Source organism: Streptomyces sp. NPDC001851 (assembly GCF_040297165.1).
Lineage (GTDB): Bacteria > Actinomycetota > Actinomycetes > Streptomycetales > Streptomycetaceae > Streptomyces.
The window spans coordinates 1-55265 of the sequence record NZ_JBEOYR010000042.1; the positions used below are offsets into that span (position 1 = coordinate 1).

General features: G+C 68.6%; 55 protein-coding genes and 15 pseudogenes (1 of these 70 running past the window's edge). 36 read left to right on the forward strand and 34 right to left on the reverse strand.

The annotated features are described in order from the left end of the window. Positions 1-312: transposase (locus ABT171_RS38630; RefSeq protein WP_351251195.1), on the reverse strand; the 312-nt coding region annotated here is incomplete at its 3' end. Continuing rightward, positions 297-725, reverse strand: coding sequence for a cytochrome P450 family protein (locus tag ABT171_RS38635; protein WP_351251197.1), 429 nt, complete (start codon positions 723-725; stop codon positions 297-299). The genes ABT171_RS38635 and ABT171_RS38630, both read right to left, overlap by 16 nt. A gap of 149 nt (positions 726-874) precedes the next feature. Between ABT171_RS38635 and ABT171_RS38640 the strand changes: the two genes are divergently transcribed. The 4 genes from ABT171_RS38640 (at position 875) to ABT171_RS38655 (ending at position 4404) form a co-directional block, all read left to right on the forward strand. Next, positions 875-1435, forward strand: a complete 561-nt coding sequence (locus tag ABT171_RS38640; RefSeq protein WP_351251199.1) for a TetR/AcrR family transcriptional regulator — start codon at positions 875-877, stop codon at positions 1433-1435. A 195-nt stretch (positions 1436-1630) separates the two neighbouring features. Beyond that, entirely contained in the window at positions 1631-2854 is a 1224-nt protein-coding gene (locus ABT171_RS38645; protein WP_351251201.1) for an MFS transporter, read from the forward strand. 84 nt (positions 2855-2938) lie between these two features. Next, on the forward strand, positions 2939-3865 hold the full coding sequence (locus ABT171_RS38650) for an MBL fold metallo-hydrolase (protein WP_351251203.1): 927 nt from the start codon (positions 2939-2941) through the stop codon (positions 3863-3865). 155 nt (positions 3866-4020) lie between these two features. After that, on the forward strand, positions 4021-4404 hold the full coding sequence (locus tag ABT171_RS38655; protein WP_351251205.1) for a hypothetical protein: 384 nt from the start codon (positions 4021-4023) through the stop codon (positions 4402-4404). Between the two features lie 163 nt (positions 4405-4567). On the opposite strand, the gene ABT171_RS38660 is transcribed toward ABT171_RS38655, so the two are convergent. Beyond that, the gene (locus ABT171_RS38660; RefSeq protein WP_351251207.1) at positions 4568-5227 is read right to left on the reverse strand and encodes a response regulator transcription factor; all 660 of its coding nucleotides are present in this window, start codon (positions 5225-5227) and stop codon (positions 4568-4570) included. Between the two features lie 17 nt (positions 5228-5244). Beyond that, positions 5245-6411, reverse strand: coding sequence for a sensor histidine kinase (locus ABT171_RS38665; protein ID WP_351251209.1), 1167 nt, complete (start codon positions 6409-6411; stop codon positions 5245-5247). 173 nt (positions 6412-6584) lie between these two features. On the opposite strand from ABT171_RS38665, the gene ABT171_RS38670 reads away from it, so the two are divergent. The 8 genes and pseudogenes from ABT171_RS38670 to ABT171_RS38705 all read left to right on the forward strand — a co-directional run bounded on the left by ABT171_RS38670 (position 6585) and on the right by ABT171_RS38705 (position 12930). Then, the gene (locus tag ABT171_RS38670; RefSeq protein ID WP_351251211.1) at positions 6585-6956 is read left to right on the forward strand and encodes an MmpS family transport accessory protein; all 372 of its coding nucleotides are present in this window, start codon (positions 6585-6587) and stop codon (positions 6954-6956) included. 4 nt (positions 6957-6960) lie between these two features. Further along, positions 6961-7728 (forward strand): ABC transporter ATP-binding protein, encoded by a 768-nt coding sequence (locus tag ABT171_RS38675; protein ID WP_351251213.1) that lies wholly within the window; start codon positions 6961-6963, stop codon positions 7726-7728. Between the two features lie 8 nt (positions 7729-7736). Continuing rightward, a complete protein-coding gene (locus ABT171_RS38680; RefSeq protein WP_351251215.1) occupies positions 7737-10256 on the forward strand; it encodes an FtsX-like permease family protein in 2520 nt (839 codons plus the stop codon). A 234-nt stretch (positions 10257-10490) separates the two neighbouring features. Continuing rightward, a pseudogene (locus ABT171_RS38685) lies at positions 10491-11343 on the forward strand (IS5 family transposase). Then, entirely contained in the window at positions 11340-11477 is a 138-nt protein-coding gene (locus ABT171_RS38690; protein ID WP_351251217.1) for a hypothetical protein, read from the forward strand. The pseudogene ABT171_RS38685 and the gene ABT171_RS38690 overlap by 4 nt, the downstream one beginning before the upstream one ends. Positions 11478-11821: 344 nt before the next feature. Further along, a complete protein-coding gene (locus tag ABT171_RS38695) occupies positions 11822-12238 on the forward strand; it encodes an Hsp20/alpha crystallin family protein (RefSeq protein WP_351251219.1) in 417 nt (138 codons plus the stop codon). Between the two features lie 158 nt (positions 12239-12396). Continuing rightward, positions 12397-12594, forward strand: a complete 198-nt coding sequence (locus ABT171_RS38700) for a hypothetical protein (protein WP_351251221.1) — start codon at positions 12397-12399, stop codon at positions 12592-12594. Positions 12595-12651: 57 nt separating this feature from the next. Next, a complete protein-coding gene (locus ABT171_RS38705) occupies positions 12652-12930 on the forward strand; it encodes a hypothetical protein (protein ID WP_351251223.1) in 279 nt (92 codons plus the stop codon). 153 nt (positions 12931-13083) lie between these two features. Here the strand turns inward: ABT171_RS38705 and ABT171_RS38710 are convergent, their stop codons facing one another. Next, the gene (locus tag ABT171_RS38710) at positions 13084-14019 is read right to left on the reverse strand and encodes an NADP-dependent oxidoreductase (protein WP_351251225.1); all 936 of its coding nucleotides are present in this window, start codon (positions 14017-14019) and stop codon (positions 13084-13086) included. 87 nt (positions 14020-14106) lie between these two features. On the opposite strand from ABT171_RS38710, the gene ABT171_RS38715 reads away from it, so the two are divergent. Beyond that, entirely contained in the window at positions 14107-15111 is a 1005-nt protein-coding gene (locus ABT171_RS38715) for a GlxA family transcriptional regulator (RefSeq protein WP_351251227.1), read from the forward strand. Between the two features lie 347 nt (positions 15112-15458). On the opposite strand, the gene ABT171_RS38720 is transcribed toward ABT171_RS38715, so the two are convergent. Continuing rightward, the gene (locus ABT171_RS38720) at positions 15459-15635 is read right to left on the reverse strand and encodes a hypothetical protein (RefSeq protein ID WP_351251229.1); all 177 of its coding nucleotides are present in this window, start codon (positions 15633-15635) and stop codon (positions 15459-15461) included. Between the two features lie 295 nt (positions 15636-15930). Here ABT171_RS38720 and ABT171_RS38725 point away from each other — a divergent pair. Beyond that, positions 15931-16283, forward strand: a pseudogene (locus ABT171_RS38725) (NF041680 family putative transposase); the annotation flags it as partial. A gap of 274 nt (positions 16284-16557) precedes the next feature. On the opposite strand, the gene ABT171_RS38730 reads toward ABT171_RS38725, so the two are convergent. From ABT171_RS38730 to ABT171_RS38750, 5 genes and pseudogenes are all read right to left on the reverse strand, one after another. Next, the gene (locus ABT171_RS38730) at positions 16558-17682 is read right to left on the reverse strand and encodes a type III polyketide synthase (RefSeq protein WP_503078599.1); all 1125 of its coding nucleotides are present in this window, start codon (positions 17680-17682) and stop codon (positions 16558-16560) included. A 362-nt stretch (positions 17683-18044) separates the two neighbouring features. Continuing rightward, entirely contained in the window at positions 18045-19268 is a 1224-nt protein-coding gene (locus ABT171_RS38735; protein ID WP_351251233.1) for a beta-ketoacyl-[acyl-carrier-protein] synthase family protein, read from the reverse strand. Beyond that, positions 19255-19539, reverse strand: a complete 285-nt coding sequence (locus ABT171_RS38740) for an acyl carrier protein (RefSeq protein WP_351251235.1) — start codon at positions 19537-19539, stop codon at positions 19255-19257. The genes ABT171_RS38735 and ABT171_RS38740 overlap by 14 nt, the downstream gene beginning before the upstream one ends. A gap of 48 nt (positions 19540-19587) precedes the next feature. Continuing rightward, positions 19588-19860, reverse strand: coding sequence for a ferritin family protein (locus ABT171_RS38745; RefSeq protein WP_351251237.1), 273 nt, complete (start codon positions 19858-19860; stop codon positions 19588-19590). 384 nt (positions 19861-20244) lie between these two features. Next, positions 20245-20601 (reverse strand): annotated as a pseudogene (locus tag ABT171_RS38750) (DDE-type integrase/transposase/recombinase); the annotation flags it as partial. On the opposite strand from ABT171_RS38750, the pseudogene ABT171_RS38755 reads away from it, so the two are divergent. Next, positions 20547-21368 (forward strand): annotated as a pseudogene (locus ABT171_RS38755) (IS6 family transposase). The pseudogenes ABT171_RS38750 and ABT171_RS38755 sit on opposite strands and share 55 nt — an antisense overlap. Here the strand turns inward: ABT171_RS38755 and ABT171_RS42055 are convergent. Both ABT171_RS42055 and ABT171_RS38765 read right to left on the reverse strand, forming a co-directional pair. After that, positions 21357-21539, reverse strand: a complete 183-nt coding sequence (locus ABT171_RS42055) for an acyl-ACP desaturase (protein ID WP_503078601.1) — start codon at positions 21537-21539, stop codon at positions 21357-21359. The pseudogene ABT171_RS38755 and the gene ABT171_RS42055 sit on opposite strands and share 12 nt — an antisense overlap. A gap of 274 nt (positions 21540-21813) precedes the next feature. Continuing rightward, entirely contained in the window at positions 21814-22122 is a 309-nt protein-coding gene (locus ABT171_RS38765) for a hypothetical protein (protein ID WP_351251241.1), read from the reverse strand. An 813-nt stretch (positions 22123-22935) separates the two neighbouring features. Between ABT171_RS38765 and ABT171_RS38770 the strand changes: the two genes are divergently transcribed. Then, positions 22936-23190 (forward strand): hypothetical protein, encoded by a 255-nt coding sequence (locus ABT171_RS38770; RefSeq protein WP_351251243.1) that lies wholly within the window; start codon positions 22936-22938, stop codon positions 23188-23190. A gap of 195 nt (positions 23191-23385) precedes the next feature. Here ABT171_RS38770 and ABT171_RS38775 read toward each other — a convergent pair. Next, positions 23386-23691 (reverse strand): annotated as a pseudogene (locus ABT171_RS38775) (transposase); the annotation flags it as partial. 352 nt (positions 23692-24043) lie between these two features. On the opposite strand from ABT171_RS38775, the gene ABT171_RS38780 reads away from it, so the two are divergent. Continuing rightward, on the forward strand, positions 24044-24784 hold the full coding sequence (locus tag ABT171_RS38780) for a class I SAM-dependent methyltransferase (protein WP_351251244.1): 741 nt from the start codon (positions 24044-24046) through the stop codon (positions 24782-24784). 64 nt (positions 24785-24848) lie between these two features. Here the strand turns inward: ABT171_RS38780 and ABT171_RS38785 are convergent. Further along, a pseudogene (locus ABT171_RS38785) lies at positions 24849-25481 on the reverse strand (IS5 family transposase); the annotation flags it as partial. A 15-nt stretch (positions 25482-25496) separates the two neighbouring features. Between ABT171_RS38785 and ABT171_RS38790 the strand changes: the two are divergent. Beyond that, positions 25497-26165, forward strand: a complete 669-nt coding sequence (locus tag ABT171_RS38790) for a cysteine hydrolase family protein (protein ID WP_351251246.1) — start codon at positions 25497-25499, stop codon at positions 26163-26165. Between the two features lie 204 nt (positions 26166-26369). Here the strand turns inward: ABT171_RS38790 and ABT171_RS38795 are convergent. Further along, positions 26370-26780: pseudogene (locus ABT171_RS38795) on the reverse strand (IS701 family transposase); the annotation flags it as partial. Positions 26781-27185: 405 nt separating this feature from the next. Between ABT171_RS38795 and ABT171_RS38800 the strand changes: the two are divergent. Continuing rightward, positions 27186-28037: a methyltransferase domain-containing protein gene (locus ABT171_RS38800; protein ID WP_351251248.1), complete on the forward strand. Its 852-nt coding sequence runs from the start codon at positions 27186-27188 to the stop codon at positions 28035-28037. A gap of 14 nt (positions 28038-28051) precedes the next feature. Beyond that, positions 28052-28969 (forward strand): IS5 family transposase, encoded by a 918-nt coding sequence (locus ABT171_RS38805; RefSeq protein WP_503078600.1) that lies wholly within the window; start codon positions 28052-28054, stop codon positions 28967-28969. Positions 28970-29070: 101 nt separating this feature from the next. Here the strand turns inward: ABT171_RS38805 and ABT171_RS38810 are convergent, their stop codons facing one another. After that, complete coding sequence (locus ABT171_RS38810) at positions 29071-29658, reverse strand: TetR/AcrR family transcriptional regulator (protein WP_351251252.1); 588 nt, start codon at positions 29656-29658, stop codon at positions 29071-29073. 73 nt (positions 29659-29731) lie between these two features. On the opposite strand from ABT171_RS38810, the gene ABT171_RS38815 reads away from it, so the two are divergent. Continuing rightward, positions 29732-30562 carry a class I SAM-dependent methyltransferase gene (locus ABT171_RS38815; RefSeq protein ID WP_351251254.1) on the forward strand — a complete coding sequence of 277 codons (831 nt, stop codon included), beginning with the start codon at positions 29732-29734 and terminating at the stop codon, positions 30560-30562. 204 nt (positions 30563-30766) lie between these two features. Here ABT171_RS38815 and ABT171_RS38820 read toward each other — a convergent pair. The 4 genes and pseudogenes from ABT171_RS38820 to ABT171_RS38835 form a co-directional block, all read right to left on the reverse strand. Further along, positions 30767-31754: pseudogene (locus ABT171_RS38820) on the reverse strand (IS481 family transposase). 9 nt (positions 31755-31763) lie between these two features. After that, a complete protein-coding gene (locus tag ABT171_RS38825) occupies positions 31764-32780 on the reverse strand; it encodes an NADPH:quinone oxidoreductase family protein (RefSeq protein ID WP_351251256.1) in 1017 nt (338 codons plus the stop codon). 46 nt (positions 32781-32826) lie between these two features. Further along, complete coding sequence (locus ABT171_RS38830; protein ID WP_351251258.1) at positions 32827-33192, reverse strand: MerR family transcriptional regulator; 366 nt, start codon at positions 33190-33192, stop codon at positions 32827-32829. A gap of 674 nt (positions 33193-33866) precedes the next feature. After that, positions 33867-34016, reverse strand: a complete 150-nt coding sequence (locus ABT171_RS38835) for a hypothetical protein (RefSeq protein WP_351251260.1) — start codon at positions 34014-34016, stop codon at positions 33867-33869. 229 nt (positions 34017-34245) lie between these two features. Here ABT171_RS38835 and ABT171_RS38840 point away from each other — a divergent pair, with 229 nt between their 5' ends. The 3 genes from ABT171_RS38840 (at position 34246) to ABT171_RS38850 (ending at position 36089) form a co-directional block, all read left to right on the forward strand. Then, positions 34246-34524: a DUF6233 domain-containing protein gene (locus tag ABT171_RS38840; RefSeq protein WP_351251262.1), complete on the forward strand. Its 279-nt coding sequence runs from the start codon at positions 34246-34248 to the stop codon at positions 34522-34524. 211 nt (positions 34525-34735) lie between these two features. Further along, positions 34736-35599: an LLM class flavin-dependent oxidoreductase gene (locus ABT171_RS38845; protein WP_351251263.1), complete on the forward strand. Its 864-nt coding sequence runs from the start codon at positions 34736-34738 to the stop codon at positions 35597-35599. A 334-nt stretch (positions 35600-35933) separates the two neighbouring features. Then, entirely contained in the window at positions 35934-36089 is a 156-nt protein-coding gene (locus ABT171_RS38850) for a hypothetical protein (protein WP_351251265.1), read from the forward strand. A 366-nt stretch (positions 36090-36455) separates the two neighbouring features. On the opposite strand, the gene ABT171_RS38855 is transcribed toward ABT171_RS38850, so the two are convergent. Beyond that, positions 36456-36899 carry a Ku protein gene (locus tag ABT171_RS38855; RefSeq protein ID WP_351251267.1) on the reverse strand — a complete coding sequence of 148 codons (444 nt, stop codon included), beginning with the start codon at positions 36897-36899 and terminating at the stop codon, positions 36456-36458. A gap of 561 nt (positions 36900-37460) precedes the next feature. Beyond that, positions 37461-38030: a GNAT family N-acetyltransferase gene (locus ABT171_RS38860; protein ID WP_351251269.1), complete on the reverse strand. Its 570-nt coding sequence runs from the start codon at positions 38028-38030 to the stop codon at positions 37461-37463. 346 nt (positions 38031-38376) lie between these two features. On the opposite strand from ABT171_RS38860, the gene ABT171_RS38865 reads away from it, so the two are divergent. The 3 genes from ABT171_RS38865 to ABT171_RS38875 are packed head-to-tail and all read left to right on the forward strand — an operon-like array spanning position 38377 to position 39855. Continuing rightward, entirely contained in the window at positions 38377-38694 is a 318-nt protein-coding gene (locus ABT171_RS38865; protein ID WP_351251271.1) for a hypothetical protein, read from the forward strand. 47 nt (positions 38695-38741) lie between these two features. Further along, complete coding sequence (locus ABT171_RS38870; protein WP_351251306.1) at positions 38742-39539, forward strand: hypothetical protein; 798 nt, start codon at positions 38742-38744, stop codon at positions 39537-39539. A gap of 46 nt (positions 39540-39585) precedes the next feature. Continuing rightward, complete coding sequence (locus ABT171_RS38875; RefSeq protein ID WP_351251272.1) at positions 39586-39855, forward strand: SpoIIE family protein phosphatase; 270 nt, start codon at positions 39586-39588, stop codon at positions 39853-39855. A gap of 257 nt (positions 39856-40112) precedes the next feature. Here the strand turns inward: ABT171_RS38875 and ABT171_RS38880 are convergent, their stop codons facing one another. Together ABT171_RS38880 and istA are read right to left on the reverse strand one after the other, a co-directional pair. Then, positions 40113-40646, reverse strand: a complete 534-nt coding sequence (locus ABT171_RS38880) for a hypothetical protein (protein WP_351251308.1) — start codon at positions 40644-40646, stop codon at positions 40113-40115. A 429-nt stretch (positions 40647-41075) separates the two neighbouring features. Next, positions 41076-42556 (reverse strand): annotated as a pseudogene (gene istA, locus ABT171_RS38885) (IS21 family transposase); the annotation flags it as partial. Positions 42557-42889: 333 nt separating this feature from the next. Here istA and ABT171_RS38890 point away from each other — a divergent pair. Further along, positions 42890-43048 carry a hypothetical protein gene (locus tag ABT171_RS38890; RefSeq protein ID WP_351251274.1) on the forward strand — a complete coding sequence of 53 codons (159 nt, stop codon included), beginning with the start codon at positions 42890-42892 and terminating at the stop codon, positions 43046-43048. A gap of 281 nt (positions 43049-43329) precedes the next feature. Here ABT171_RS38890 and ABT171_RS38895 read toward each other — a convergent pair whose 3' ends face one another. Next, positions 43330-43743 carry a hypothetical protein gene (locus ABT171_RS38895; RefSeq protein ID WP_351251276.1) on the reverse strand — a complete coding sequence of 138 codons (414 nt, stop codon included), beginning with the start codon at positions 43741-43743 and terminating at the stop codon, positions 43330-43332. Between the two features lie 317 nt (positions 43744-44060). Between ABT171_RS38895 and ABT171_RS38900 the strand changes: the two genes are divergently transcribed. Then, positions 44061-44273 carry a hypothetical protein gene (locus tag ABT171_RS38900; protein WP_351251278.1) on the forward strand — a complete coding sequence of 71 codons (213 nt, stop codon included), beginning with the start codon at positions 44061-44063 and terminating at the stop codon, positions 44271-44273. 125 nt (positions 44274-44398) lie between these two features. After that, a pseudogene (locus tag ABT171_RS38905) lies at positions 44399-44653 on the forward strand (MFS transporter); the annotation flags it as partial. A gap of 150 nt (positions 44654-44803) precedes the next feature. On the opposite strand, the pseudogene ABT171_RS38910 reads toward ABT171_RS38905, so the two are convergent. From ABT171_RS38910 to ABT171_RS38925, 4 genes and pseudogenes are all read right to left on the reverse strand, one after another. Continuing rightward, positions 44804-45539, reverse strand: a pseudogene (locus ABT171_RS38910) (transposase). Between the two features lie 223 nt (positions 45540-45762). Further along, complete coding sequence (locus tag ABT171_RS38915) at positions 45763-45951, reverse strand: hypothetical protein (protein WP_351251280.1); 189 nt, start codon at positions 45949-45951, stop codon at positions 45763-45765. Between the two features lie 229 nt (positions 45952-46180). Continuing rightward, a complete protein-coding gene (locus tag ABT171_RS38920) occupies positions 46181-47437 on the reverse strand; it encodes a pyroglutamyl-peptidase I (protein WP_351251281.1) in 1257 nt (418 codons plus the stop codon). Between the two features lie 599 nt (positions 47438-48036). Continuing rightward, on the reverse strand, positions 48037-48270 hold the full coding sequence (locus tag ABT171_RS38925) for a hypothetical protein (RefSeq protein ID WP_351251283.1): 234 nt from the start codon (positions 48268-48270) through the stop codon (positions 48037-48039). Between ABT171_RS38925 and ABT171_RS38930 the strand changes: the two genes are divergently transcribed. Continuing rightward, positions 48252-48905, forward strand: coding sequence for a hypothetical protein (locus tag ABT171_RS38930; protein WP_351251284.1), 654 nt, complete (start codon positions 48252-48254; stop codon positions 48903-48905). The genes ABT171_RS38925 and ABT171_RS38930 overlap by 19 nt on opposite strands. A gap of 33 nt (positions 48906-48938) precedes the next feature. Here ABT171_RS38930 and ABT171_RS38935 read toward each other — a convergent pair whose 3' ends face one another. Both ABT171_RS38935 and ABT171_RS38940 read right to left on the reverse strand, forming a co-directional pair. Beyond that, a complete protein-coding gene (locus ABT171_RS38935) occupies positions 48939-49133 on the reverse strand; it encodes a DUF5131 family protein (protein WP_351251286.1) in 195 nt (64 codons plus the stop codon). 504 nt (positions 49134-49637) lie between these two features. Continuing rightward, positions 49638-49828 (reverse strand): annotated as a pseudogene (locus ABT171_RS38940) (IS256 family transposase); the annotation flags it as partial. Positions 49829-49984: 156 nt separating this feature from the next. On the opposite strand from ABT171_RS38940, the gene ABT171_RS38945 reads away from it, so the two are divergent. The 3 genes and pseudogenes from ABT171_RS38945 to ABT171_RS38955 form a co-directional block, all read left to right on the forward strand. Continuing rightward, the gene (locus ABT171_RS38945) at positions 49985-50467 is read left to right on the forward strand and encodes a DUF3592 domain-containing protein (RefSeq protein ID WP_351251288.1); all 483 of its coding nucleotides are present in this window, start codon (positions 49985-49987) and stop codon (positions 50465-50467) included. A gap of 52 nt (positions 50468-50519) precedes the next feature. Continuing rightward, positions 50520-50794 (forward strand): annotated as a pseudogene (locus tag ABT171_RS38950) (transposase); the annotation flags it as partial. Then, positions 50791-52320 (forward strand): annotated as a pseudogene (locus tag ABT171_RS38955) (DUF4158 domain-containing protein); the annotation flags it as partial. The pseudogenes ABT171_RS38950 and ABT171_RS38955, both read left to right, overlap by 4 nt. A 663-nt stretch (positions 52321-52983) precedes the next feature. On the opposite strand, the gene ABT171_RS38960 reads toward ABT171_RS38955, so the two are convergent. Further along, positions 52984-53604 carry a LuxR C-terminal-related transcriptional regulator gene (locus ABT171_RS38960; RefSeq protein ID WP_351251290.1) on the reverse strand — a complete coding sequence of 207 codons (621 nt, stop codon included), beginning with the start codon at positions 53602-53604 and terminating at the stop codon, positions 52984-52986. A 166-nt stretch (positions 53605-53770) separates the two neighbouring features. On the opposite strand from ABT171_RS38960, the pseudogene ABT171_RS42060 reads away from it, so the two are divergent. After that, positions 53771-53902: pseudogene (locus tag ABT171_RS42060) on the forward strand (IS630 family transposase); the annotation flags it as partial. Between the two features lie 715 nt (positions 53903-54617). Next, complete coding sequence (locus ABT171_RS38970) at positions 54618-55085, forward strand: AbfB domain-containing protein (protein ID WP_351251294.1); 468 nt, start codon at positions 54618-54620, stop codon at positions 55083-55085. 115 nt (positions 55086-55200) lie between these two features. On the opposite strand, the gene ABT171_RS38975 is transcribed toward ABT171_RS38970, so the two are convergent. After that, a protein-coding gene (locus ABT171_RS38975; protein WP_351251296.1) for a hypothetical protein crosses the window boundary here: on the reverse strand, positions 55201-55265 show its end. The gene runs 775 nt beyond the window's last position; only the last 65 of its 840 coding nucleotides appear in the window; the start codon falls outside the window, past its right edge; the stop codon is at positions 55201-55203.

Consider the following 55265-nt stretch of genomic DNA (forward strand, 5'->3'; position numbering starts at 1 on the left):
CCGGACGACGGTGGAGTCCACCGACACCGTCCAGTCGATGTCGTCGTCGGCGTCCGCCGCTGACAGAACGGCGGCAAGGATCGTCTCCCAGGTACCGTCGACAGCCCACCTGATCAGCCGTTTGTGGGCGGTCTGGAACGGGCCGAGCTCGTCGGGCAGGTCCCGCCAGGGCGAGTTGGTGCGGTACTTCCACGCGATGGCCTCAAGGGTGCGGCGATGGTCAGCCCACCGCCGTCCGCGGACCGGATCGGTCGGCATCAGCGGCTCGATCCGGTCCCACATCGCATCGGTGATCACTAATCGGACGGACACATCCGATCAACTGACGAACCCATCAAAGAGACACGCTCTAGCCGTCCCCTGGGAAGAAAGGGTGCGATGAGCTCGGCGGCGTTGGCGTGGATGGCGCGTATCTGGTCTTGCAGGGCCCGTCCGGTGAACGCGCGCACCACGATCTTCCGCTTGGCGGTGTGCTCGGCGCCGGCCATCTGGGCGAGGACCCGACCACGCATCACTGGCTCGGCACGTACCTGAAGCGTTTGGGTGGTGAACTTCTGATCATTGGTCAGCACCCGCTTCACGTCCTGGTAGCGGGAGAGGAAGTAACTGTCGATCGCCGGCTCGTAGTGCACCGGTGCCTGGTCCCTCAGCCACGCGAAGTGGGGGTAGGGGTCGGCGGCGAAGTCCTCGGACAGGATGCTGAAGCCGGAGTTGACCATGGGCATGGTTGAGGATCTCCCGAAGGGGGCGGTAGCGGCAACAGACAGGGGCGGACCGCCCAGCAGGGCCACGCGGCGCGCCCTCGGTCCAGGCGCCCATGAAGAGTAGGACTCGGCCATGCTTGACGCAAACCATTCGCGTTAGAGTGGGTGTCATGGCTATCCGAAACGCAGTACGCCCCGGCGGCCGCAGCGCGCGCGTCCAGCAGTCTGTGCACCAGGCCGTGCGGGAACTGGAGGCCGAGGTCGGGCGGGCCGGGCTGACCGTGCCCCTGATCGCCGCTCGCGCGGGAGTCACTCCCTCGACGGTCTACCGGCGCTGGGGCGATCTGCAGACGCTGCTGTCCGATGTGGCGGTGCAGCGGCTGCGCCCGGAGGCGCCCCCGGCCGACCACGGCAGTCTCCGGGCGGATCTTCTGGCATGGGCGGAGCAGTTCCTGGAGGAGATGTCCTCGCCGGTGGGTGTGCTTTACATCCACGACGCGCTGGCCGGCGACCCGGCGGGCGGCGGTGCAGTCCGCTGCTCCGACTACGCGGTCGAGCAGTTGAAGGCGATCGGGGTGCGCGCGGCCGGGCGCGGCGAGGCGGTGCCGGACGTGGAGGGACTGCTGGACCGCGTGGTGGCGCCGGTGATGTATCGCATCCTCTTCCGCCCCGACGGCCTGTCGGTGGAGTACGTCCACCGCCTGGTCGCGGCGGCGCTCGGACCGTCCTGAGCGTCCGGACGCGCGGCCGTCCGTCCTGCGGGCGCGGCGTCGGCCGCGATGCGTCGGCGAGATGTACCGGCGGCTGCCCGGCGGCGCCCGCCGCCGGTGTTCACTCATAAAAGCGAATCCGTTGCGTTAGTGGCTGTGTGGCGGCTAGGCTTCTTATCGCTAAGACGTTGCTTTAAGCTCGTTCGGAGATGTTCCGTGCCCGTCCTCACAGCCACCCAGTCCTGCCCCCTCACACTGCGGCGCCGCCGGGGGTCCTTCACCCTCCAAGCCTCCATCCTGGTCGGCCTGCTGGCCGCCTCCAGCGCGCCGACGCCGCTCTACGCCCTCTACCAGGCCGAGTGGCACTTCTCGGCCCTCACGGTCACGGTCGTGTTCAGCGCCTACGCGCTCGCCCTGCTCGTGGCACTGCTCGCCGTCGGCACCCTCTCCGACTACCTGGGCCGCCGCCCGGTGCTCGCCGGGGCGCTGCTCGCCGAGGCCGCCGCCATGGCGGTCTTCGCCACCGCGCACGGAGTGGCCGAGCTCATCGCCGCCCGGATCGTCCAGGGCCTGGCCACCGGCGCGGCGTCCGGAGCAGCCGGGGCCGCGCTGCTCGACTTCGAGTACCCCGGCCGCCCGGGCCGGGCCGCGCTGGCCAACAGCGTCACCCCGGTGAGCGGCATGGCGGCCGGCGTGCTGGCCTCCACCGCTCTCGTCCAGTACGCCCCCGCACCGACGCACACCGTCTACCTCGTGCTGCTCGCACTGTTCACCGCCCAGGCCGCCGCCCTCGCCCTCACCCCGGAGACGGCGCACCCGCACCCGGGGGCGTGGCGCTCCCTGCGCCCCCGCATCGCCATCGCCCCCTCCGCCCGCCGGACGATGCTGCTCAGCGCCCCCGGTGTGATCGCCGCCTGGGCCCTCGGCGGCTTCTACTCCTCACTCGGCCCCGGCCTGGCCCGCACGATCGATCCCCTCGCGCCCCGGGCCGTCGGCGGCCTGGTCTTCTTCGCCCTGAGCTCCGCCGCTGCCCTGGCGGTGGTCGCCGCCAGGACGCTGCCCGCGAGCACGGCGAGCACCGGCGGTGCGGCGATGCTCATCCCCGGCGCCCTGCTGACCCTCAGCAGCCCCTACCAGCACAGCCTGGTCGCGCTGTTCGCCGGCACGGTGCTCTCCGGGGTGGGCTTCGGGGCGGTGACCCAGGGCACGCTGCGCCAGCTGCTGTCCAGGGCGGCAGCCGACGAGAGCGCCGGGACGCTCGCCGCCTACTACGTGCTGAGCTACCTCGCCATGAGCATCCCGGCGATCCTCGCCGGAATCCTGACGAACCGGTACGGCCTCACCACCGCCGTGTCCCTCTACGGCGCCACCGTCGTCCTCCTGGCCCTGACCGCCCTCGCCGTACCACCCCTGACCCGGCGCCGGCCCGCCACCGACTGACCCCTCGCACAGACCTCGCCGACCGACCCCTCGCGCAGACCCCGTACGCCGCACCGGCCGGACAGCTCACCGAAAGGCAGACCGATGACCCACAACCAGCCCAGCCCCGCCGACATCCACGTCTCCTGGGACCTGGGCGAGATCACCGTCCACCGGATCGACGAGATCGCGCTGCCCCGGCAGACCGGCCCCTGGCTCCTCCCCGAGGCCACCAAGGACGTCATCGACGAAGCGCCGTGGCTGCGCCCCGACTTCGCCGACGCCGAGGTGCCCTACCTCGCCAGCCACACCTTCGCCGTCGAGGCCGGGGGCCTGCGTATCCTCGTGGACACCGGCATCGGCAACGGCAAGGAGCGTGCCACCCCCGCCTGGAACGGCCTCGACACCGACTACCTGCGGCGCCTCACGGCTGCGGGATTCGCGCCCGAATCGGTGGACCTGGTGATCATCACGCATCTGCACACCGATCACGTCGGCTGGAACACCCGCCTGGACGGCGACCGTTGGGTACCGAGCTTCCCCAACGCCCGCTACCTGACCAGCCGTACGGAGTGGGACTACTGGGCAGCCGCCGACCTGGACGCCAACCGCCGGCAGATGTTCCGCGATTCGGTCCTGCCCGTCCACGACAACGGGCAGTTCGGCCTCGCCGACGTTCCCGCCGAGGGACACCAGGTGGCGGCAGGCATCCGCCTGGTCCCCGCCGCCGGGCACACCCCGGGCCAGATCGCCGTGGAACTGCACGGCGCCGACCGCTCGGCCCTGATCACAGGCGACAGCATCCACCACCCCGTGCAGCTGTCCCATCCCCACCTGACCAGCTGCGTCGACATCGACCCCGAGCAGGCCGTGAACAGTCGCCGCCGTCTCCTCGACAACCTGGCCGACACCGACGACCTGCTTCTCGGCACCCACTTCCCCCACCCGACCGCCGGCCTGGTGCGCCGCGACGAGGGCCGCTACCGCCTGCTGCCCGAACCCGGCACCCCGGCCCCAGCCGCCGCGGGGTGACCGGACGGGGCGGTCACCGGCCCAGTGCCTCCTGGCATATGGGCAGGGCTTGAGCGGCTCGGGAACGCGGGCATGGTTTCACCAGGACCGAATCCACAGCTCAGGACACTCCGGCGCAGGCACCCGCCATGGTGGCAGCGGGTACGCCGGTGACGGTGGCATCCGCGGTCACCAGCACAGGCGTCACGATCAGCCAGCACGTCGCCGGTGCAACGAAGTCGGCCGGAGGGGGCAGCCTGTCGCCTGCGCTGATCGCCAGCACTACGTCAGGCTCGGCCACCGGCAAGCACACGCAGCTGACGCGGACCGCGGGCGCCGCCGTGCCGCACGACCCCACCGACCCCGGCGGCTGGTGCTCCGTCTCCCGCGACGACGGCAAGGCGCAGGCGTTGCGGCCCACTCCCCACCGGGCCGAGTGGGCCGTCGACATGGCCGTGCGCGGAAATCTGCCTGCCGGCTCCATCCGGCAGGGCGGCTACCGCCACCAGACCGATTTGAGCGGCATCGACCCGCAGGCCTGTTCCCTGCGCCCATCCTGAACGCCCGAAGGGCACGCGTACTCCCGCCAACGTGATGCTCGGCATCCTGCCCTGGTACTGCCACCGCACTCCGGCCCTGCCCCGCTGCCTCCCACCGGCATGCCTGCCTGACCGGCACGGATGCACTCTCCGACCACGACAACGGCTCAGGGCCGCGGCGGCTTCAGCCGACGACGCCGTGTTCCCAGGCCCAGGCTGCGATCTCCACACGGTTGCGGGCCGGTAGTTTGTCCTGGACCCGGCTGAGGTGACTCTTGATGGTGCTGAGCGAGAGAGTCAGCCGTTCGGCGATCTCGCTGTTCGTGTGTCCGCGGGCGACCAGGCTCACGACCTTGAGTTCCTGGGGGGAGAGCCGTCGTGCGGCGGCGGCTCCGGTCTCGGCGCGCGACGGTCTGCTCAGGTGTTCCAGGAGCCGGACGGTGACGGACGGCGAGATGAGAGCGTCACCGCTGACCGCGGCGTGCACCGCTTCGATCAGCAGTCGGGGGCCGGAGTTCTTGACCACGAAGCCGCTGGCGCCGGCGCGGATCGCTCCGTAGACGTACTCGTCCATGTCGAACGTCGTCAGGATGACGATCTTGGTGCCGTCCGTCGCAGCTCTCTCTGCCTGGCGCAGTCGCCTGGTCGCCTCCAGACCGTCCAGCCTCGGCATGCGGATGTCCATCAGGCAGACGTCCGGCCGCAGTCGGTGAACTGCCTCGACCGCCTCGACACCGTCGGATGCCTCCCCGACCACGGAGATGTCCTCCTGCCCCTCCAGGATGAGGCGGAAGCCCATCCGCACCATCTCCTGATCGTCGGCGATCACCACAGAGACACTCACTACGGCTTCCCACTCCCTCACTTCACAGGCACAGACGCAGCCAGCTCCCAGCCGCCCTCGGGCATGCGGCCGCTGCTGAGCTCACCACCCAGTTCGGCCACCCGCTCCGACAGGCCGACCATGCCGAAGCCGCTGGGGCGGAACCACACCCGCCCGCGTTGCTGACCGACCGCGTTGTCACGCACGCGGACGACGAGTCGGTCTCCGTCGGTCTCCAGCCTGACATGCACGGTGGTCGCCGTACGGGCGTGCTTGCGGATGTTGGTCAGGCCCTCCTGGACCAGTCGTTCCACCGTCTTGGCGAGTTGCGTCGACCAGACGGCACCGTCCACGTCGTCGGCCACGTCCAGCCAGGCGTGTTGTCCGGTGCCGCTGAACTGGCGGACGAGCGCCTCGATCCTCGTCATCACGGGGGTGACGGGTGCCTCCGCCATGGCTCCGTCCGCTTCACGCAGAAGCCGGACCATGCGGCTCATCGCCACCAGTCCTTCCTGGCCGGTCTGCTCGATGTTGGCGAACAGCTTGCGTGCCGTGGCCGGGTCACGTTCCGCGATGTGTTCACCGGCCTGAGCCTGGACGACGACCGCTGTGACGTAGTGGGCCACGTGATCGTGCAAGTCGCGGGCGAGGTCGAGGCGTTCCGCCTGGCGTACGTTCTGCGCCGCGGTCCGGCGTCGGCCGTCCTCGGTTCGCAGGTAGCCGCCCAGCAGTGCGAAAGCCACCGGAAGCAGGGTGAACAGGCCGTCGATGTCCTTGAGCAGCGGTAGATCCGACAGCGCTGGGGCGCGGCCCTCGATCCGTACCACCGCCACGAAGAGCGGGACCGCCGACAACACGAGCGGCACAGGACGCCCGTACCGGCAGGAAAGACACAGCAGCACCAGCAGGCCGACGAGTTCCGCCCACCCGGGGGTGCGCTGCAGCACGGTGCCCTCCACCAGGGACGTGGTCAGCAGCGAGAGGGTCGCCACGACGACGGACAGCGTGCAGGCCGTCCATTGCCGGCCGAACCGGTACAGCCGCACCTGCGCAGCGGCGGCGGCCAGGGCCGTGACCCCGCTCGCGACGACCGCCAGGCCGATGTAGCTGACGCTCACCACAGCCGTGTCGAGCAGCACGAGCAGCGCGCACAGACCCAGCGCGGCTACCGTCGCAGGGCGGGTCAGCCGGAGAGAGCGGGGCACGGCGAGAAGTCTAGACGGCCGCTGGCCGACCCCTGGAGGGGGAGGGCCGGTACGTACTTTCGGCTGATGCCGCTGGAGCGAATACGGTCTTTCGGCGGCATCGCGACCCGTCGGCCGCTCCGCAGAATGATGCCTGTGCAAGGCGCACTTCCCTCCCCTCACCAGGAGCTTCCGTGACGTTCCCCGCGTTCCGTACTCATGTCACATCCCTGCTGACGGCCGTTTCCCTGGCTGCGGCAGCCGTGTCACTCACCGGCTGCGGCGCGCTGGGCCCCAGCTATGACGTGAAGATGGAGGTGGCAGGCCCCGGCAGTGCCAACGTCGTCTACAGCTTCTCCGGCGACAACAACGGGAAGACCACTTTCGTTCAGAAACTGCCCTGGACCAAGGCCCAGAACGTCGGGTTCGGCTTCAACCAGGTGAGCGTCAAAGACCCCGAACCTGGCACCTCCTGCCGCATCTACGTCGACGACAAGCTCAAGGACGAGGAGAAGAAGCCCGACGCCAAGGGATACCTGTCGTGCTCCGTCTCCCTGAAGGGCTGATCCGATGACCTTGACGAGCGTGTCCGCCCGTACGGCGGTCCGCGCGAGGGCCGTCACCAAGGTGTACGGCGCGGACAACCCCGGCACCACGGCGGAGGTAGGCGTCCAGGCGCTGCGCGGAGTCGACCTGGAGATCGACAAGGGAAGCTTCCTGGCTGTCATGGGACCTTCCGGATCCGGGAAGTCCACCCTGATGCACTGCCTCGCCGGCCTGGACCGTCCGTCCTCCGGCACGATCACCCTGGAAGACACCGAGATCACTGCGCTGTCCGAGCGGCAGCGCACGGACCTGCGTCGCGATCGCATCGGATTCGTCTTCCAGCAGTACCACCTGCTACCGGAGTTGAACGGCTCCGAGAACATCCTGCTGCCGCTGGAGATAGCAGGCCGCCGCCCCGACCAGGGCTGGCTGGACACGCTCGTGAGCGCCCTGCAGATTGGTGACCAACTCTCCCGTCGCCCTTCGCAGTTGTCCGGTGGGCAACAGCAGCGCATCGGCATCGCTCGCGCGCTGGCGGCCCGTCCCGCAGTCGTCTTCGCGGACGAGCCCACCGGGAACCTGGACGCCAGGTCCGGCCGAGATGTACTGGAGTTCCTGCGGTACTCCACCCGCGAGTTCGGTCAGACGGTGGTGATGGTCACGCACGACCCGGTGGCGGCCTCGTACTGCGACCGCGCCGTGCTGCTGCTGGACGGCCGCGTCAGCGGCAGGGTCGACGGACCCACTCCCGAGTCCGTGCTCGACGCACTCCAGAAACCGGTCAAGCGGTGAGGGCGTTGATGGCATCGGGGCTGACCAAGGCGGCTGTACGGCAGATCGCGGCGAGGCCCTCACGGCTGCTGCTCACCGGCTGCACACTGATGGTCACCGCGTTCTTCCTGGCCGGTTCGATCATCTTGACCGACACCATGAAGCGGCAGTTGGCCGATGACCTCTCGACGGTCGCCGCGGGGACGGCCGTGGTGGTCGGCGCGGACGGCGACCGGCCGCTCGACGACAAGCAGGTCGAGGAACTCGGGAAGGCACCGGGGGTAGCCGGGGTCCAACCCGTGGCCACGGGCAGCGTGCTTGTGCAGGGCGCGGGCCGTGACCCCTACCCGTTGGTCGGCACGGCACTCACAGGACCGCAGTCCGCCGTCCGCCCGTTGCGGGGCACCCTCCCCGACGGGCCGGGCGAAGTCGTGCTCACCCGGGCGCTGGCCGGCCTCCCGGGGATGGGAGTCGGCAGCCGGATCACACTCGTCGCCCGGGCCGGGGACGGCCCGGCTACCTCCCGGAGCGCTCCGGCCCGCACGGTGACCGTGACGGTCTCGGGTGTCGTCCAGGCTCCTTCGGCCACGGGAGCCGCCGTGCTGACCACGCCTGCCAACGCCCGTTCATGGCTGGGCACCGACGGCTGGCAACAGGCGCTGCTCCGCGTCGCGGACCGCCCCGCCGCCGAGGTGGCGGCTGCGGTACAAGGCGAGCTGGGCACGCACTTCTCCGTACGTACCGCCTCGGAACTGCGGGCGGAGGGGAGCGGATCCAAGCGTGTCGCCACCGTGTCCACCCTGCTCACGATCTTCGTCTTGGTGGCCCTGCTCGCCGGAACCTTCATCGTCTCCACGACGTACCGGGTGCTGCTCGTCCGGGACCAGACCCGGCTGGCCCTGCTGCGCTGCGTGGGCGCCAGGCCAGGGCAGGTGGCGCGGTCCATGCTGCTGCAGGCCGCGGGTTCCGGCCTGGTCGCCGGTGCGGTCGGGACGGCCACGGCGATCGGCTGCTCCTTCGCGGTCACCGGAATCGGAGGCCTGCCCGGCCCCGAGATCTCACCGCCGGCCCTGTCCGGATGTGTGCTCGTCTCCGTACTCGCCGCCCTCGCCGCGGCCATGCCGGCAGCGAGAGCCGCGGCGCGCGTCGCACCGGTCGCCGCCCTGTCCGTGGCGAGCACCCGCCACGTAGCGGACCGTACCGGCCGGACGCGCGCGCTCATCGGAGCGCTCTGCCTGGGCTTGGCGCTCCTCCTCGTCGGCCTCGCCGGTCTCGGTGGCCCGGACGGTGCCGCGGCGGCGCTCGGCTCACTCGCCTCCGCGATCGCTCTGTTCGGCTGTCTCCTCGCGCTCGGCCCTGCACTGCTGCGCCGCGCGACGCGCGCCCTCCACCGGCCCGTGCGGGCGGCGGCGGGGCTGGACGGTGTTCTGGCGTTGCGCAACCTGGGTGGTGCCGCGCGCCGGACCGCGGCCTGCGCGACGGTCCTCACCCTGGGCATCACCATGGTCGCCGCAGTGCTTGTGGCACTGGCTTCGGTGGAGAAGGGAACGGACCAGCGGCTGCGGGAGCGCGACCCGCTCGACGTCGTGCTCGACGCGTCGCCCACCGGCTCGTCGGCCCTGACCCCGGCTGTGGTGGACGCCGTGGCGGCACTGCCCGAGACCCGCGCGGCAGTGCCCGTCACCCGAGCGGACGGCGTTGCCCTCGGCGGCAACGGCCGCCACCAGGACATCGATGTCCGTGGCCTCGACCCTGGCGCGATCCCGGCCCTGCTCGCCGACAGCCGACCGGACCCCCACGGCCGAGGCCTACGGCACGGCCAAGCAGCCGTCTCCACGTCCCTGGCGGAGGCGCTCGGGGTCCGCCCCGGCGACCGGATCTCGCTGCAGGTGTCCGGCGACCGGAAGTCCAGCGCCGAAGTGGGCCTGATCCACCCGGACGACACCTCCCCCCTGCTGGGCGATGTCGCCGTCCTGCCAGGGGACTTCGCCGAACTGGCGCCTCACACCCCGGTACGGTCCTTGTACATCACCGCCGTCCACCCGGACAACCCGTCGTCCCTGCGCGCCCCGCTGGACAAGGCGCTGCCGCTGAACGCGTCCCTCCACATCACCTACCAGGGCGAAGACAGGGCCGCCCTGCGACAGACCATCGACCAGCTACGGATCATGGCACTGGGGCTGGTCGGCATCACCATGCTGGTGTCGCTCGTAGGTGTCGCGATCACCCTGACCCTGTCCTCGACAGAACGCGAGAGAGAGAACGGTGTCCTGCGAGGGGTGGGCATGCGCGACTCACGTCTACGCTCCGTGCTGGCCTGGGAAGGCGGACTGCTCGGCCTGTACGCAGCCGTCCCCGGCGTCACGCTGGGCTCGCTCTACGGCGCGATGATGCTCGGCGCACTGCCCGGTCTCAGCAGCCTCACGATCCCGTACGGCCAGTTGGCCCTGACGCTGGTGGGCGCCCTGGCCCTCGTGCTGGGTGCCTCAGTGATCCCGGTCCTGCGTTCGGCAGCGGTCTCACCCATGACGGCCCTGCGGGCGCCATGACCACGCCCCCGCAGGTCAGACAGAGTGCGACGAGCGTCAACCGCCGACGGGCTGTCAGCGGCTGACGCCCATCGCAGCGCTCGTCGCCCCGATGCAACCGTACCCATAGGCTCCCCCTGACGCCGTACACCTGCGGCAGGACCGGGTGGACGGGTGTGGACAGCACTGGACAAGTCCCTGCCTGTCCCGAAACTGGGAAGTGGACACCGTCTGTTGTTGGGCAGGGTCTGCTCTGTGTCTGCAGACCTTGTTCCGGATGTACTTTGGCAGGGCGTAGCTCCGTTGCTGCCACCGCCACCTGTTCGCAGGCCCCGCCACCCTGGTCGGCTTCGGACACCCGATCGGGTTGCCTTGGGCGGCATCGTCTACGTCCTGCGGACGGGGGTTGCTTGGCGAGACGTCCCTGCCCAGCTGGTGGGCTGTTCTGGAGTAACAAGCTGGCGCCGATCGCGAGATTGGACCGAAGCCGGGGTATGGCCCCGCTTGCATCAGAACCTGCTCGCAGACCTGCGCAGAGTCGGCCTGCTGGAGAGGGACGACTGCGCGATTGACGGCTCCCACGTTCGCGCACTCAAAGGGGGGATCACGCCGGCCCCTCTCCCGTCGACCGCGGCCGTCCTGGATCCAAGCACCACGTGATCGTGGACCGGCACGACACCCCGCTGGCCGCCTCTGTGACCGGCGCGCACCGTCATGATGTCACCCAGCTCATTCCCCTGCTGGACGCGATACCCGGCATACGAGGACTGCGAGGACGTCCGCGTCACAAGCCCAAGCGCCTGTTCGCCGACCGCGGCTACGACTTCGGCTTCGACAAGTACCGACGGCTTCTGCGGGACCGCGGCGTCAAGCCTCACATCGCCAGACGCGGCACCGCTCACGGCTCCGGCCTGGGACGTACGAGGTGGGTCGTCGAGCGAACCTTTGCTTGGCTCCACCAGTTCAAACGCCTGCGGATCCGCCACGAACACCACGCTGATCTGCACCAGGGGCTTGTGCACTCGCGAGCTGCATCATCATCTGCCTGCGCCGCCTGTCCAAAGGACACCACAGCACCTCGCCCACCGAAGGAGATACCCCTCAGTGACCTCTGCCGAGCCGTTCACCCGTATCAAGATTCGCGTCGCCGCAGCCCTGTTCAACGGGGAAGAGATCGCGCTGGCACGACGACACCGCTGGCGCCGGCCACCTCACCTGGAGCCACTACAAGGACACGGCTGACAAGGCACTGTTCCCCCCAGTTCCGCTCGCCGAGCTGGCTACTCCCACCGCACCTCTTGACGCCGCCCTGGCCCTCCTGCCGACCCTCGACGACACCAACTACCGCTGGATCTGACCCCCCATGGACCACGACGAGTCCGTCCCGACGATGACTTTGTGAAACCACCAGTTAGCCCAGGTCGGCTACTTCTCTTTCGGCCCCTGGGCGGATCCGGACAGGACCAAGGCGCTGGGGATGGGACTTCCGGAACGCAAGCAAGCCGTGGCGTGTCACCAGCCTGGAGCCTTTCGGAAGGAGATGATCGGATATGGCGCTTCCCGTATGACGTGAGCAGAACCGTCCCGTGTGGGACCCGTTCAGGGAGTTCCAGGACCTGTACGAGCGGATGGGGCAGCTGTGGCAGTCCTCCGTTCCCGGAGGCGGCGGCCTGCTCGGGGAATCGTGGGCACCGCTGGCCGACCTGGAGGAGACCGACGACGTCTACCTCGTCGAGGTCGACTTGCCCGGGGTGAAGAAGGACGACGTCACCATCGAGCTGAACGCCGGCGAGCTGGCCGTGCACGGCGAGATCAAGGAGAAGGAACGGACCGGCGTGCTGCGCAGCCGTACCCGGCGCACCGGCCACTTCGACTACCGGGTGACCCTGCCGCAGGATACCGACGAAGAGCACGTCAGCGCTGAACTCGCCGACGGCGTCCTCACCGTCAAGGTCCCCAAGACCGAGAAGGCCAAGCCCCAGCGCATCGAGATCAGCAGCTGACCCAGTGATCCCACCGAGCGGATGTTCGCCCGGCCCCGCGATGCGCGTTCACTGCCGGGGGCGACCTTCTGGCGAAGGGCTGACCCGGCCCGGCAAGCCCCTTCACCGCGCAGTCGACGGCACCGACATTTCTGTTGAACACATTTGAGGAGAGGTTGATGACGACCACGCCGTCACCCGGCGACGTACACCGCCTGCAGGAGAAGCGGCGGCAGGAGGCCGCGGCGAAGAAGGCGCTCAAGGCTCAGCGGCGGGAGGAGAACGAGCGCAACCGGGCGGCCAAGCTGGCGCGCAAGGCCCTGCTCGCGCTGCCGTCGGAGGAGCGGCTGGCGGCGCGGGCCGCGCAGATCGACTGATCATTGCGGACGCCGATCTGAGCACAGCCGTCTTGTCACGGATGATCGACCGGCCCGATGGCCTCCAGGCCGACGGGCCCGCGCATCAACGAGTCGGCATGCGCGACGTACGCGCGATCCGGGATGCCGCCTCTATGTTTCATGCGGCTCGACTTCAAGTACGGCGGAGGCCACAGCCACCAGGCATTACGCCACTACTTCCGTCACGAGGTCCTTCCCCTGCTGAACGCGAGCTACAGCGAGAAGGTGGGCACAGCGCTCAACGGGGCCGCCGCCGAGGTCTCCCAGTTGCTCGAGTGGACCGCGTACGACGTGGGTAGTTCTGTACTTGCCTGAACGGTATCCAAGGGGTGTTGGGCACGTTGGCTACGTGTGCTGTCCCCTGGCGTCGGCTGGTCAGCACCTGGCTTGTCCAACCATGCGGGCAATACCGTCAAACGCCCGGGCACCCTCTACGAACGAGACTTGGCCAGACCTTAAGGATCAAGCTCACTCGGCGACGGTGAGCACCATCTTGCCCGTCGTGCGCCGGGTCTCGCCCCGACGATGAGCCTCGGCGGCCTGCGCCAGCGGCAGGACGCTGGCGATCTCGGCGCGCAGCCGTCCCTGTTCGATCAGCGCGGCGACGGCCCGCAGGCCGGTCCGGTCGGCTTCGACGGTCAGCTCGGCGACGCGGACGCCCCGTTGCTTCGCCACCGGTTCGAAGTCCTGGTCCCGCGGGAACACGATGGCGACGAGCGTGCCGCCGCGGCGCATGGTGCGCAGGGAGCGGACGCAGTAGTCGCCGCCGACGCCATCCAGGACGAAGTCGATGTCGCTCACGGCCTCGGCGAAGTCCACTGTGTGGTAGTCGATCACCTCGTCGGCGCCGAGACCGCGCACGAAGCCGTGCTTGGCCGCGCTGGCCGTGCCGATGACGTACGCGCCGAGGGCCTTCGCGACCTGGACCGCGACGTGGCCGGTGCCGCCGGCGGCGGCGTGGATCAGCACCCGCTGACCGGGCTGGACGTCGGCGGTGTCGACCAGGGCCTGCCACGCGGTGAGGCCGGCCACCGGCAGCGCTGCGGCGTGCACGTGGTCGATCGTCGTCGGCTTCCGGACGAAGTTCCGGGCCGGCGCCACGGCGTATTCGGCGTAGCCGCCGGCGCCGCGGGGGTAGTCGAGCATGCCGAAGACCTCGTCCGCGGGCTGGTGCAGCGTGACGCCGCGGCCGACGGCCTCGACCACGCCGGACACGTCCCAGCCGACGACGAACGGCGGAGCGCCGAGGTAGAGGCCGGTCCTGCGGTGCCGCCAGTCGGTGTCATTGACGCCGGCGGCGTGGACCCGGACGAGGACCTCGTTGGGGCCCGGAACCGGGCGGTCGAGCTCGACGGGCGTCAGGACGTCGGGCTCCCCGAGGGTGTGCTGGCTCATGGCGCGCATCAGTGTGCTCCTTCATGCTGGCTGGTGCCCGGGCGGGCGGGACGTGACCAAGCCTGCTGCCTGCGCCGGCGCCGCAACATTGGCTAGATGGCCAACGTGTGCAAGGATCTGGCCATGGCCGTGCACCGCGTCGTCGTCCTGGCGCTCCCCCGCGTCTATCCCTTCGAGCTCGGCATTCCCGCTCGGGTCTTCCGCGCGGCGCGCGGCTCGGACGGCGAGCGCCTCTACGAAGTGGCCACCTGCTCGCTGGACGGCGGACCGGTCAGCACCGCCGAGGACTTCGACCTCGTGGTCGCCCACGGCGCCGAGGCGCTGGCCGCCGCGGACACCGTGGTGGTCGCGCCGTTCCAGTGGGATCCCGAGGACGCCGCGGCCGACTCCGTGCTCGAACCGCTGGCCGCGGCGCTGCGGACGCTGCGGCCGAGCACGCGGGTCGTGTCGCTCTGCACGGCCGCGGTCCCGCTGGCCGCGGCCGGATTCCTCGACGGCCGTCCGGCGACGACGCACTGGCAGGAGGCTCAGCGCTGCCAGGAGCTGTTCCCGGCGGTGAAGTGGGACGCGGACGTGCTGTTCGTGGACGACGGTGACGTGCTGACCTCCGCGGGGGTCGCGGCGGGTGTCGACCTGTGCCTGCACATCGTCCGGCAGGACCACGGGAGCGCGGTCGCCAACGGTGCCGCGCGCTACTGCGTGGTGCCGCCCTGGCGCGAGGGCGGGCAGGCGCAGTTCATCGAGCGGGCGGTGCCGGCCGACCCCTCGGCCGCGACCGCGGCCACCCGGGCCTGGGCCATGGCGCGGCTCGACCAGCCGATCGCGTTGGCGGAACTGGCCGGCCACGCCCGGATGAGCGTGCGGACCTTCAGCCGCAGGTTCCGCCAGGAAGTCGGGATGACGCCGGTCGACTGGCTGATCCGGCAGCGCGTGGACCTGGCCCGGCACCTGCTGGAGGCCACTGACCTGCCGATCGACCACATCGCCGAACGCGCCGGGTTCGGCACGGCCGCCTCACTGCGCCAGCACGTGCGCGCCGCGATCGGCGTCTCGCCGAACGCCTACCGCCGGACGTTCCGGGCTTCCAAGACGACGGCGTGACGCGGCCTGATGTCGGCGCGGGTGCGGGTCGATGAGCTACGCATGGAGGCGGACCGGGTTCTGGGCGAACTGGCGGAAGCAGAGGGGGTATTGGAGCGGCGGGCCATTGCCCGTGCGGAGTCGGCCGAGGCCCTGGCTGCGCCGGAGCCGGATGCCGCGGAACGGCCGTGTCCCGTGCCGGTTCCGGCGGTGGTGAGGGTCCCGGTCGCGGCGGTGTGTGTCTTCGGTTGGCCGGTGCCCTTGCCACCCGCTTCGGCGGATTGGGCGCCGGCCGCCTTCTTTGACCGCGGCTGGCCGCCTGCCCCTGCAGCGTAGGTGCCCCGCCGACGGGGGACAGCGGGGCAGGATCAAGTCTCGCAGCCCGAGCCCCGCCCCGGACGGGATTCGCCGCACTGGTTCTTCCCGATGACCGAGTCCATGCGCTCCTTCAGCCGTTCTCCTGCTGGCCGAGGATGCTGGCGAGCCGGGCGCACCTCTTCCTCGGCGAGGACATCCCGGTCGATGTAGCCGTCGACAGCCTCCATCACCAGACGCTTGAGTTCGGCCGGATGGGCAGGTCCGGCTATTGGAACTTGCGGAGTAGAAACCGCGCCATGGTGATCGGTGACGCCTCAGTGCCGGGCTCCCGCCTAGAGGATCAGCGTGTCTGGCGGGTAGGCCCAGGATTCGCACCATGGCGATCATGGCCTCGGCGTGGTCGAACGGTCCGGTATGGCCGACCTCCTGGTAACCCCACGATTCGTACAGTGCCTGCACTTTCGGGTGAGCGCGGTCGACCAGGAGGCTGGCGCGTTGCTCCACCCTGCCCGCGAGCAGTACACCCTCGGCTGGACCGCACCCCGCTTTCGCGACCCCGCCTCGGCCGACCTGTGGACCTGGCTGATCATCGCTGTCCCCACCCAGCTCCGCCTGGCCCGCCCGCTCGCCGAACCTGCGCCGCCCCTGGGAACGCCCCGCCAGGCCCGAACACATGTCCCCAGCCCGCGTCCGGCGGGGGCTTCGCAACATCCACCGGAAGGCGGGCCGTCCCGCAGCCGCACCGAAACCGAGCAGGCCCGGCCCCGGACGCCCATCCGGCAGCCGCAACAAGCACCGCGCATCCGTCCAACACGTCGGCAAGACCGTCAAACGAGCACGAGACGATCAAGGAACACGAGCAGCAGCCTGGTTAAACGTCAAGCTAAGAATGTGAGGTGGTCCGGGAGGACCGGGTGTGGCTGATCGTGTGTTGCCGTTGATGGCTCGGAAGGAATGGCCGCCCGGTTCTCCGGGACGCTCCGGCCGCTGATTGAGAACTGCGGTCATCGCTGGTTAGGGACCTGTCGGCGGGGTGTTCTTCGGGCCATGGAAGTGCTGGTCACGGTGGAACGGAGCGGTGGGGTTGAGCACGCGGCAGGCGCGGATATGGGTCGGCCTCGTTGTCCTTCCGTGACGTGGAGGAGCGGCCTACCAGTGAAGCAGGACCTGCTCGATGGCGAAGCCCGGGCCCATAGCGATGACGAGGCCGGGGGTTCCTGGGGGTGGGGGCGTCTTGAACGCTGTGTGCAGGACGTCCAGGACAGAGACAGATGAGAGGTTGCCCCGAGCCGCAAGGGACTGGCGGGTGAGTGTCAGCGCTTCTGGGGGCAGGCCAAGGGCTCGTTCGACCGCGGTGAGGACCTTGGGCCCGCCACCGTGCACGATCCAGCTGCTGATCTGGCTGGGGATCAGGGAGTGGCGGCCGAGGAAGTCGTGGACGGCCTTGGGAATGTATTCCTCGGTGAGTACCGGTACTTCGGGGGCGAGGAGGATCTTGAAGCCGAAGGAACCGATCTCCCAGCCGAGGGTGTCTTCGGTGTCCGGGACTAGCCAGCTGTGGGTGTCCGTCAGCTCGGGGCCAGCCAGTGTGCCGGGCCGGTGCGGGCCGACCGCCACGACTGCGGCTGCGCCGTCCCCGAAGAGACCGCCGGCGACGACGTTGGCCATTGAGGTGTCCTTTTGCCGATATACCAGCGAACATAGCTCGACCGCCAGCAGGACGGCCACGTGGCCGGGATGGGCGCGCAGGTAGTCGTGGAGGCGGGCAAGTCCCGCGGCTCCTCCGGCGCATCCGCTGCCGAACAGCGGGATGCGTTTGATGTCCTGCCGCAGTCCCATGCGATGGGCCAGCCGGGCTTCCAGTGACGGTACGGCGAGACCCGTGACGGTGGTGCTGAACAGGGCGTCGACCTCTTGCGGATCCATGCCTGCCGTGTGCAGGGCTTCGGTCAATGCCTGCTGGCCCAGTTCGAGGGCGGTGTCGAGCCACACGCGGTTGGTTTCGGTGAAGTCGTTGCGCCCGGTGAGTTCGAGGAGCTCGTCCAGGGGCAAGGAGAAGTGACGGGCGGTTACTCCGGCGTTGGACTGGACCTTCTGGGCCAGGTAAGTCCGTGCTGCGGATTTCGTCGGCATTCGGGCTGTCAGTGCGGCGGTGAGCTGTGACTGGGGATAGCGGTGGGGAGGGAAGACGATGTGGAGCGCGGCCACCCGGGGTCCGCGCGTGCCTTGGTTCCGGGTACGTGTTGGTGTCGTCTGCGTCATGCGCTCAACCATTGTCTTTCTCCGCGGACGCGGTCATCGGTAGTGAGGTTCGGGCATTAACGGGCATCCACCAGTTGGCGGGTCCCAGGGCCGCCAACACGGCGGGTATCAGTACGCCGCACCAGCACGGCGTCCACGAGGGCGCCGAGGGCGACCAAGTCGGGCGACGGCACGGCACCCCCTTGCCGCTGCGCCCGTTCGGCCTCGGCACCTCGGGCGACCGCGTCTCCTGGGCTCAGCCGTGCCAATGCCCCGGCCGCCAACACCCCGGCGGAACCATCGCCAGCGCCGCGCACGCCACGACCAGCCAGGCCCGCCGACGCGCGTCCGCTCGTGCCAACCCCCTAATGTCGTGCCGGGTCGGCCGTCTTGCACTACGCAGCCTCAAACAGCAGAACGGCGTTTTGCCCGCCGAAGCCGAACGAGCAGCTGATTCCCGTGCCCGCGGTCAGGGGACGTGGGCTACCGGCCACGATGTCCAGCTTGGGATCGCCGTTCTGGGCCCCGAAGTTCGCCACCGGAGGAACGCTGGCGTGACGCAGGGCGAGAACGGTGTATGCCGCCTCGATCGCACCGGCTGCCCCGAGGGAGTGACCGATCACGCCCTTGGGAGCGGTGACCGGTGGCGACTGATCGCCGAAGACCCGGGCGAGGGCGGCCGCCTCCAGCGCGTCGTTGGTGGGGGTGGAGGTTCCATGGGCATTGATGTGCCCGATGTCCCCTGGCCGGCACCCCGCATCCTCCAGCGCCGTGGTCATGGCCTGGACGGCACCCCTTCCTTCTGGGTGCGGAGCGATGGGATGGTGGGCGTCGGCGCTGGCTCCGTAACCGCGCAGCAGGGCCTGGACGGGCGCACCACGGGAACGGGCAACGGCCAGGGGCTCGAGGACAAGTACGGCGGCCCCTTCTCCGAGGACGAATCCGTCGCGTGCGGTGTCGAACGGCCGACTGGCGAGGCCAGGCTGGTCTCGACGCCTGGACAGGGCCCTCATCCGTGCGAAACAGGCGGCGGTCATCCGGGAACGGGCGGACTCGGTGCCGCCCGCCAGCACGATGTCGCACGTTCCCGACCGCAGAAGATCCCGTGCAACACCGATCGCGGTCGCGCCCGATGCGCAGGCAGTGGAGACGGTGAAGTTCGGCCCGCGTGCCCCCAGATCGATCGCGACCTCACCGGCCGCCATGTTGGGGTTGCTGCGCGGCACGGTGAGCGGGGAGACCCGGCTAGGATGGCCCGTTGCGAGGTGCTGGAAGGCGCTCTCGTAGCTTTTCAGGCTGGTTCCCCCGATGCCCAGGACGACTCCGACCCGCTCAGCCCGCCAACCGTGCGTGTCGAGAGCCGCATCGCAGACCGCGCGCCGGGCGGCCGCCAGGGCGAATTGGATGAAATCGTCCAAACGCCGGGTGAGCCGGCCAAGTTCTGCTTCGGCGTCGAAGCTGGTGACCTGGCAGGAGAAGTCGACAGGCAGTCCTTCCAGGACAGGATCGGCGGCTGCCGTCGAGCGGCCCGCGCAGAGGGCGGCCCAGTTGGCCTCCGGAGTAAGTCCCGCAGGGGTAACAAGGCCGAGCCCGGTGACCGCGATCTCAGTTCCCAGCATGGAAACCCCGCGCCGCTTGGCCGAGCGTCGCGGACGGGGAGAGATCCAGGGTCTCCTCGGAAAGAATGATCCCGAACTCCTCCTCCGCTGCGGCGACGAGTTCCATCAAAGACAGGGAGTCCATCCCGAGGTCATCGAATGTCGTGGTGGCGCTGAGCTCGTCCGGACAGACGGGCACCTTCAGGTGCTTGGTCAGCAGGGTGACAAGGGGTTCGGGCAGCGCGTGCTGCTCCGGCGACAGCTCCACCGGCGGTTCGATTGGATGCGTCATGCAGTGCCTCCTGTTCTGTTCTCGCGGCAGGCGGACAGCCTGTTCACGTCATCGATGCATCGCGCTGGCGCTCATACGGGCGTAGACATCGCGCGCGCGGGCCGCCTGCGTCCGCAGTTGCTCCGCATACAGGCCGATCCGCTCTTGTGCCTGCTGCCCGGCCGGGCCGAGTCCGGCCATCGCCAGCACGTCGAGCGCCCGTAGCAGCGGCATGACTACGTGCTCGTAATGGATGCCCAGATTGAAGATGCCCGCCGCTGCGACGCGCGCGGCCCGCGCCCGGAAGCCGGCGATGCCCGTGCCGGGCAGCGGCCATCCCACCCACCAACGGGACCAATACACCAGCCAGCACCGCGATACGCGAACACGTACCAGAGCTTCTCTTCATCCCGCTCCTCCCACGTCTTTGGGCCGGGCGCCACCGGACAGCGATGAATCAGCCGGAACACGCCCACCCAGGCTGAGGACATAGTGGGGGAGCTCTGGCTAGCCGGAAAGGGAGTGAGGCGGTGTGTAAGAGGGGCGCGTTGCGCACGGCAGGCTTGCTGTGGCACCGCGGGCGGGGGTTGTCAAGTTGCTTATGCAGTCAGCGAGTTGTGGCATGCCGGTAGTGCTGGCGGTGCCTGTTCAGGCGGTCGTGGCCATGAGTGTGGTGCCGGTGATCTGGTGCCGGATGGTGAAGCGGTTGGTCATCTCGGTGCGTTAGTCAGGGGCGGTCATCAGGTGGCGACGGTAACGGAAGTGCGGTGAGATCCGGGACAAGGAGGCGAGGAATCTCTGGGCGGTGCCGACACGGCGGAAGCCCTTCATTCCGCGCTCGAGCTCTCGCGTGGGGATATGAGAGTTTTCCGCCCGGTTGTTCAGATACTTCGAGCTGCGGTGCTCGACCGACGGCATCGCCTCCCGGTGGGCGGCACCGTATGAACGGAGCTTGTCCGTCACGATCACCCGGGGCACGGTCTCGGTGTCCTTGAGGGGTGCTGTTACGTTGGCGGTGTTGCCATGAGATGATCTTCGGGTTGTCCGTTCCGGGAGGGCCCGTTCATGGACGCGATGCTGCACCGTCGTACAGGGGTCACCGGTTCCCGGTGGAGGTCATCTCCCACTGCGTGTAGCTGTACTTCCGCTTCCCGCTGTCCTGCCGCGAGGTCGGGGAGCTGATGCTCGTCGAGCGCGGTGTCGAGGTCTCGTACGAGACCGTCCGCCGGTGGTGCGCCAAGTTCGGGCAGGAGTACGCGAACCGGCTGCGCCGGCGCCGCCCGCGGCCGGGCGACAAATGGCACATGGACGAGGTCTTCATCAAGATCAACGGGAAGCTCCACTACCTGTGGCGCGCCGTGGACCAGGACGGGAACATCCTCGGCATCCTCGTGACCGCCAAGCGGGACGCCAGGGCCGCGAAGAAGTTCTTCCGCCGCCTGCTGAAGGATCTGGAGTATGTGCCGCGGGTGATCGTGACGGACAGGCTCCGCTCCTACGGTGCCGCCCACCGTGAGGTCATGCGCTCGGTGGAGCACCGTAGTTCAAAATACTTGAACAATCGTGCGGAGATCAGTCATCAGCCCACGAGGCAACGGGAACGGGCTATGCGGCGTTTCCGGTCCGTCAGCGGTGCGCAGAGATTCCTGTCCGCCTTCTCCGGCATCTCACCCCACTTCCGGCCACGCCGTCACCAGCTCACCGCCCGCACCTGCCGAGCCGAGATGACCGAACGCTTCACCGTCTGGACCCAGGTCACCGGACGCCCCTCGACCGCCCGACAGCGGCTACCCGGCAGGACACACGACGCCCTGACATACTGTCAGGCCACTCCGAGCTCAACAACGTGACAGCACCCGCATGAGACATGCGTGGCGATCCCCCTCCGCCGTCCACCGGTGCACCCAAGCGCCCCAGGCCTCGTCCCTGCCGAAGCGGGCCGCGATCTCGAAGTGATAACTGGGCAGATAGTCCTTGGTGAGCAAGTTGACAAGGAGGGCGCCCTGCACCGCCTGCGGCAGCGCCGACTACTGCGCACTCCACCCCGTATCGTCCAGCGGGCCGTCGAAGTCCCGTACTCCGCTCCACGGCACGTACTGATGGGGGAACCACTCACGGGCCACCGCCAGATGCCGGTCGAGCAGACACCCCACCGACGGCTCCAAGTCCCGCAAGGCACCTGCTGTCGCGCCGCTCACATGCACCATCTCTTCATTGCCGCGCGCCCCGGCTCCGCCGACGCGCGAGACGGGCGAAGACCGGCGCCCCTGTTACCGACCGGTTGACCCAGACGACTCAGGGCGCTGTCACGACGACCACTTCTGAACCAGTGCCGCCAGAAACACTGCTACCGGTCAGGCAGGCTGAGGTCTGGTTTGCCAGCCGGACAGGCAGAATATTGATGGCGGCACCCGCGTAGTGCCCATTGATGATGGTGCCCTCGGCATGTCCGACAATGTGGCCTTCCACGCGTTCGGCAGTGAACGTGTTCACGTTGAACGCGCTGGTGGTGCCGTCCGACCACTTGAGCGTGCCATGGTGGTTCGCATCGGTGACGGCGCCCTGGCACTGAGTCACAAAGGTGCCGTCGACCTGGGAGGACACCAGTAGCCTAGTAGGGGCATCGGCACAGGGCACAGGCGGCACAAATGTCGTATCGCTGTGCACAGTGACCGTCTGCGCGCTCTGGGTGATGGGCGGACTGTAGCTGGAGCTAGCAGTTCCCAAGCCGGCGAGGATGTGAGTCGGCATATGTGATGCCCCTTTGCCTGTCGTCACTTGTCACGGAACGCCTGCCCTGTCCAAGCAGGGCGGGACGGTGAGAAGACACCTCCACACCAAGCGAAACTTGCCCCCTGGCCCCTTCAGGTCTCCTCACAGGAGGGGCGGAACTCGTCCGCATACATAGCGAATCCCCACCGTCCCCTCCGGGGCACACATACGACGGAGGGGCGCACGAAGCAGACTTGGGGCGTACGCCATCGGGGTAAACTGGCGACCTCACGTAATCGGGAGTCGCGTATTCCTCAGCTGCTGAGTGCGCATGGTGACCGTGAGTGGTCACCAGGGGAGTAGTGAGCCAGGTTCCTCCAGCCTCGGCGGCGAGTTGGGCGGTGGTGTCGTCGTGGTAGCCGAGCATTCGGGCGACCACCGGAGCAGGGGCCTGGAGGACGAGGTGGCGGATCGCCGCGGTGCGTCCTCTCTGGGTCGGGAAGGCCAGGTGACGGAGCGGAGTTCCAGAGTTTCCGGGGTCATCGGCTGTCCCGCCCGGCGGACGGGGAAAGGCCATCGGGTGTCCGGATTGGTCGCAGTCATGGTGTTCGGCCGCTGCCCCAGGTAGGCCAGCAGCATCCCGGCGAAGGGGGCCGGAACAGGCGACGGCGGGTCGCCGAGCCGGACCAGGACCTCGCCGGCCTCGTGCAGGACGTCGTCGGTGCCGAGCCGGGCAACCCGAGTGAGCGGCTGTGCATAAAGAAGGACGAGCAGGGCGGCAACGCGGTCCTGGAGCGGCACGTCGTCGTCGTTGACGAATTGTCGCAGCAGCGCGAGCCGCTGGTGCTGGGCGAGCGGGGCGGGATTGCTTGTGGAGCGGTGCGGGACGGCGGCCTTCGTCATGTGTTTGGACCGCATCGCCCACCGCAGGAAGGCGTGGTGAGGCGCCGGGCGGTGTAGCCGCCGGCGTACCAAGCATCGACATCGGCCTGTGTGCAGTCGGCAAGAGACCATCCACGTTCAGCGAGATGATCGAGGAACGGGGTCGCGAGGTGGATCTCGTTGCGGGCCTGCTGGACCTGCTTGCCAGTGAGCGGGCTGCGGCCGGACAGGGTGTTGAGAGGGCGTTTGAAGTAGGCAGATTGCTCTTGATGCCTAATAAGTTCCTCGCCAGGTGGGGGTGGTCTCGTCCGTTATGCGCCTGGTGAGGTTGTCGATCGAAGCGATGTGGATCACGGCTTCGGAGCTGGCGGTGAGGGTCTCGTGGTCGCGGGCCAGACGGCGGTGCATCATGATCCAGCCGATACTCCGCTCGACCACCCAGCGCCTTCTTACGACGTGAAACCCACGGGTGTCCGGGTTTCTGTTGACGACTTCGACATCGATTCCGAGGCGGGCACCGTGCTCGACGACGGCGTTCTTGAAGCCGGTGTCGACCCAACTCTTTGAGATGGTCGGGTACTTCTCCCATAGACGGCGCCATGGTTCGGGAAGTCGTGCGGGAGGTGTTTCCAGGGGATTCCCGTGCGGTTCCCATAGAGGATCGTTGAAGACGTCGCCGCATCGCCCCTTCCCCGGAGGAGATCGAACTTGCCCGCACTCCCGCCGGCGGCTGGACCCGGGAGCAGCTCGCCGGCTGGGGCGTCCCCTGGCCTCCGCCCAAGGGCTGGAAGGAGCACCTCATCACCCGGTGGAAAACCGAGTAGGGCTCGTCCGGCGGATCACGGGCCGAGCCAGGGCCGGACCGAGGCGAGGGCTGGCCAGTGCCCTAATGGTGTTGACCACCCCCGGCAGGCAGTGCTGGAGTCGGCAGGTGGGCAGCATCCCCGCCAACCGGCGGCTCTGGAACCAGATCAGCAGCGCCTACCAGCACGAGCACGACCCGCAAATTGGCGCCGCACCCCGGCTGTGGGGCATGTACTCCATCCCCGACGCGCACCTGCACGCCCTGGGCGACGTCACTGGCAAGCGCATCCTCGAACTCGGCTGCGGCGCCGGTCAGTGGTCCAGGGCGCTCGCCGCCGAGGGCGCCACCGTGGTCGGGCTCGACCTGTCCGAAGCCCAACTCGCCGCAGCGGCCCGCGCGATGGGAGCGGCCCGCTACCCGCTAGTGCAAGGCGCCGCCGAACAACTTCCCTTCGCCGCCGACAGCTTCGACCTGGTGTTCTGCGACTTCGGTGGGCTCAGCTGGGCGCCCCCGCACCTGGCCGTCTCGCAGGCCGCACGCGTCTTGTGCCGAGGCGGGCGCCTGGTGTTCAACGTCGCCAGCCCATGGTTCGAAGCTTGCTACGACGAAGCCGCCAGCCGCGTGACCACGACGCTGCAGAAGGACTACTTCGGGCTGAACACCATCGCCGAAGACGAAGGGGCGACCAGCTATCAGCTCACCTACGGCGACTGGGTCAAGGTCCTGCGCGGCGCGGGTCTCATCATCGACGACCTCATCGAGCCGCGGCCCGAACTTGGAAGACCCAACGGCTACAACGAAACCGACCCACCCGACTGGGCACACCGCTGGCCGGCGGAACTGCTCTGGGTGACCCACAAACCGTAGGTTCCGCCGCGCCGAGACGTGAAGGCATCCCCTCGCCGGGCAGGCCTAAAACCTGTCTGGCTGATCATGGGCGGAGCCAGAGCTGGATCGAGGCGAGGGTGACGGTCCCGTGGAAGGCGTAGGCGCGTTTGTCGAAGCGTGTGGCCACGGCCCGGAAGTTCTTCAACGCGTTGATCGTCCGCTCCACTTCGTTCCTGCGCTTGTAGATCGTCCTGTCGAAGCCGGCCGGCCGTCCGCCCCTGCTGCCGCGTCTTTTGCGGTGGGCGCGCTGATCTCGGGGCTCGGGAATGGTGTGCTTGATCTGGCGACGTCGCAGGTAGGGCGATTGCGCCGGGAGGAATACGCCTTATCGCCGCCCAAGTGGTCGGGCCGGGTGCGCGGATGCCCGCCACCCGGACTGTGGACACGGATGCGTTTCATGACCGGGATGAGCTGCGGAGCGTCGCCCCACTGGCCCGGCGTGATCAGCAGCGCCAGCGGGCGGCGTCCACCTTCACCGCCAGGTGGATCTTGTAGGTCAGACCGCCCCGGGAGCGTCCGAGTCCCTCGTCTGGGCGGTGGTGCCGGGGCGTGCTTCTTTTCCCGACACCCTCGGAGGTCTCCTGCGCGCTCCCGCCGCATGCTGATGCCTCCGGCAGGACGTGGAGTCCACGCTCACCATCGACCAATCGATACGGCCCTCGGCATCAGCGTCGGCCACACCGAAGAATGGGTGACCACGCGAGCGCGTGACGCCTACGAGCGTGGCCGGGCATCGTTCGACGCGCGGCCCGAACGGACAGCCCTGCTGGTCATCGACATGCAGGACGAGTTCCTCCGGCCCGGCTGGAGTCCCTACTGGGTGCCCGCGGCCACCCGGATGGCGCCACGGCTGCAGCAACTGGTCGAAGACTGCCGGGGCGCCTCGGTCCCGGTGATCTGGACCATCTTCGACGACACCCATCTCGGTCCGGACCGACCGCACGCCCTGCAGTTCCTCCCGCACGCCGACACCGAGTGGCGCCGACCAGGCCCTGCCGAGGTGTGGGCCCCGATGGGCCGCCGCCCCGACGAGGCCGTGATCCGCAAGCCCTCCTACGGGGCGTTCTACGACACCCCGCTCGACACAATGCTGCGCAACCTCGGCCGCGACACGGTCATCGTCACAGGAACGCTCACCAACTACTGCTGTGGCACCACGGCCCGGCAGGCATACGAACGCGGCTACAAGGTCGTCTTCGGATCCGACGTCACGGCCACCGACGACGAGTCCCGGCACGAACCCGAGCTCGCCGTCCTGCGCAAGGGCTTCGCACTCGTGCTGACCGCCGAAGAGATCACCAACCGACTGACTGCAGCCACCCCGGCATCACAGGACGAGGAGCGGGCGAACGTTGCCTGATGCGGCACTAGTACTGCAACGGTGCTTGCGGTGACTGATGGCCAGCTCAGGGGTTGTGTCCGCGCCGTTTGTAGTGACTGGTGCGGGCTTGGTGCTGTCGCCGCCGGCGCCAGGTGGACCAGTGCAGGATGTGCTCTAGGGGTGCTGGCCGGCGGTTGGTGAGGCGAGTGATCAGGCGTCTGATCTCGGCGAGGCTGAGGTGGATCAGCGGGGAGGATCCGTTTCTGCTTTCCCGGCATCCAACGCGCGGGCTCGCAGGACGGTCAGGCAGGCGTGGGCGGCCATGGCGAGGGTCATGTGGCGGTGCCAGCCGGGGTAGCGGCGAACCTGGTAGTCGTCCAGGCCGCATTCCTGCTTCGCGCTCTGGAAGCATTCTTCGATGGCCCATCGGCTGCCCGCGATGAGGGTCAGGTCATCCAGCGTGGTCTCGACGGGGCAGTAGGCGATGTAGTAGGAGACCTCTTGCGGGCGGGCGACGCTGCGGCGGGCGATGACCCAGTGGCGGCGGTCGGGCCGGTGCCAGGGCCGCACCTCGACGCGGGCCCAGTCGTAGATCCGCAGGCCGTGAGCCCCGTTGCCGCAGGAACGGCGCTTCCATTTCTGCCGGGCAGGGCCGTTCCTGCGGCAACGGTGCACGAACCGCTCATACACAGTGTCCAGTTCACGCGCCCGCAGCCTGACATCAGCAAGGTCCCCACCCACAACCCCCCCAACGACCGACCTGGCCAACAGCCACGACAAGCACCGTTGCAGTACTAGGTCGTGTCTCCCAACTCCCGTAAGAGAATGAGGGGCTTCGACGATAGTCGTAGACTGATGACGTGGCATTCATGAGCACCCCGCACTGCTGCTTCCTGTGATCGGACGGCGCTGAGGGCGATGCCGGACGGCGTCGCCCTCCTTGGTGTGCCTGCCACGTGAATCACGTTCCCGACGCTGCCCGTTCCTTTCTGAGGCAGTGACGGTCCGAGCGCGCGTGCAGGCACGGTCCCTTTCCTTCATCTTTGCCAGGAGTGCCTCGTGCCTGTGTCGCTTCCGCCTGCCCTCGAACTGTCCCTGGACCTGCTGTGCTGCCCGACGTGCCGCACGCGCCCCCTGCAGCCCGACCGCGGTGCACTGCGCTGTCCGGTGGGCCACACCTTCGACATCGCCCGCCACGGCTACGCCGGCCTGCTGACGGGCGCCCGCGCCACCAGCGGCGACGACGCAGCCATGGTCCAGGCCCGGGACCGATTCCTGTCCACCGGCGCCTACGCACCCATCCGTAAAATGGGGGCCCGCCTGGCGGCTAGCGCCGTGTCTGGACAGGCCACGGTTGTGGATGTGGGGTGCGGCACGGGCTACTACCTGGCCGGCGTACTCGACCAGCTGCCCGGCGCCCGCGGCCTGGGCCTGGACACATCGGTGCGCGCGCTGCGCTCGGCAGCCCGAGCCCACGACCGAGCCGCAGCGGTGGCCTGGGACGTCTTCCGTCCTCTCCCGCTGGCCGACGGGGTGGCCGATGTCGTGCTGGACGTGTTCGCCCCGCGCAACCCGGCCGAGTTCCACCGCGTGCTGCGCCCGACCGGCCGGCTGATCGTGGTCCGTCCCACCAGGCGGCACCTGGCCGAGCTGCGCGGCCAGGTGCCTGCGATGGTCACGATCGACCCGGCCAAGGAACAGCGCCTGCACCGGGCGCTGGACCCCTTCTTCGAGGCCGCCGTCACCGAACAGGTGGATTACCCCGCGACCTTGACCAGGATGGATGCCCTGGATCTGGTAGCGATGACGCCGAGCGCACGCCATGTGAGCCGTGCAGACCTGACCGATGACGGCTTCCTGCCCGATCGGGTCACCGTCTCCGTGCTGGCCACCGCCTACCAGCCTCGGTGAGCACGAGCAGGCGCATGCGCCTGCTGGCCGACGAGCAGTGGGCACGCCTGGCGCCCTGCCTTCCCCGCAACGCCGGGAAGACAGGGCGTCCGTTCGCCGACCACCGTCGCATCACCGAAGGGATCATCTACCGGTACCGAACCGGAATTCCCTGGCGAGATCTGCCCCGCCAAGAGTTCGGTCCCTGGCAGACTGTATGGAAGCGCCATCGCAGATGGGCGGCTGACGGCACCTGGGACACGGTTCTGGCGCAGTTCACCGCCCAGGCGGACTCGATCGACGGAATCGACCGGGCGGTCTCGGTCGACTCGACAATCAACCGGGCCCAGCAGCACGCCACGAACACGACCCGTCCGGAGAAGGACACTGGCGCTGCCACCTGCCGCAGCAAGAGCGAAGCTCCTGCAACCGGGGGTGAGCCAGCCGGCCACGCGATAGGTCGATCCCGCGGGGGCCTGACAACCAAGATCCATCACGCCGTAGACGGCGATGGCCGCCCGCTGGCCGTCGTAATCACTCCGGGTCAGGTCCACGACGCGCAGGTCCTCTCCCTCTTGCTGGGCGACATCCGGGTCCCGCGACTCGGCCGTGGCAGGCCGCGCACCGCACCGGACGCTCGGCTCGCAGATAAGGCGGACTCCTCCCAGCAGATCCGCGCAGAACTCGCGGCCCGTGGCATCCGCACTGTGATTCCCGAGCGCGCCGATCAGCAGGCCAACCGAAGGAAAAAGGGGAGCAGCGGCGGACGACCCCGCGCTCTGGACACTCAGCCCTACAAGCGCAGGAACGTCGTGGAACGATCTTTCAGCCTGCTCAAGCAGTGGCGGGGCCTGGCCACCCGCTACGACAAACTCGCGATCGTCTATCGCTCTGCAGCCGTGCTGGCTGGCTGCGGTAATCGCCCGGCTACGAAGGTGAGAGACACGGCCTAGCAACCATCCGGGTCGCGTTGGCAGCACCTGCGGTCGGTGCAGTCCCGGGGCTTCTCTCTTGGACGCAGTGCAATCCTCCGTCACCTGACTGGTGCGCCGACCTACGACTGGGGTGGTCGCAAGGCGCCGGCGATGACGGTGGTCACCATCTTGCGGACGGCGGCGGTCTGCGGTGGGGCGCTAGTCCGGTCGGCGAACAGCAGGTGCCCGGCCCCGACGAGGGTGGGGGCGAGTATGTCGATGTCGGCGTCACCGGCCAGGCGCCCCAACTCCCGCTCGGCGGTGAGGTATGCGGCGATCATGGCGGTGCCTTGCATGGCCAGTGGGATGCCGGTCAGACCGGCCTCACGCAGCCGGGCGCGGAGGCCGTCGCGGAAGGTGATGAGCGCGACGATTGCCACCGTGACGGGCCCGAACAGATCCTGCAGGGCGTCGGCGAGGTTGTCCGCCACGCTCCCGGTGCCGGCGGCGGCACGCAGAGTCGTGGATTGGTCCTCGATGCCGCGGACGCGGTCGAGGACCAGTTCCGCCAGGAAAGCGTCGAAGTCGGTGAAGTGCCGGTGCAGCACACCCTTGGCACAGTTCGCCTCCTCCGTGACCGCTCGGCTGGTCAACGCGTCGGGCCCGTCCCGGAACAGGACGCGCTCGGCGGCTTCGAACAACTGACCGCGCACGTTATGGATGTGCACCCCTGACGGCATTGTCTCCCTTTCCGCGCCGCCCCGCCTTAACAAGTGGGCAACCGCCCATTAGTGTGGGCGCATGCCCACTTTATCGCAGGGACAGCCGGACAAGTCCGGACCCGAACCCCACCGCCACCGGCAGACGGCCGAGTCGTTCGGCGTGGACGCCGAACGCTACGACCGTGCCCGACCGCCTTATCCCCAGGCCCTGGTGGACAGGATCGTCGCGGCAAGCCCCGGTTGGCACGTACTCGACGTCGGAGCCGGGACCGGCATCGAGGCCCGGCAATTCCAGGCGGCAGGCTGCACGGTGCTCGGAATCGAGCCCGACGAGCGGATGGCTGCCTTTGCGCGACGCAGCGGTGTCGAGGTCGAGGTCGCCAGGTTCGAGGACTGGCAGCCGGCCGGGAGGCAGTTCGACGCGGTCATCGCCGGCACCGCCTGGCACTGGGTGGACCCCGTCCTCGGCGCGGCCAAGGTGGCCCAGGTGCTGCGGCCCGGCGGCCGACTCGCTCCCTTCCACCACGTCCCCCAGTTCCCGGCCGAGGTGATCGACGCCCTCGCCGAAGCACTGCAACGGGTCGCCCCCGATTCCCCGTTCAACCCCGGCCTGCTGAGAAGATCGGCCATGGACGCCTACCAGCCACTGTTCGCGAAAATCGCCGACGGGATCCGCCAGACCGGCAGCTTCAGCGAGCCGGAACAGTGGCGCTACACGTGGGAGCGCACCTACTCCCGAGAGGAGTGGCTCGACCAACTCCCCACCTTCGGCGGCCTCACCCAACTCCCCGCAGACAAACTGGCGGAGGTCCTGGACAGCGCCGGGACCGCGATCGACAAGCTCGGCGGCCACGCCACCATGCCCTACACATCCGTCGTCATCACCTCGACCCGCTCCAACACGGCCTGACCACCGCAAACGTCGGGCGTCGCCGGGCACGAGCAGACTGCTGGAGCTCGGCGACGCCCCCGGGGAAGCGGGGCAGGCTATCCGGCTCCGTGCACCGGACCTCAGTCCAACGGTCCGTCCCGGCGAGCCACACGGTTACTGAAGATCAACCGATCGGACCACTCTGACGCAACATGGAATCCGGAGTTCCAGCAGGGCTCACTGCTAACCGCATGAGGCCAGGACGTTGGTCATGCCTGCACGTAGTCGCTGGGCTGGCGGTTGGCCTCCAGTTGCACCGTGGGGTCGGTGGTAGTCGTAGTGGATGGGCGTCTCGGCGTTGATCCTCCGAAGCCCAACGGCGGGCGTAGAGGAACTCTTCGGCGATGATTCGGTTATAGCGCTCCACCTTGCCGTTGCCGCGAGGGGTGTACGGCGTGATGCGCTGGTGCCGCGCCCCGAGCACGGCCCGGGCGAATGTGCCGGCGCGGTAGCAGGCGCCGTTGTAGGTGACGATGCGTTCGATGGGGGCGATGCCGTGGGCTGCGAACCAGGCCCTGGCTCGGTGCAGGAACGCGATGGCGGTGACGGCCTTCTCGTCGGGTAACGCTTCGGTGTAGGCAAGTCGGCTGAAGCCGTCGACGGCGGAATTGCAGGTAGATGTAGGCGCCGCGTGCGCCCTTGTTCTTGCGTCGTTCGACGGCCTTGTCCTGGTGGCTTCCCCATCCATGGACTCGCAGCCACCACCGTCCGGGATCCGGCCGGCCTTCTTCACCTTGATGTGGATCATATGTCCCGGACGGCGAGCGCTAATCTTGCGTGCTTCCCGGTTGAGGTCGCCGCTGGGATCGATGAGCTGGCGCCGGTTCAGGCCGAGGGCGAGCAGATGCCGCGACACGGTGCGGCGACTGAGCGAGATCCCTTCGGCCTGGAGCTCACATGCGGTCCGGGAGGCGGACCACTTCGCGGCACGGCGGAGTGCCTCAATCCTGGCGACGACGTCAGAGCTCGTCGCCGTTGGCTGGCGCCGAGATGTGGAGGAACGGTCCAGCAGCCCGAGTTCACCGTGCTGACGGTAGCGGTTGACCCCTTTCGACGCGCAGGCACGGGAGATCCCCCTCTCGGCTGCCACGTGGGCGATCGGGCGGTGCCGGCAACGCTGCACGAGCCGAAGTCGTCCCTCGGGGGACAGCGGAGCATTGCGGTGGAGCACAGGGCGTTCCTAGCGCCAGGGGTCGAGGGCCAGCTTGCCCCGGGTCTGGCCCGCTTCGAGTTGCTGGAGCACCGCCGGTCCTTCGGCCAGGGGATACACGTGGGGGGTGCCGGGCTGGTAGACGCCGTGGGCGATGAGAGCCTCGATCTCGGCGAGCAACGACTGGTAGAGGGACGGGGCCGCGACCGCCAGCACACCGATGTGCAGGCCCTTGATCTGAACCTGGTGGTTGAAGACCAGGTCGTGCGTGGTCAAAGTGGCGTCACCGGAAGCGGCTCCGAACACGACGATGCGTCCGGTGAAGGGCTTGGCAACCGACAGGCTGGTCTCGAACGTGGCCTGGCCCACCGATTCCAGGACCAGGTCGACCCCGCCGGTCAAGCGGGTGATCTCCTCAGCCAGATCGGAACGTCGACTGTCCAGCACCTCGTCGGCGCCGAAGGCTTTGACGGTGTCGTGCTTCTGCGGTGAGGCCGTGGCGATCACCCGCGCACCGTAGTGGCGGGCGAGGTGAACGGCAGCCTGCCCGACGCCGCCGGCCGCGGCGTGAACGAGCACCACCTCACCCGTCTTGATCTCGCCCAACGGCTTCAGTGCCGCCAACGCGGTGGCCCAGTTCAGCACCAGACCGAGAGCCTGGGCATCGTTCCAGCCGGACGGCACGGGAAGCACACCCGTGGTCGGCATCGTCATGTACTGCGCGAAGGCGCCCGGTCCGGCTCCGACGACATGGGTGCCGAGCGGCAGCGGCTTCTCGACGTCCGGGCCGACCCCCACGATCTCACCGGCCGCCTCAAAGCCCGCCACGTAGGGTGCCTGCGGACCTCCTCCGTAGGTGCCATGGCTCTGCATGACATCGGCGAAGTTGACCCCGGCCGCACCGACGCGGATCAGGTACTCGCCGGGCCCCGGGGCAGGGCGGCGGTGATTCGTCGTGAGAGTCAGGTCCTTCGGCCCACGGTGCGAGTGCTGGACCAGTGCTCGCACGGTCTGCTCGGCGGCGTTCTGCTGCTCGTTGATCTCCATGAACCGACCGTAGGAACCTCACACTTGTGTCAAGGTCAAGCGGTCGTCAGGGATCAGTACGGCGGGCCTCTCTCAGGTAGGCGTCGAGTGCCGCCTGCTGATCGCTGAGAACGGCAATGCGAGCAGCGAGCCGATCGCGATAGCCCTGCACCTCGTGCAGGAACTCCGCACACACCACCCCGGTGCCGGAATCGGATCCGTCAGCGAGGCTGGGCAGGACTTCCCTGATCAACCGCACCGGCAGCCCGGACTCCAGCAGCGAACGGATGACGAGCACCCGATCGATCGTGGACTGGCAGTAGTCACGGAAACCATTGCTGAAACGACCCGGGACGATCAAGCCCTCGTCCTCGTAGTGCCGCAACGACCGCGCACTCACACCGCTGACTCGGGAAGCCTCACTGATCTTCATACCTGCAGCCAACGTCCAGGAGCACCGCGATCTTCCAGCACTCGCTGTGACGAGTTGAAGACCAGCTCTGGCGTCAACAACCTCATGTCCCCTGGGTCTCACTCTCCCGGCAACCTCTCACGTCGGCCGGCGTGCGACCCCTACCGCGACGTGCCCGCGCAGAGCGTCCACGTGGTCGAGAAGGTAGCGCACTACACCTGGAAATGCGGTGATGACGGCGACTGCGGAGATGGGCGAAGCCGTAAGCGGACACGATCGGGCTCCTTCGTTCCGTTCGTCCCAGGGCGGAGCGACGACCAGAACGTAGCCGGGAGCTAGCGAAGAGGGCGATTACCTCGTAAGTAATTGCCGCCGTCAGCCTTGGTCATCGGTGCCTCACCTGCCAGCCGCCCCCTGCGGCAAGGCCGGCGGGTGACTCCCGACGTCACGAACACCGACTTCACGGCTGTCGGGGTGCCTCCCACTCTCATCGACAAACGACGTCGCAACTTGCGTACCCAGCCAGACCTCGTCGTAGGGGCAGGAGCGCACCAGCGCGGCGAGGTCCGTGTACGCCTTCTTGTCGAGGTCGGCCGTGACCAGCGGCCCGGCACAGACACTGCTCGCGGGCGCTTCGAATGTGGCGCTCAAGGCCGGCCCGGAAGTTAAGGCCCTGGCGTCTTCCCGGTGGGCGTCTACAGGCCGCTTCGCTTGGCGGGGAACCACTCCGACGTGGCAACGACCGTCGCCGGGTGCGCCGGGTCGACCAGCTGGACCGGCTTCTGCAGCCGGTACTGCTCCCCACGGGCCGGGAACTGCGGGCTTCCTCCATCGCGACCACTCACAAAACTACGGTGCTCCATCCCACTAGACCGATAGCATGTCCGACGACTTGCCGTCCGACCTGAAGCGGCTGCGCACTTTGCGGGTGTGGCACGCGATGTGGCTGGGCCGCATCGACCGCAAGATCGGACTGCTTCCAAGCGGCAGGCAGAGCAGGACCACGGCCGACGGGCGAAGCCCAAGCCGCCCCAGTAGGTCGTCGAACTCGGCATCGGTGTCGGCCGGCCACCGGTGCAGGTCCACCGGGGCACCTGCTACATGGCAGGCAAACGACGCCGACCCGTCGAGCGGGAGGAAGCCCGCCGTCTCCTGGCCGACGGCACCAGCGCCTGCACTCACTGCCGGCCCGACGCAGGTCTCGGCATCATCGACTTAAGACAAGGATTGGCCCGGACAGCGTGCGCTGTCCGGGCCGATCCGAAACAGTGTGATCGTGAAGGGCGGTCGCCTACGCGGCGAAACACTCTGCGGGGCTTCAGCCAAACGATCGTCCCCGCAGGCAATAGATGAGGCCTTTGGGACACTGTCCCCCTTCACCATCACGGCCTGGACAACGACACAGGCCCCGGCGAACATTTGTCGACGGTCACGTAATTCCCCAGGCGGCCGTAGCCTCCGCCGGATCCCGCTCGATGGATCATGCGTGGTCCGCGTCCTGCCGTGAATCCACCTGTATCCGAATCCGGTTGCCGCTTCGTGGCCGGTTGCACATTCTGCTGGGATGCGCTTCTCCATCAACATACCGAACTTCGGTGACTTCGCCGACCCCCGTAACGTCGCGACCGTCGCGGCTGCCGCCGAACAGGCTGGCTGGAACGGACTCTTCGTCTGGGACCACGTACTGCACCGACAGCACCAGGGGCGTCCCTTCGGAGATCCCTGGATGCTGCTGACCGCGGCCGCGCTGGCCACCTCCCGGATCCGACTGGGCACACTGCTGACGCCGGTCCCCCGTTACCGTCCGCAGCAACTTGCCCGCCAAGTGGCCACCCTGGACCACCTCAGCGGCGGCCGGGTGACCTTCGCCGCCGGCCTGGGCGGTCCGGTCGAGGACGAGTACCGCAGCTTCGGCGACACCGCCGAGCCGCGCCTCCTCGCCGAGCGGCTGGACGAGGGAGTGGAGCTGTTGCGGCGCTTCTGGTCCGGCGAGCCGGTGAACCACCACGGCCAGCACTACGAGGTCCGGGACGTGGCGCTGCTGCCCGCCACCGTGCAACGGCCCGGACCGCCAGTGTGGATCGGCGGGTTCTGGCCGCGTCGTGCGCCCATGCGGAGGGCAGCGCGGTGGGACGGCGCGGTGCCGCTCTTCGAGGCGGCCCGGCACGGGCATGTGCCGGACGTGGCGGATGTACACGAGCTGGTCGGCTATGTGCGCAAGCACCGTACGGCCGAGGCCGAGCGCCCCTTTGAGTTCGTGCTCGGCGGTGCCACACCCCCGGACGCGGCCAAAGCCAGGGACGTGATCGGCCCGCTGCACGACGCCGGCGCCACCTGGTGGGACGAGCGACAGGTCCAGACCGGCTCCGACCTGGACCGCCTCTCTCCGGTGCTGCGTCGCATCGAGGCGGGGCCGCCGGTGATTTGATCAGCCGTTCGAGGTTGTGCCGGACGCGTTCAGCATCCCCCTGGGGAATCGTGACCGCACGGGTGGGGAATTACATGACGCTGGTCATGCGGGTCGTGGGGAAATGCGTGACCGCCGACAACATTCCCTCCGCATGCTGCTGCCGCTTGCCGCTCGCGCGCGCTGCTCAACGCAGGCGGCTCAAGCGGAGGCTTCCCGTAGCCCGGTTCGGGTGGAACACGACGCGGCTCGCCAGCTGCGTGCATACACCGGGCCGGCCGCTCGGGCGCTCCATCCGATCGGACGGCAAGCCTGATCGTCCGTGGCGTGCACCCGCCGCTTAGGATCCGTGTTCGTGGCAGAGGTCCCCGATGAGTCGATCCGACTGGAACGATCCGCCGAGGAAGAGCGCGCGAAGCTCGCCGGCCTCGCCGGCGACGACTACGACGCCCAATGGCGGCGCTGGCGCGAGGCGTCCCAGGCCGTGAAGAAGGCCGTGCGGCACGCCTAGGAAGACCAGGCCGTCGAATAGCCCTCGCGCATTACCGCTCGTCGGGCCAGGAGGCCAGCACATCGCCGCTCTCCTCGTCGACGAGAGACAGCCCGTTCGTACCCGCCCACCCAGCCCCGGAACTTGTCCTGAGCCGCCTCCTCACTCCCCCACCAGCCGTGCTGCACCGGCCGACCCTCGGAAGCGAGCAGCAGGTGGCAGCGGCCTGGACTGGTCACCTCTCCACCGCCCAGGCCACTGATCAGGCAGTGCTCTTGCTACGACGTCGTCCGCTGCGGGCGAGAGCGTCGATGAGCTCCTCACGGCTCATCTTCGACCGGCCGGCAACACCCTGATCAGTAGCCCGCTGGCACAGCTCCGCCTTGCTCAGCTTCTGCAGCTCGCGCTTGCCTCCAACGCCGCTGCCGCGTGAGCGAGCCGATGCCGCCCCGGCCTTCTTCCGTGGCGCCTTCCGCGCTTGCCGCGCGGCGCGATGTAGTAGGTCCGGTCGAAGTACACCGGCTCAATGGCGTCCAGGCCGACGAAGTCGCTGATGTCGATGGTCTGCGAGAGGCCCGGCGCGATCTCGTCCAGCTCGTCGGACTCGGCCACGACGTACTGGCTCTCCTCCAGTTCGAAGCCTTTGACGATGTCACTGGTGTCGACCTCATCCTCGGTGCGCTCATTCACCCGCCGGTTGCGGATCCGGCCGGAGGTGCCCCGCTGCATCTGGTGGAAGTGGACCGAGTGATCCTCAGTCGCCGTGTAGAGGACGTCGGGCACGGTGACAAGCCCGAACGTGATCACCCTGGTCCAGATCGCCCGCGCCACGACCATCTCTCCGTCCCGTCCGACCAGCACCAGCCGGGTGCGCCCTGATGCGTCTCCACGCTCGCACTGCTGCCTGCCTGACGCGCGCCGGACAGCGGCGGCAGGCGCCCCCCCCCGGCGGCAGGGCATGCACGCGCGCCGTAACCTTCCTGCACCGTCGGCGTTGGGCACGACAACGCGTACGGGACGTCATCCCCCGTGGACGCGTTCGCGAACGAGGGGCCCGAACCATGCCCGGCTTTCGGGCCCCTCCCACCACCGGCGCCCAAGCGGCGTTGCACGCGGTGAAGAACGCCATCTGACAGCGTCGCCGTGACCGCCTCCGCCTCTCTTTCGCGCGACTCCGCGTACGGCTCGAAGGAGCCTGGCTGTCCCCCAGAGTGGCCGCATCACACATAAGTTGTGCCAGAGCCCCCGCCGACTGTCGACGGCCATGGAACTCCCCCGTGAAGTGGGTTCGGCATCAGATAATTCCCCACCCTCACGATCACGTTTCCCCAAGGGGATGACGGTCGCGCCGGGCGACGTACGGGCCTTCGCTGTCAGCCGTCGGCAGGCTGCTCAAGGGCAGGGCATGCTCATGTAGAGGGCTTGTTCACCCGATGAGGGTGTGCCGTCGTAGAGCGTCGTGTCCAGGCCACAGAAGGTGAATCCCATCCGCTGGTAGGCGTGGATCGCCGGGGCGTTGATGTTGGTGACTTCCAGCCAGATGTGCCCGGCACCGGACTCACTGGCGAACTTGACGGCGTGGCCGATCAGGGCGCGGCCGACGCCCCGACCCCGATGTGCCGGCGCGATTTCGATGTCCTCGATGGCCAGCCGTCGGTTCCACGAAGCGTAGGAGACAGTAGCAAAGCCTGCCAGACTGCCGTCGGTGCCGATGGCGACAAAGGTGCGGCTGTTCAGATCCCCTTCGGCTACGGGGGCATCGGCGTCGTCGGTGTTCTCGGCTGGGAAGACCTTGTGGATGGGCGGGTCCACCGGGATTTCCTGGAGGGCGAACCCATTCTTGGAGACGGTCACCTGGAAGATGGTGTGGGTGGTGAAGGACCCGTCGAGTGCCTCGATGGCCTCGGTGTCCTCAGGCCGGGCAGTGCGGAACTCGTAGCCCATGTCGTCAACGGTCGTCATGGCATGAACTTATGACCGGTCCGACCGACATGGATCGAGTTCTGAACGGCCTGCACCCCGGGCTGCCGAGCAAGCCGCGGCGACCAGCGCACCTGAGGCAGATCAATGCGCCAGCCCTTGCTGAAGATCAATCTCTTCACCACCATGGGATGGCTTGAGCGTTTTGTGATTCGCTATCTGAATCCTCCTGACTGGCCATGGGTAGCGCGGAGTCCGAGATCGAGGATCCTGGTCGTCGCGGAGCTGCTCATGTTCCTCGTCCCGTGGTTCGCAAGGCCGATGGGCAGCCCGGAGCATTCACTGGTACGCGGGCCGCTCGAAGAGCGCGCTGGCCACGTCACTGGGGGTGGACCGCAAGACGGTCGGGAAGTACCTGGCCCCGGTCGGAGGCATCCGGGATCCCCCCAGGCGGGCCGCCGATGAGCGAGGCCGACTGGTCGAAACTGATCAAGAAGTGGTTCCGGGGCTGACCGACAGACGGCTGCGGCAGGTGACCTGGCCGGAGATCGACAAGCACCGCGACTACATCAAGAACCTGCACCTGGCCGACCAGATCAGCCAGTACGACCCGGCCGAACTCGTCGGCGTCTCGTGCATCGCCGTCGAGGCGGCCGCCGTGCAGGACGGTTCGGGCGAAGCAGGAATCGGAGCCCAGGCAGGCTAGTGTCATGATCAGCACAATCGCACACGGCTCGAAGGGGGGTGGTGACGATGGGCATCCTGCTGTTCAACGTGACCACGGCAGCACTGATGGTGCTGATGTTCAACGGCGGTCTGGCCCTGGTCGGCCAGAGCACACTGGGCCAGCGGCGGATCCCCTGGGCCGGCGTCGGTCTGACCGGGCTCGCGCTCGCCGGTGTGGCCCTCCAGCTCTGTTGGTCTGGGGCGATGGGCGCGCTCGACGCGGACCCGTCGAAGTCCGGTTGGTGGCGCGTGATCACCTCGGTCTTCATGCAGAACGGCGGCATCGGCGGGGCGGCCTGGAACATCGCCACCCTCGCCGCCGTCGTCGCCTTCGCCGACTGGTTCTGGGGTGCACCGCTGACACTCGGCCTGTTCACCGCAGGCATCCTGCTGCCGGAGCAGATCGACAAACTGTGGGGCCAGACCTCCCACAGCACCGACCCCCGCAACTTCGCCGGCAGCTCCGGTGCCACCTACTTCCTGGGCGCGACCCTGGCCGCGGCCCTGCTGCTGCGCGGCGGCGCCGACGAGAACTCGGGCAAAGCCGCCGGGAAGGGCTCCGACGAGGAGAGCGCGAGCCGTGGCAAGGCCGTCCACAAGAACCGGGTGCTGGCGCTCGGCGTGCCGGTGCTCGGGCTGGCGATGTGGTTCGCGCAGGAGAACGGGCACGGACTGGTCTCCGGCTACGGCTTCGCCATCGGCGCACTCGCCTGGGCCGCGTTCCGCACCGTCCTGCAGCCGGAGCGCGACCTCCGGCAGCCGCCGCGCACGACGGTCGCCTCGCTGACCGGACTCATCGGTCGGCAGACCAACAGCACCGGCTAGGCCGGCCGGTCGTACCTCCCGCAGCCTCGCCGCTCATCGGCTCAGCGTGCCCCGGGCCAGCGTCACCGAGCCCCTGCCCGCCCAGTCCACCGTGCTGTTGTACACCGACGGACTCATCGGACGCCATGGCGCACCCCTCGACCGCAGCCTCACCCACCTACGCCAGCATGCCGCTGCCCTCGCCCGCGAAACACCCGACACCTTCTGCGACGTACTCCTCACCGGCCTCGCCCCCGACAACACCGACGACGTCGCCCTCCTCGCCCTTCGCCTTGCACCCGCCGGCCCCCTCAGCACACGGCAGTCGCAGACGTAGAACCGTCCAACCGCACACCGGCACACGCGGCAGCCGGTCAGGAAGCCTTCACCCACACTCCACTGTCCCGATCCGTCTGCACCGCATAACCGGCCTGCATGCCAAAAGGGCTTGGCGCAGCGCGGCCCGGACGCCGTCGTACTCCGCGAGCTGACGCGCGGCCGGATCGAGCTCCTGCTGCGTCGGCAGCCAGCCCACTATGAAACGTACACACGCGTTGCGGACACGCAGTACTGCCTGGTGCGGCCGGGGGCACGTCAGATGCTGAGGTCATCGATGACCTCGCTTACCCGGCGGGTCGGGAAGCGGGTCCACCGCGGCGTGGGGGCCAGCTGGTCGACCGCCGCGCCCAGCCACTGGCGGTCACCGAGGCGGTGCACGGCCTTCGCCTTGGACGTCTGCCGGAACAGGTCGCTCACCAAGAGCATGTGCACGTAGGTGTAAGGCCGATCGTGGTGGGTGTAGTTCACCGACCAGGGTTCGTACGGATGGCGAAGGATCCCTCCTACAGAGCAACTGCTGCGGCCACCGTTCACGTTGCCGCCACTGAGCGCGGCGGCGACGCTGACGGCGCCAGCGGTACGGGTGGCCTGCCACGCCCGTGAGCTCGCTCTCACCCACAGCTCCATGACCCTGGCCCACGGGATGACGGCGCGCGGTTGCGGGAGTCCGCGCTCGTGGTGCTCCATGCCGTCGGCGGTGAGGACCAGGCACGAGCCCTTCCCGCGCTTCGGATCCCCGATGACCCAACGGTCCCCGACCAGTTCCAGCGGCCCCAGGTACTGAGCCATGTTCTCCCGTCGGTCGTGTGTTCGCCCCGTCCGAAACCTGTCCCCCCGGCCGCCCCCTCCGATGGGGTATCGGTCGAGGTCCGTAAGAACGAGAGCGAAGCCCTGATCTTGACTTGTCCACGCTAGATCAAGCGCCGGGACGGAAGGTCGGCGGCAGGGGAAGGTGGGGCCTTTCAGGGCGCGAGCCCATGCAGTGGGGGGGTCTTGCGCTCGGGTGTCTGCGGTCGAAGGCGCGGATTCTCTCCAGGCTGAGGCAGGGATCACTGGGGCCACGACATCGACCGGGACCTGAGGCTGGTTGCCGAGGGGCGGTGACAGCGGCCAGGACCTGGGCGCCGCCAGGCAGTCGGTATAGGGCCGGGTCGGTGTGGCTGCCGTGGGTGATCGGCAACACGGCGATGTCCTTGGCCAGGGCGCGGGGCAGGTACTGGAGGCGGGTTGGGTGGGCAGGCCGAAGGAGGACCAGGCGGAGGTGCCGGGCTGGAGGGAGTGTTCCTCGCTGCGGCGGACGGGTTCGGTGTGTTCGCGGGTGGCCTGGTAGTCGACGATGGACAGCAGGTCCTTGTCCGCGAAGCGTGCGGTAACCGCGGCGGTGCCCAGGGCCCGGTCGACCTCGGCCACCGAGCAGAGCTTGGACGGTGCGACGGCCTCGGCCATCTTCGCCTTGATGCGGCGGACCCCAACCGCCCCGGCTTCGACCAGCCAGGATGCTGCCCCGGGACCGAGCTGGAGGAAGGCAGCCTCTTGTGCCGAAGTGGCCTTCGGGGTGCGGTCGTTGTCCTTGTTCCCCCGCGGCGGGTAGTGGGCGTCGTCCAGGACCGGGTGCCGGGCTGGCCACGGCGGTGGCGGGCGGCCTCGCGGGCCGAGCCGTCCTCGCCGACCGCGGTGACGATCAGTTCGTCGCCGTGGAAGCGGGCCCATACCCGGTTGTCGATCAGTTCGTGCGGGACGGGGTAGCGGACCCCTTCGACCGAGATCGTGGACTCCCAGTTCACCCGGCGGGTGGTGCCGAACACGGCGGTGAACGGCCTCCTCGGCAGCGGGTGCAGCCGCTGTCGTTCCTCGGCGAGCCGCTCGATGGGCTTGCGCCGAGTCGACCGGTGGATGCGGGAGTTGACCTCGTCGCAGAACGCCCGGCAGGCCGCCTCCAGCTCGCCGAAGGCCTTGTAGTCCTTGCGCAGGTTGACGTCCTTGGGCACCAGGTCGGCCTTCGCGATGCGGACCTTCGCCTCGGAACCGCCCTTCGTCTCCGGGTCCGCGGGCAAGCAGGTGCGTATGGTCGTGCCGTAGTGCCGGGCGACCTCGACGATCTCCGGGTTGCGGACCGCGATCCCGGCGACGTGATCGGTGGTGACCGTCTTCTCGTTGTCCGTCAGGACGTAGGCCGGCACTCCGCCGATGCGGCGGAACGTCGCGTCCAGACAGGAGGTGACCGTCGGCAGCGTCTTGTCCCAGATCGGGATCACGATCCGGAAGCGGGACCAGGCCAGCCAGGCGCACCACAGGATGGTTTTGCAGCCCTGGATGGTCGACCCGTTGCCGAAGTCGTACTGGATCCACAGGCCCGGCTCGGTCACCCACGGCCGATAGACCCGCCGTCGACCGGCCCTGAACTGGGCTTTCACCTCGGCAACGGTGCGGCGGGTGGTGCGTTCCCCGCCGGTGAAGCCCATCGCGACGATCCTCTTGTGCACCACGTCCGCGCGGATCTTGCCGTGCGAACGGACCACCAGTTCCTCGATCTTCGGCAGATAGTCGTCGATCGCGCGGGCCCGGTGACGGCGCTGGTCGGGGTGCTGGCCGGCGGCCCGCATCTTCACATAGCGAGCCACCGTGTGGTGGTCGACGCCGGTCAGCTCGGCCGCAGCGCGGTAACTGCCCGTGAGGTCGTACGCATCAAGGATCTCCATGATCTCCCTGCTGTCTTCACCCGCCCGAGCCTCGCCGAGCGGGATGCGTCCAATGCGAGCGGGGAGTTATCTGGCCGTACGGGGGAAACCCGTGGCCATGTGGGGCGGTAAGTGGCTGCCTACGGGGAGCTTGTCATGGCCACCGTCAACCGGCTTCCCCCACTTCGCTGTGCACACCCAACGCCCTCGACCACCACCTCGAACACACCAGCAAAACAAGTCACTCGGCCCACCCCACCCCACCCCCCGGACCCTGAAATGAGAACCGCCCCGGACAAGAACGCAAGAGCTTCCAGCTCGTCCACTGACAGCTGGCCCACGAGCGCGGAACACGTGATCACGTTTTTCGCGATCGTGGTCAACGAGCTGGGTGCGGACCGAGCGGCGCAGTGGTTCGTGGCGGCCCGCCGGGCACACCTGCACGTGGTGGCCGGGGATCAGGCCCGCGACTACCAGTTCGGCTTCCGCCCATCTGGACACCGAGATCGGTGACGACCGCGGGCCGTCTCTCGACCGGGCGCAGTCGAAGAACACTGCCGCGTCAGCACCAGCATCCCCTGCGGCAGCGTGCGAAGCGATGAAGGCCCTGCCATCAGCTGATCAGTGACACAGACAGGCATGTCCACGGGAGAAGCCGAGGGTTGATGACACAGGTCGGCCCTGCCCGACTGTCCCGTCTCAACGGAGTTTGACCAGTCTCACCGAAGTTTGATCGACGTGCGGGGGTGGGCTGGTCCAAGGATTGATGAAGCCAGGTGAAGAGGAGTCACCCCTTACGGGCTCTCGGGGTCGGCGTCCCCAGCTCGCGCGGCGGCCGCCGCCCCCAGCAGCAGCCAGCCGTCGGCCTCCACCGCCCGCCGCTCCCCCGGCTGCCACCCACGGGCCAGCGCCACGTCGAGCAGAGCCCGGACGGCGCCCGGCTCGTGCAGGTTCAGGTCTGCACCCTGGGTGAAGCCCACGTCCCCGGAGCCGAAGGGGGCCCCGCCCGGGATGTACCGGCCAGGCCCGTCGGCAAAAACAATGCGCAGCGGGCCGCCGGTGCCGGCCGGCTGCGGGGACAGGGTGAGGATTTGGCGGCAGTCCACGGACCGGCCATCGTGGTCCCTTCGGTGGCTGTGGCGCATCGTCCACATGTACACGCGCCCGTCGGCGACCAGTCGGCGGGGCTTCTTCGAACGGCGAGGCACGCAGCCGAGGGTACGCAGCCTGATCCACAAGACATACACCCGTGCCCAGTGGCAGCCCGACAGCGGCCGCGGAAGGCCGGAGCGTGGGCATGTACACCACCGACGCACACCCCCTGGTGACGATCGCCCGATCGTCCATGCCTTCCTCGTCTGGGCCTGGCGTGACGATCTCGGCAAGGCCCCGAGGGCGCTCGAAGGCAAGGCGAAACGAGGCGGGGGGACGGCGATCGTGGGACTCCGGATCTCAGTGGCAGAGCCTTTGCCGATTTCGGCGCGGGCCGGGTGAACACCTTCCGCTCCGCCCGTACGACTCCGACATGTACGCCTACGGTCACGTCGACGGGCCCGCCAACGAGTGCAAGGTGGATCTGTGGCAGGTGAACACTCGGACTGGCGGCAGCACGCACACCGGCTGGGGAGGCGGGGTGAACACCTGGCCGGAGTACCACAACGACGGTGTACACGAGCTCTCCGTAGAGGTCTGGGACATCAACACCAACCAGGTCGCCTGGGGTCCTTGGGTTTTCTGATCTGCCCGAGCTGAGGGAGAGTGAGCATTTCTCCTCCCTCGGGGCTCGTACGCCATCCAGGTGCCGGGCCGAACCGTGCCGGCCCGGCACCAGCACTGCTCTGCGCAAGACCTGCTCACCCGAAGTTGCCGACCGGGTTCGGACGGCTGTGGACTGCGCAGACGGTGCCCTCGCTCGGTGACGGGGTAACGCAGGCCGCGCTCCGCTGCTCGCGTTGACGTTGACGCGGGATCCGATGGCGCTCGCCGCCGTCACGGCCGCCGGGCCCGTGCGTAGCTGCTCTTCGGGATGCTCGGCGGTGCGTGGGACCGCCGGCGCACGATGTGGGTCACGGACACAGCACGTGAGTGCCGCTCGCGATACCGGCGGAAACAGCGGCCAGGACTGCTCCGACGAAGGCCAGAACTCTCCACCGGACAGCTGCGGTGCCAAGACACGCCTTGTGGAGGTCGATGCGTAAGTGCGGCAGCACAGTCTCACCTTGTGCTCGGGGTGACGAATCACTTTTCTACGGGCGGCCCTTACAGCGCCTAACACAATGAGCCGATTTGTCGGTGGGTGACGAGGCAGCAGGCGAGTTTGAGGTACGCCTCGTGGATGTCGGATCTGCGTTCCCAGCGGATGCGTAGGCGGCGGAAGCCGTGCAGCCAGGCGAAGGTCCGCTCGACCACCCACCGGTAGGTGCCCAGTCCGGTGCTGTGTCGTGTTCCGCGGCGGTCGATGGCCGGCACGATGCCGCGAGCGCGGACCTGGTCGCGGTAGATGTCGTGGTCGTAGCCGCGGTCGGCGAAGAGGGAGTCGGGCTTGCGGCGGGGACGGCCGATGCGGCCGCGGACCGGCGGGATTGCATGAGCAGGGGCAGGAGCCGGGCGACGTCGGCCCGCCCCCGGTCGACCGGCGAGGGGCCCGTGTGCTGCCCCCATTTAACGCCCTGACGTGGGAGGAGTCGACCACGCAGCGGGACCAGTCCAGCCGCGAGGCGGCGTTGAGCTCGGCGAGCAGGACCTCATGCAGCCGTTGCCAGACGCCGGCCTCGTTCCAGTCCCGCAGACGGCGCCAGCCGGTCATGCCCGGGCCGAAGCCGAGATCCTGCGGCAGGTACTCCCACTGGATGCCCGTGTGCAGGACGTAGAGAATCCCGCACAGCACCTCACGGTCCGGCAGCGGTTTACGAACCGGGTAGCGAAAGCGACGCTCGCGCTGCGGCAGCAACGGCTCCAGGCGATCCCACAGCTCATCCGACACAATCCACGGCGACGTCCCCACACCGGACCGAACGCTCAACTCCTGCCATGGACACGGCGGCCAGGGCGAATCCACCTCATTGTGTGAGCCGTTGTAAGCCGAGGATCTCCTACATCTCGACCCTGATGCTCATTCGCGCGTTCTACCTCGACATCGCGCAGTGGGCAGCCGAAGATCCGGCCCGATGGAGCCCCTGGGACGTTGGGGGCCCTGGCGACAAGCCAACGGATCATTCGAAGTTAGTTCAGAGAAGATCGGTGTAGAGCTTCGTGGTCAACTGGCCGCCACAGCCGCCCAGCAACAGACCGCACCAGAACGTGTCGTCCGCGTGCCGACGACGAAAAGCGTCCAGCTCGATGGCCTCCAACGGCAGCATCAGCGGCATCTCCGAGTCCGCACTGCCCAGCACCGCCCAGTTGGCGCTCCAGACCACACCTGCCGAAACCCGCAGCGCCGTGGACGGAGCGCCGCTGCGCCTCGCCGTACGGCCGCAGCCGTCCGTCCTCCGGCTTGCTCCATCGCAATCCGCGGCACGACCCGGGCCAGGTCGGCCTGGGCGGCGCGGATCGCGGCCTGAGGGTGGGTGCCAAGAGTGAGGCGGGTCGTCACGACGATCACCGTACGGACAGCCAGGCAACGATCGCCCGCTCTCGCACAGGAGATCACTTTCTGACGAGCGTGGCGTCCGCCGCCACCATAACGATGGCTCGCACCTGGTCGATGATGTCCAGCCGGTTGCGCACGAACTCCGGATCGGTGACCGCTCCGGTCGCGGGGTCAGTGTTGCCGACGCCGAACTGCAGGACCGGGGTGTGCACATGGCCGCCGGGAAGCGTGTCGTGCAGGCCCAGCCGGTCCCGGAGCAGCGTGGCCCGGTAGGCGATCTCGTTGGAGAGGTAGTTGCCGCCGCCCCCGGCGCGGGCCGTGGAGCCGGGGGTCGGGCCGTCCGGTCGTACGACGGGATCGGTGCCGCCCGCCGGGATCTCGGTCACCTCCGTGTCGTCGTACACCGGGAACCGGCCCGTGTGTGCGGCCACGATGGCGGTGTAGGGCAGTGTCGTGGTCGTCCACTGCGGTTGGCTGGCCGGATCCGTGACCGGGACAGTCTCCGTCCGAGAGACGTTGTCGTTGTCCGGGAAGCCGCCTCGCCAGGCCCCGTTGGTGCGCTCGATGTCGAACCGGCCGGCCCGGCCCTGGCTCACGGTCGTGAACAGGTCCACCTTCGGCAGGTACGGCCGCAGCGTCCGCTCCACCGTGCCATCGGCAAAGTCCTGCCAGCGCACAGGAAACACGACAGTCTCGATCTGCGCGGGCCCCTCCGCGGTCTCGACGACCGTACCGTCGAGCGCGAGCGCGGTCGCCCCGGACGGGTTGGAGATACGGATGTCCCGGTCGAGGGTGAAGGGATCGAACCCGGTGAGAAGGATGCGCTTCACGTGCGCGTGCCCGGGATACCGGATGTCGGTCTGCCCGCGCGAGGTTCGCTCCAACTGATCCAGCAAGGTGTCCCGCTGGGCGTCCGTGATTGCAAACTCCGGCTCCCAGGTGCGCAACTCCAGTGTCATCCCCAACCGGGCCCAGTACAGAGGCCGGTCGTCGTCCCGGCTGAGATCACCGCCCGTCGGCCCCTGCTCCTGCGCCCGTGCCACGGCCCGCCGCCACAGCGCGGACCCGTCCCGTACGACGATCCGTCGGGCTTGCGGGAAAGAGTGGCTGCTGGCCAGCTCACTTGCGAACTCCGGTGCCACGTCGTCGAATCCGGAGCGCCGGAGGATCTCCTGCGGTACGGGCCTGTCGAGCCGCAGTTCCTCGACGGTGGGCGAAGGTGTCGTCGGAACGGCAGTGGCCGTAGTGGGCACGGACAGGCCGGTGAACAGGGCAAGCCCAAGGATGCCGAGTCGAACACGTATGCATTTCAAGGCGGTTCGAGTCCTTCCATCGCCGTGGGACACGTGGTGCGGCGGGCACCGGAAGTATCCCGTGGCGCAAGTGACCCACGCCACGGTTCGGGCGATCTTCCCGGCCTCCGTATGCCACCCCCGCCGCGGCAACCTTGGTCCCCTGCCGCTGAGCGAGGCATCAGCTGCGCCAGCCCGGGTGGTTGCCGGACGGGCCAGCGGTAAGAAGATCGTGCTCACCCCTGAGTAGCCGACGACCTGAGCAGGAACATCCAAGGTGCTGCACATGGTCCACCAGACGCCCGGTGAACAGCCTTCTGGCCGATGTTTCGCCGCACCGGTCGATGCGGTCGAAGCCCAGCTGCCGGTCCTTTATAGCGCGGAGTCACCCGTCACGGACGACGCGACCTGGGGTGTCAGACCGACCGCGCTTCGTCCTCGATCCGTACGACGACGAAGAGGTCACCCGGCGCGCCACCGTTTCTACCGGGCCAGCCCATTCCTCTAACCGGCAGGAGGCAGCAGAACGGGTGGACCGAGGAACCAAGGCAGTCACCTGGGGAGATCCCGGCTCTGGACGCTGGCCGAGTGGTCTTGTCCGGCCATTACGCTGTGCTTCACTACCCCGTGATCAGACGGATACGTCCGGATGGGGGGTGGCGATGTCGTCGGGGGATCAGGTCGTCGAGCGCGCCGTCCGGGAGCCGCTGTTCCTCTTTCTGGACCCGTGCGGACTGGTCCTGCCGCAGGAGCGCCTCGTCGATGTCCTCGCGCGCAAGCGCCCGCAGAGACGGCAGGCGACCGAGTTGCTGATGAATTTCAGCATGATGGCTGTGTGGCGCCTGGGCGGGCACGTCCGCTCCCCAAGGGCAACGAGAGGTCACTTCAGCGGTTCGATGACCTGTGCGGCGGGACGTGGTGGCGGGAGTACTTCGCCGACGCGGTGGCCTCACGTGACGAGGAGGGTGCGGCCGAGAACGCGATCGAGGCGGTGGCGGCCGAGTACGCCCGTCGTCTGGAACGGCGCACAGGGATGCTCGTGCAGTCAGTGCCGGTGTCGCACTCGCCGCGCAAACGGGCCGTGTACCGGTTGGGGTTCGCTGCCCGCAGCCCGTACAGCCTGTGGGTGTGCGGGGACGCCGTGACCCGGGCCCGGGCCACGTGGTGGGAGACGCCCGAGGAGCGCGAGGACGACGAGGGGCTGTTCACCATGGCCTCAGTGACCCGCCCGGACCCGAAGGAAGTCGAGGCCAAGGCGGTGCCGGAGATCGCTGAAAACCTGGCGAAACCGTTGTTGCGGATCCGGCGGCCCGTCAAGGTTGTCGACCACCCCCTGGAGATCTTCGGGGCCTACTACGGGCAGGTCACCGAGCCGGTGGTGCGTCAGGCCGTGCGGCTCCTGCACGAGCAGGGCCGGACGCCCAGCAACGGGGTGGATGTGAAGAGGACCCGGGAGATCACCGTCTGTCCCGGCAACCCCGCCGCCTGACGTTGTGGCCCCGGGCCGCAACGGACCGATCGGTCAGGCCGCGGCCGGCAACGGCATCTGGTCCCAGGTCCGGCCTTCCAGCAGGCGGCCTCCGGCCTTCGGAGTACGGCCGCCCCACTGCTTGAAGAAGAAGGCGACGCCGGCGTCCTGGCAGGTGTCACGGATCTGGGTGACCCAGGCTTCGTCGAGTGGCCGGTGTCCTGGACCGGACTCGCCGCCGGCGATCACCCAGTGCGGCCTGCTCGATCATGGCCGGCTCACCGGCTGGCTCGGGGAACGCCCGGCGGGGGAGCCCGGTTCTGCCGCTCCACCGCCTGAGCGATGGCCGGGTCCGCCCGGAACGGCGGCGCGGCCTGGCGGTGCGCTGCAAGGGCACGACGGTAGCCGTCCGACGGCGTCCGGCGCTGCACCGGCGCGGTCCGCTGCGGGTCTGGGACGGCGTCCGCCGCGTCGGGGCTAGCCTTCCCGGGCGCGGGCGGCAGAACGTGCAGGGCGCAGACGTTCGCGTCCGGCACCCGCTCGTTGGCCGCTTCGATCAGCTGCGGTGCCCTCCAGCGCAGCTTCGTGCCGTACGCGGGAGCGTCGGGGGCGACGTCCAGGCGGCCGGTTCCCGGCGTTCGCTGGCTCCGGCGAAGACGATGGCGTCGTAGTCCTTCGCGGTCAGCGGCCGCCCGGTGGGCTCGGCCCGGGGGTCCGCGGCGGTCGCTACCTCGGCCCGGGGGTGGAATCGGTCTCGCCCTCCAGAGCGGACTCCAGGAGCCGCTTGGTCAGCTGCCGCAGCAGTCCGCCCTCGCCGGTCAGCTGCAGGCCTCTGCCTGGGCCCGGCTCACCAGGTCGTCGATCAGCTGGTCGTCCACGGCCTCGGCCGACAGAGCCTCTGCCGACTCGCCAGCCTTGTGCTCGGCCACGTTCTCACTGGTCAGCGATGCATCTTCCGTGATCGGGAGACCGAACGATTTACAGTCCCAGGGCGGGAGCGCCATGACCCAGTTGCCTGGGATAGCGTCCCTTGGAGCGGAACAAGCGGGAGGGCTTTCGTGCACATTGGGGTACGTGGGCAGCGTGGTCGCCGGTGGATTATGTACGGGTTCGTCGGGGTCGGAACGCTGTTTTTCGTCATCGGGCTGATCCTCGCGGGGCAGTCGGTCTCGTTCCTGACCGATGCGGAGCGTGCCCAGGGCACGGTGGTGGCCCTGGAGTGGCGCAACGACCACGTTGGCGCATCCCGCCGGAATGGTGACGACGACCGGCCCGTGGCGTACCCGGTGGTCGAGTTCACGTCGAAGGATGGCACGCGAAGGACGTTCCGGGACTCCACCGGTTCCAGTCCGTCGGCGTACGACAAAGGTGAACGGGTCCAGGTGCTCTACCGCGCCGATTCCCCCCAGGACGCGCGGATCGACGGGTTCGCCTCGCTGTGGATGTTGCCGCTGGTCTTCGGAGGGCTCGGGTTGGTTTTCGCGGCGGTCGGGACGATCGTTGTATTCAAGTCACGGAGACGTTCCGAGGCCATACCTTCGATGAAGGTGATGTCCTCCTCCTGCCGGTCAGGAGGGCGGTGAGGTGGCCGATGCTGGTCAACCCGATGTCCGGGTCAGCGATGAAGGCGGCCGGGTCGAGCAGGCAGCCACCCTCGGCATCGACATGGAAATCACCGCCCGCACCCCTGGGGCCAGGGGATTCACCCCCACCCGAGGCGGTGGGCGGTCGAGCGGACCTACGGCTGGCTGATGCTCCACCGACGTCTCGCCCGTGACTACGAAACCCTGTCAGCCGGCTCCGAAGCCATGATCCACCTCACCATGACCGACCTCATGGCCCGCCGCCTCACCGGCGAGAACACCATCTCCTGGCGAGACCCGACACCACAGACCAAGCAAGATCGCTGAGCGGCTCCGTGCGCCGATGGCTTCACGCTCACCGGGACTGGAGCGGGTCCTTCTTCCTGGACGACGAGGACCGCAAGCTGATCGCGAAGCGGCGCGGGGACCACAGTCGGCTCAGTTTCGCTCTCCAGATGTGGACCGTGCGCTGCATCGGCCGGTTCCTCCCGGACGACCCGCTGGACGTGCCGTGGGTCGTGGTCGAGCACCTGGCCGCGCAGCTCGACATCGAAGACGTCTCGTGCGTGAAGCGGTTCACCGAGCGCTAGCCGACGGCGTACGAGCACGCCTGGGCGATCCGAGGCGCCTATGAGTACCGCGAGTACGAGGACGCGGAGTGGTCTCGGCGGTTTGTCGCAGGTGCCGCCGCCGCGCCGACGCGGACGACCGGGACGGCGTTTGCCCGCGCGCTGGAGCGGGTGGACGAGACCGGCGCCTACCGGCTGGGGCGGTTGAAGCTGTCGCAGATCCCGCCCAACCGGATGGCGGCGCTGGCCCGGTACGCGCTGGGGTCGAAGGCGCCACTGCTGGAGCGGGCGGCGGAGCCCAAGCGCACGGCGATGCTCACCGCGGTGATGCGGCACCTGGAGGCGAAGGCGATTGACAAGGCCCTGGACCTGTTCCAGGTCCTCATGGCCACCCGGCTGCTGAACACAGCAAAGCGGAAGACGGAGAAGGAGCGGCTGTCGACGCTGCCGCAGCTGGAGAAGGCGTCGCGCACGCTCGCGCGGGCGGCAAAGGTGCTGTTCGAGGAGCTGGAGCTGGTCGAGGAGCACGGCGCGGACCTGGACGTGGCCGCGCTGTGGGTGGCGGTCGAGGAAGTCGCCCCGCGCGCCGCCCTGATGACCGCCGCGGCCACCGTGGTGACCCCTGGTGCCCGAGGGCGAGAACACGGCCGACATCGCGATGCGGACTGCGCTGGCGACCCGCTATGCCGCGGTGCGCCCGTTCCTCGCGCTGCTCGGCGAGTCGAAGGCGCTGGACGCGGCAAGCGCGGGCAAGCGGGTCCTGGCCGGGTCCGCGGGCTGCCAGCGCTGGCGCGGTGGAAGGTGTGGGTGAAGCCTCTGCTGCCGCGCGAGGTGGACGACAAGCTGGTGCCGCCCGCGTGGCGCAAGGCGGTGTACGCCAACCCCGACCTGCCGCAGGGCGCGGTCGACCGGGACGCGTACGCGGTGTGCGTGCTGGAGCAGCTGCACCGGGCCCTGAACAACCGCGACGTGTTCGCCTCGCCGTCGCACCGCTGGTCCAACCCGCGCGCCCGCCTGCGGGACGGGCCCGGCTGGGATGCGGTCGAGGAGGACGTGCTGGCCGGGCTGAGCCTGAACATGCCCGTGACCGAGCACCTGGCGGCGGGGCTGGTGCGCGGGCTGGACGCGGGGTGGAAGCAGCTCGCCGAACGCCTGGAAGAGGCGGGGCCGGCGGCGAAGGTGTCCATCGACGTGCAGGACGACAAACGGGTGAAGCTCAACGTCGACAAGCTCGGCGCGCTTGGCGAGCCGAAGTCCCTGACCTGGCTGCGCAAGCGGGTCGACGGCCGCGCCATCGTTGACCCTGCCTCGTTCGACGAACAGTGGTTCAGCTGCCCCTACGGTTCGATGTTCCGTACGAAGGTCGTCGAGGTGTCGGCGGGCCGTGTGATCTTGAAGGCGTCCGTGTACGAATTGTCCTTGCAAGTCACCGTGGCTACGGCGTCTCGGCCCTTCTTGGCGATGTTCTTGAAGGTCACCGAGTACCTGTTGTCGCTGGCCACGGTCCTGCTGTCGTCGGTTTGAGATTCCTTGCTCGTAGTTATCGTCACACTGACGGGAGAGGCGTCGTTCTCGCAGTCAGCGACCTTGCCGGTGACCGTGACCGTCTTGCTGTTCGGGTCAGCGGCTGCTGGCCCCACTGCTGCGAGCGAGGCCACGGGTCAGAGGCAGCACTGCTGCGGTGGCGAGAATTGCGCGGCGATTACGCATGGATTCTCCTATTTTGCTGGCACACGAGCGAATGACTGCGATATGAGCGGAATGCGAAGAGATGTGGCAGCAAGGGGCGCCGTCAAAGGCGTGGCATGCCCCGGAATGAATGCCGATTCGCTCTTTCCGACTGTCGCGGCGAAGTGCCTGGCCGACGAAGTGAGTTGCCCCTACCAAGGTCCTTGCTCCGGCTAAGCCGGTCAAGGGATTCAACTACCCACGCGTCACGGGGCAGGACTACCCACCTTGGTCGGTGAGCCCGTACTCGATCGCCAGCCGGGTGAGCTCGGAACGGCGCCGGGCCCCCGCCTTCTCGCCGATTCGGTCCAGGTGCGATTGGACGGTGTGCTTGCTGATGGACAGCCGACCGGCGATCTTGTGATCGGTCGCGCCGTGGGCGACCAGCCTGAGGATCTCCTGCTCCCGCTCCGTGAAGTGAGGCGATCGCCTGAGCAAGTGGCCAGCCGGTACGGACACGTAACCGCGGCCCGCGCCGGCGGCCCTGATCGCCGTCAGGAGTTCTTCCCCCTCGGCCCGCCGGCTCAGGTAGCCGCTGGCACCCGCCCGGATCACCTGAACCGCGTCGATCTGAGGCGAGGACGACACGACGACGACGGCGTGCCCCCGGTCCCGCAGCCTCGCCACGGCCGCGGCGAGGCTGCCGGCGGGCTGCTGCAGGTCCATCAGGACCACATCCACACCGCGCAGTCCGCCGTCCAGGCCCTCGATGGAGGAGGCGGTGGCGACCAGGTGGAGGTCGGTAGCGGAGCCGATCAGTTGCGAGATGCCGTGCCGGAAGACGGGGCAGTCTCCGATGACCGCGATGCGCGTCGCGGCACTCGCCGCGCCATCGCTCATGGCATCTCCGATCTCGCACGCGGGCACCCCGCCCTCAGCCTCCCTTGGGAGCAGAGACTGTGGCGCGTCGGATTAGCCCGTCCGGCGGTGTCCCGGAGTTACTGACCTCTGCGGCGTGATGTCGTTGAGGGCTGACGAAGCGTGATCGTTGCGGTATGCCGGTTGTGTGAGATATCCGCAGGGTGGTGGGCTGGCGCCTGAACGGCAGGCGTTTCGCGAGCGGATCCGGCTGGAGGCCGCGGAGCGATTCGCTGCGGGTGCCTCCAACGCCGAGGTCGCGCCAGCTCAGCGAGCGTCTCGGCAACGGCTTCCTTGTGTCCCCCGGCGTTCGGCTCGTCCGGGGCGGTCGCGTCCTCCACGGAGGCGATCTGCCGATCCAGTCCAGTGAGGTTGGCGAACTGGTCGAGAGTCGCGCCGCCGTTGACGGTCAGCTGCAGGGGCTCGGCCAGGAGCTTGGCACGCCGCTCGTACAGCACCTCCAGAGCCACAGCCCTCGCAGTGCCAAGCCGGGCGTAGCGGGCCTGCAGATCGATCTGGTCGGTGTCAGGGCCCAGCTGCGCCAGGAGCCAGGCCAGTACTGCAGAGTCCACGGGCGCGTCCTTCCGGGTAGCGGCCCGGCCCGACACCCCCGCGCGTGGAACAGAGGGTGCCGGGCCGGGCCTGGCTGAGCTACTCGTCGGCCTGCTTACGGGTCTGGGACCGGGGCTTGGCCTTGGTCTCCGTCTTCGCGCCGGCGTCCGGGTCGCCGCCGTGGGCGGCGGCTGATCGTCACTAGCCTTGCGTGCCGGAGAGGACCAGGTCGCGGACTCAGTTCACCGCCTGCTGCCCTGTGCCCATATCCTGTCCCCGGAAGTAACGGCCTGGCGAGTTCCCACAAGCCATCCGGAACAATCTGCCCCGTGTATCCCGCCCATGGCCAGACCAACGAGTCCCCCTCACATAGGCGGCGCCGGGGCCGATATGCGGCTTCGCGGGGCGGGGCGCATGATGGGGCTGAGGGAAGGAGAGGCATCATGCCCAAGCTTTCGCTGTTTTCCAACAACTTCCCGGATTTCTTCATCGTCGAACGGAGCGGCGACGTCGATATCTCCAAGATCGAAACGGACGAGGACCGGCGCAACGCCACTTTCGAGTGGACCGGCCCCGCGTTGGACTTCGGCGAAACGGGACGGCTGGTGCGAGCCACTCTCCCGCTGGGCTTCTGTCTGCGGATCGACGCGCTGGAGGGGTTCCGCGTAGTCGGCAAGTTCTTCACCGGGATCATCGACCCCGACGTCGCGGAAGAGGTTCGTGAGGATTCGACTTTTGTCCTTGAAAGAGCGGAGATCGACCCGAACCAGGCCTCGTTCCGGTCCGTACGGTTCCCCGACCGTTTCCTCCGGCACCGGGACTTCCACCTCTTCGCCGAACCGGTGAACACCCCCGGAGAGCTCCAGGACGCGTGCTTCAGGATCGCCCCGCCGCTCTCCTCAGAGGCGTGACGGGTCATCACGCCACGGCGCTGCTGCTGGCGATGGCCTACCCGACCGCGCGCCGGGATTGGAGATAAGGGCATGGTGATCCTCGCAACCGCCGAAACGGCGTGCGGCGTGGCGACTACTGGCTCTGCTGCGCCGGAACCTGGGCCCCAGCCTGAGCCGTACGCCGGAGACGCCCCGGCT

Excerpts from the sequence above, each read along its gene's own strand:
- ABT171_RS38635 (WP_351251197.1), bottom strand. The coding sequence starts at position 725 with ATGCCCATGGTCAACTCCGGCTTCAGCATCCTGTCCGAGGACTTCGCC.
- ABT171_RS38640 (WP_351251199.1), top strand. The coding sequence starts at position 875 with ATGGCTATCCGAAACGCAGTACGCCCCGGCGGCCGCAGCGCGCGCGTC.
- ABT171_RS38650 (WP_351251203.1), top strand. The coding sequence starts at position 2,939 with ATGACCCACAACCAGCCCAGCCCCGCCGACATCCACGTCTCCTGGGAC.
- ABT171_RS38675 (WP_351251213.1), top strand. The coding sequence starts at position 6,961 with ATGACCTTGACGAGCGTGTCCGCCCGTACGGCGGTCCGCGCGAGGGCC.
- ABT171_RS38680 (WP_351251215.1), top strand. The coding sequence starts at position 7,737 with ATGGCATCGGGGCTGACCAAGGCGGCTGTACGGCAGATCGCGGCGAGG.
- ABT171_RS38700 (WP_351251221.1), top strand. The coding sequence starts at position 12,397 with ATGACGACCACGCCGTCACCCGGCGACGTACACCGCCTGCAGGAGAAG.
- ABT171_RS38705 (WP_351251223.1), top strand. The coding sequence starts at position 12,652 with ATGGCCTCCAGGCCGACGGGCCCGCGCATCAACGAGTCGGCATGCGCG.
- ABT171_RS38710 (WP_351251225.1), bottom strand. The coding sequence starts at position 14,019 with ATGCGCGCCATGAGCCAGCACACCCTCGGGGAGCCCGACGTCCTGACG.
- ABT171_RS38715 (WP_351251227.1), top strand. The coding sequence starts at position 14,107 with ATGGCCAACGTGTGCAAGGATCTGGCCATGGCCGTGCACCGCGTCGTC.
- ABT171_RS38720 (WP_351251229.1), bottom strand. The coding sequence starts at position 15,635 with ATGGAGGCTGTCGACGGCTACATCGACCGGGATGTCCTCGCCGAGGAA.
- ABT171_RS38730 (WP_503078599.1), bottom strand. The coding sequence starts at position 17,682 with ATGGTTGAGCGCATGACGCAGACGACACCAACACGTACCCGGAACCAA.
- ABT171_RS38735 (WP_351251233.1), bottom strand. The coding sequence starts at position 19,268 with ATGCTGGGAACTGAGATCGCGGTCACCGGGCTCGGCCTTGTTACCCCT.
- ABT171_RS38740 (WP_351251235.1), bottom strand. The coding sequence starts at position 19,539 with ATGACGCATCCAATCGAACCGCCGGTGGAGCTGTCGCCGGAGCAGCAC.
- ABT171_RS38805 (WP_503078600.1), top strand. The coding sequence starts at position 28,052 with ATGCGCCTGCTGGCCGACGAGCAGTGGGCACGCCTGGCGCCCTGCCTT.
- ABT171_RS38815 (WP_351251254.1), top strand. The coding sequence starts at position 29,732 with ATGCCCACTTTATCGCAGGGACAGCCGGACAAGTCCGGACCCGAACCC.
- ABT171_RS38825 (WP_351251256.1), bottom strand. The coding sequence starts at position 32,780 with ATGGAGATCAACGAGCAGCAGAACGCCGCCGAGCAGACCGTGCGAGCA.
- ABT171_RS38830 (WP_351251258.1), bottom strand. The coding sequence starts at position 33,192 with ATGAAGATCAGTGAGGCTTCCCGAGTCAGCGGTGTGAGTGCGCGGTCG.
- ABT171_RS38845 (WP_351251263.1), top strand. The coding sequence starts at position 34,736 with ATGCGCTTCTCCATCAACATACCGAACTTCGGTGACTTCGCCGACCCC.
- ABT171_RS38860 (WP_351251269.1), bottom strand. The coding sequence starts at position 38,030 with ATGACGACCGTTGACGACATGGGCTACGAGTTCCGCACTGCCCGGCCT.
- ABT171_RS38870 (WP_351251306.1), top strand. The coding sequence starts at position 38,742 with ATGGGCATCCTGCTGTTCAACGTGACCACGGCAGCACTGATGGTGCTG.
- ABT171_RS38880 (WP_351251308.1), bottom strand. The coding sequence starts at position 40,646 with ATGGCTCAGTACCTGGGGCCGCTGGAACTGGTCGGGGACCGTTGGGTC.
- ABT171_RS38900 (WP_351251278.1), top strand. The coding sequence starts at position 44,061 with ATGTACGCCTACGGTCACGTCGACGGGCCCGCCAACGAGTGCAAGGTG.
- ABT171_RS38945 (WP_351251288.1), top strand. The coding sequence starts at position 49,985 with ATGTACGGGTTCGTCGGGGTCGGAACGCTGTTTTTCGTCATCGGGCTG.
- ABT171_RS38960 (WP_351251290.1), bottom strand. The coding sequence starts at position 53,604 with ATGAGCGATGGCGCGGCGAGTGCCGCGACGCGCATCGCGGTCATCGGA.
- ABT171_RS38970 (WP_351251294.1), top strand. The coding sequence starts at position 54,618 with ATGCCCAAGCTTTCGCTGTTTTCCAACAACTTCCCGGATTTCTTCATC.